The 57671-nt window shown below is 65.3% G+C and carries 50 protein-coding genes and 1 riboswitch (1 of these 51 running past the window's edge); of the genes, 37 read left to right on the top strand and 13 right to left on the bottom strand.

Annotation, left to right across the window (positions count from 1 at the left end; all coding sequences use genetic code 11):
• The 4 genes from B5G43_RS06815 to B5G43_RS06800 all read left to right on the top strand — a co-directional run.
• Positions 1-829 carry the 3' portion of a glycosyltransferase gene (locus B5G43_RS06815; protein WP_087259726.1) on the top strand. 266 nt of this gene lie to the left of the window's left edge, so the window shows 829 of its 1095 coding nt (coding positions 267-1095); its start codon lies beyond the left edge, outside the window; its stop codon occupies positions 827-829.
• 112 nt (positions 830-941) lie between these two features.
• Positions 942-2036 carry a lysylphosphatidylglycerol synthase transmembrane domain-containing protein gene (locus B5G43_RS06810; RefSeq protein WP_087259725.1) on the top strand — a complete coding sequence of 365 codons (1095 nt, stop codon included), beginning with the start codon at positions 942-944 and terminating at the stop codon, positions 2034-2036.
• A 58-nt stretch (positions 2037-2094) separates the two neighbouring features.
• Complete coding sequence (locus tag B5G43_RS06805) at positions 2095-3048, top strand: ROK family protein (protein WP_087259724.1); 954 nt, start codon at positions 2095-2097, stop codon at positions 3046-3048.
• Positions 3049-3150: 102 nt separating this feature from the next.
• A complete protein-coding gene (locus B5G43_RS06800; protein WP_087259723.1) occupies positions 3151-3378 on the top strand; it encodes a hypothetical protein in 228 nt (75 codons plus the stop codon).
• Between the two features lie 50 nt (positions 3379-3428).
• Here B5G43_RS06800 and B5G43_RS06795 read toward each other — a convergent pair whose 3' ends face one another.
• The gene (locus B5G43_RS06795) at positions 3429-3968 is read right to left on the bottom strand and encodes a stage V sporulation T C-terminal domain-containing protein (protein ID WP_087259722.1); all 540 of its coding nucleotides are present in this window, start codon (positions 3966-3968) and stop codon (positions 3429-3431) included.
• Between the two features lie 219 nt (positions 3969-4187).
• Between B5G43_RS06795 and B5G43_RS06790 the strand changes: the two genes are divergently transcribed.
• The 8 genes from B5G43_RS06790 to B5G43_RS17300 are packed head-to-tail and all read left to right on the top strand — an operon-like array spanning position 4188 to position 20595.
• Entirely contained in the window at positions 4188-5696 is a 1509-nt protein-coding gene (locus tag B5G43_RS06790) for a TIGR02677 family protein (protein WP_143382842.1), read from the top strand.
• On the top strand, positions 5689-6846 hold the full coding sequence (locus B5G43_RS06785) for a TIGR02678 family protein (protein ID WP_087259720.1): 1158 nt from the start codon (positions 5689-5691) through the stop codon (positions 6844-6846). Before B5G43_RS06790 ends, B5G43_RS06785 begins: the two co-directional genes overlap by 8 nt.
• Positions 6824-10867, top strand: coding sequence for a TIGR02680 family protein (locus tag B5G43_RS06780; protein ID WP_087259719.1), 4044 nt, complete (start codon positions 6824-6826; stop codon positions 10865-10867). The genes B5G43_RS06785 and B5G43_RS06780 overlap by 23 nt, the downstream gene beginning before the upstream one ends.
• The gene (locus B5G43_RS06775; protein WP_158097379.1) at positions 10864-12144 is read left to right on the top strand and encodes a TIGR02679 family protein; all 1281 of its coding nucleotides are present in this window, start codon (positions 10864-10866) and stop codon (positions 12142-12144) included. The genes B5G43_RS06780 and B5G43_RS06775 overlap by 4 nt, the downstream gene beginning before the upstream one ends.
• 21 nt (positions 12145-12165) lie before the next feature.
• On the top strand, positions 12166-12309 hold the full coding sequence (locus B5G43_RS17305) for a hypothetical protein (protein ID WP_158097378.1): 144 nt from the start codon (positions 12166-12168) through the stop codon (positions 12307-12309).
• A gap of 19 nt (positions 12310-12328) precedes the next feature.
• On the top strand, positions 12329-15013 hold the full coding sequence (locus tag B5G43_RS06770; protein ID WP_087259717.1) for a leucine-rich repeat protein: 2685 nt from the start codon (positions 12329-12331) through the stop codon (positions 15011-15013).
• 13 nt (positions 15014-15026) lie between these two features.
• A complete protein-coding gene (locus tag B5G43_RS06765; RefSeq protein ID WP_087259716.1) occupies positions 15027-17873 on the top strand; it encodes a leucine-rich repeat protein in 2847 nt (948 codons plus the stop codon).
• A 13-nt stretch (positions 17874-17886) separates the two neighbouring features.
• Positions 17887-20595 carry a DUF4132 domain-containing protein gene (locus B5G43_RS17300; protein ID WP_242960490.1) on the top strand — a complete coding sequence of 903 codons (2709 nt, stop codon included), beginning with the start codon at positions 17887-17889 and terminating at the stop codon, positions 20593-20595.
• Between the two features lie 42 nt (positions 20596-20637).
• Here B5G43_RS17300 and B5G43_RS06755 read toward each other — a convergent pair whose 3' ends face one another.
• Genes B5G43_RS06755 through B5G43_RS06735 form a run of 5 tightly spaced genes read right to left on the bottom strand, consistent with a single transcriptional unit; the run spans position 20638 to position 24018 of the window.
• Positions 20638-21390, bottom strand: a complete 753-nt coding sequence (locus tag B5G43_RS06755; RefSeq protein ID WP_087259714.1) for a carboxymuconolactone decarboxylase family protein — start codon at positions 21388-21390, stop codon at positions 20638-20640.
• Between the two features lie 12 nt (positions 21391-21402).
• Positions 21403-21894, bottom strand: a complete 492-nt coding sequence (locus tag B5G43_RS06750) for a cyclophilin-like fold protein (protein ID WP_087259713.1) — start codon at positions 21892-21894, stop codon at positions 21403-21405.
• A gap of 22 nt (positions 21895-21916) precedes the next feature.
• Positions 21917-22891, bottom strand: coding sequence for an alpha/beta hydrolase (locus B5G43_RS06745; RefSeq protein WP_087259712.1), 975 nt, complete (start codon positions 22889-22891; stop codon positions 21917-21919).
• A gap of 12 nt (positions 22892-22903) precedes the next feature.
• Positions 22904-23440, bottom strand: a complete 537-nt coding sequence (locus B5G43_RS06740; RefSeq protein ID WP_087259711.1) for a flavodoxin family protein — start codon at positions 23438-23440, stop codon at positions 22904-22906.
• Complete coding sequence (locus tag B5G43_RS06735; RefSeq protein ID WP_087259710.1) at positions 23437-24018, bottom strand: sugar O-acetyltransferase; 582 nt, start codon at positions 24016-24018, stop codon at positions 23437-23439. The genes B5G43_RS06740 and B5G43_RS06735 overlap by 4 nt, the downstream gene beginning before the upstream one ends.
• Positions 24019-24160: 142 nt before the next feature.
• Here B5G43_RS06735 and B5G43_RS06730 point away from each other — a divergent pair, with 142 nt between their 5' ends.
• Positions 24161-25051, top strand: coding sequence for a LysR family transcriptional regulator (locus tag B5G43_RS06730; protein WP_087259709.1), 891 nt, complete (start codon positions 24161-24163; stop codon positions 25049-25051).
• Positions 25052-25106: 55 nt separating this feature from the next.
• Here the strand turns inward: B5G43_RS06730 and B5G43_RS06725 are convergent, their stop codons facing one another.
• Positions 25107-25865 carry a 4Fe-4S binding protein gene (locus B5G43_RS06725; RefSeq protein WP_087259708.1) on the bottom strand — a complete coding sequence of 253 codons (759 nt, stop codon included), beginning with the start codon at positions 25863-25865 and terminating at the stop codon, positions 25107-25109.
• Positions 25866-26046: 181 nt separating this feature from the next.
• On the opposite strand from B5G43_RS06725, the gene B5G43_RS06720 reads away from it, so the two are divergent.
• The 4 genes from B5G43_RS06720 (at position 26047) to B5G43_RS06705 (ending at position 28863) form a co-directional block, all read left to right on the top strand.
• Positions 26047-26478 carry an Rrf2 family transcriptional regulator gene (locus tag B5G43_RS06720; protein WP_242960489.1) on the top strand — a complete coding sequence of 144 codons (432 nt, stop codon included), beginning with the start codon at positions 26047-26049 and terminating at the stop codon, positions 26476-26478.
• A 196-nt stretch (positions 26479-26674) separates the two neighbouring features.
• Positions 26675-27826: a double-cubane-cluster-containing anaerobic reductase gene (locus B5G43_RS06715; RefSeq protein ID WP_087259706.1), complete on the top strand. Its 1152-nt coding sequence runs from the start codon at positions 26675-26677 to the stop codon at positions 27824-27826.
• A 12-nt stretch (positions 27827-27838) separates the two neighbouring features.
• Positions 27839-28615, top strand: a complete 777-nt coding sequence (locus B5G43_RS06710; protein ID WP_087259705.1) for an acyl-CoA dehydratase activase — start codon at positions 27839-27841, stop codon at positions 28613-28615.
• The gene (locus tag B5G43_RS06705) at positions 28612-28863 is read left to right on the top strand and encodes a DUF3343 domain-containing protein (protein WP_087259704.1); all 252 of its coding nucleotides are present in this window, start codon (positions 28612-28614) and stop codon (positions 28861-28863) included. The genes B5G43_RS06710 and B5G43_RS06705 overlap by 4 nt, the downstream gene beginning before the upstream one ends.
• A gap of 44 nt (positions 28864-28907) precedes the next feature.
• Here the strand turns inward: B5G43_RS06705 and B5G43_RS06700 are convergent, their stop codons facing one another.
• On the bottom strand, positions 28908-30392 hold the full coding sequence (locus B5G43_RS06700; RefSeq protein WP_087259703.1) for a DUF1846 domain-containing protein: 1485 nt from the start codon (positions 30390-30392) through the stop codon (positions 28908-28910).
• 147 nt (positions 30393-30539) lie between these two features.
• Between B5G43_RS06700 and B5G43_RS06695 the strand changes: the two genes are divergently transcribed.
• From B5G43_RS06695 to B5G43_RS06685, 3 genes are read left to right on the top strand one after another with little or no spacing between them, the layout of a single operon-like run.
• A complete protein-coding gene (locus B5G43_RS06695; RefSeq protein ID WP_087259702.1) occupies positions 30540-30914 on the top strand; it encodes a BlaI/MecI/CopY family transcriptional regulator in 375 nt (124 codons plus the stop codon).
• 13 nt (positions 30915-30927) lie between these two features.
• Positions 30928-32829, top strand: coding sequence for a M56 family metallopeptidase (locus B5G43_RS06690; RefSeq protein WP_087259701.1), 1902 nt, complete (start codon positions 30928-30930; stop codon positions 32827-32829).
• Positions 32830-33402, top strand: coding sequence for a hypothetical protein (locus B5G43_RS06685; protein WP_087259700.1), 573 nt, complete (start codon positions 32830-32832; stop codon positions 33400-33402).
• 62 nt (positions 33403-33464) lie between these two features.
• On the opposite strand, the gene B5G43_RS06680 is transcribed toward B5G43_RS06685, so the two are convergent.
• Positions 33465-33884, bottom strand: a complete 420-nt coding sequence (locus B5G43_RS06680) for a hypothetical protein (protein WP_087259699.1) — start codon at positions 33882-33884, stop codon at positions 33465-33467.
• Positions 33885-34131: 247 nt separating this feature from the next.
• Between B5G43_RS06680 and murI the strand changes: the two genes are divergently transcribed.
• The 4 genes from murI (at position 34132) to B5G43_RS06660 (ending at position 39275) form a co-directional block, all read left to right on the top strand.
• Positions 34132-34983, top strand: coding sequence for a glutamate racemase (gene murI / locus B5G43_RS06675; protein ID WP_087259698.1), 852 nt, complete (start codon positions 34132-34134; stop codon positions 34981-34983).
• An 87-nt stretch (positions 34984-35070) separates the two neighbouring features.
• Positions 35071-35532, top strand: coding sequence for a DUF1934 domain-containing protein (locus B5G43_RS06670; protein ID WP_087259697.1), 462 nt, complete (start codon positions 35071-35073; stop codon positions 35530-35532).
• Between the two features lie 13 nt (positions 35533-35545).
• Positions 35546-37294: an arginine--tRNA ligase gene (gene argS, locus B5G43_RS06665; RefSeq protein ID WP_087259696.1), complete on the top strand. Its 1749-nt coding sequence runs from the start codon at positions 35546-35548 to the stop codon at positions 37292-37294.
• A gap of 315 nt (positions 37295-37609) precedes the next feature.
• Positions 37610-37704, top strand: a riboswitch (glycine riboswitch).
• A gap of 182 nt (positions 37705-37886) precedes the next feature.
• A complete protein-coding gene (locus B5G43_RS06660) occupies positions 37887-39275 on the top strand; it encodes a sodium:alanine symporter family protein (RefSeq protein ID WP_087259695.1) in 1389 nt (462 codons plus the stop codon).
• A gap of 65 nt (positions 39276-39340) precedes the next feature.
• Here B5G43_RS06660 and B5G43_RS06655 read toward each other — a convergent pair whose 3' ends face one another.
• Positions 39341-40705, bottom strand: coding sequence for a PepSY1/2 domain-containing protein (locus B5G43_RS06655; protein WP_087259694.1), 1365 nt, complete (start codon positions 40703-40705; stop codon positions 39341-39343).
• A gap of 213 nt (positions 40706-40918) precedes the next feature.
• Between B5G43_RS06655 and B5G43_RS06650 the strand changes: the two genes are divergently transcribed.
• From B5G43_RS06650 to B5G43_RS06600, 11 genes are all read left to right on the top strand, one after another.
• The gene (locus B5G43_RS06650) at positions 40919-42697 is read left to right on the top strand and encodes an FtsW/RodA/SpoVE family cell cycle protein (protein WP_343214397.1); all 1779 of its coding nucleotides are present in this window, start codon (positions 40919-40921) and stop codon (positions 42695-42697) included.
• A 10-nt stretch (positions 42698-42707) separates the two neighbouring features.
• Positions 42708-44081, top strand: a complete 1374-nt coding sequence (locus tag B5G43_RS06645; RefSeq protein WP_087259692.1) for a penicillin-binding transpeptidase domain-containing protein — start codon at positions 42708-42710, stop codon at positions 44079-44081.
• Positions 44082-44213: 132 nt separating this feature from the next.
• Complete coding sequence (locus B5G43_RS06640) at positions 44214-45401, top strand: hypothetical protein (RefSeq protein WP_087259691.1); 1188 nt, start codon at positions 44214-44216, stop codon at positions 45399-45401.
• 26 nt (positions 45402-45427) lie between these two features.
• Positions 45428-46588, top strand: a complete 1161-nt coding sequence (locus tag B5G43_RS06635) for an aminotransferase class V-fold PLP-dependent enzyme (RefSeq protein WP_087259690.1) — start codon at positions 45428-45430, stop codon at positions 46586-46588.
• A complete protein-coding gene (locus tag B5G43_RS06630; RefSeq protein WP_087259689.1) occupies positions 46588-47265 on the top strand; it encodes a response regulator transcription factor in 678 nt (225 codons plus the stop codon). The genes B5G43_RS06635 and B5G43_RS06630 overlap by 1 nt, the downstream gene beginning before the upstream one ends.
• The gene (locus B5G43_RS06625; RefSeq protein ID WP_087259688.1) at positions 47256-48281 is read left to right on the top strand and encodes a sensor histidine kinase; all 1026 of its coding nucleotides are present in this window, start codon (positions 47256-47258) and stop codon (positions 48279-48281) included. The genes B5G43_RS06630 and B5G43_RS06625 overlap by 10 nt, the downstream gene beginning before the upstream one ends.
• A 12-nt stretch (positions 48282-48293) precedes the next feature.
• On the top strand, positions 48294-48818 hold the full coding sequence (locus tag B5G43_RS06620; protein WP_087259687.1) for a hypothetical protein: 525 nt from the start codon (positions 48294-48296) through the stop codon (positions 48816-48818).
• A gap of 286 nt (positions 48819-49104) precedes the next feature.
• The gene (gene alaS, locus B5G43_RS06615) at positions 49105-51774 is read left to right on the top strand and encodes an alanine--tRNA ligase (protein ID WP_087259686.1); all 2670 of its coding nucleotides are present in this window, start codon (positions 49105-49107) and stop codon (positions 51772-51774) included.
• Between the two features lies 1 nt (position 51775).
• Positions 51776-51949: a DUF4250 domain-containing protein gene (locus B5G43_RS06610; protein WP_087259685.1), complete on the top strand. Its 174-nt coding sequence runs from the start codon at positions 51776-51778 to the stop codon at positions 51947-51949.
• Between the two features lie 25 nt (positions 51950-51974).
• The gene (locus tag B5G43_RS06605; protein WP_087259684.1) at positions 51975-52313 is read left to right on the top strand and encodes a histidine triad nucleotide-binding protein; all 339 of its coding nucleotides are present in this window, start codon (positions 51975-51977) and stop codon (positions 52311-52313) included.
• A gap of 227 nt (positions 52314-52540) precedes the next feature.
• Positions 52541-53929 (top strand): sodium:alanine symporter family protein, encoded by a 1389-nt coding sequence (locus B5G43_RS06600; protein ID WP_087259683.1) that lies wholly within the window; start codon positions 52541-52543, stop codon positions 53927-53929.
• Positions 53930-53966: 37 nt separating this feature from the next.
• Here the strand turns inward: B5G43_RS06600 and rpoN are convergent, their stop codons facing one another.
• The 3 genes from rpoN to B5G43_RS06585 form a co-directional block, all read right to left on the bottom strand.
• On the bottom strand, positions 53967-55322 hold the full coding sequence (gene rpoN / locus B5G43_RS06595) for an RNA polymerase factor sigma-54 (protein WP_087259682.1): 1356 nt from the start codon (positions 55320-55322) through the stop codon (positions 53967-53969).
• A gap of 61 nt (positions 55323-55383) precedes the next feature.
• A complete protein-coding gene (locus B5G43_RS06590; protein WP_087259681.1) occupies positions 55384-56313 on the bottom strand; it encodes a sugar phosphate nucleotidyltransferase in 930 nt (309 codons plus the stop codon).
• 132 nt (positions 56314-56445) lie between these two features.
• Positions 56446-57069 carry a LexA family transcriptional regulator gene (locus B5G43_RS06585; protein ID WP_087259680.1) on the bottom strand — a complete coding sequence of 208 codons (624 nt, stop codon included), beginning with the start codon at positions 57067-57069 and terminating at the stop codon, positions 56446-56448.
• A gap of 189 nt (positions 57070-57258) precedes the next feature.
• On the opposite strand from B5G43_RS06585, the gene B5G43_RS06580 reads away from it, so the two are divergent.
• Entirely contained in the window at positions 57259-57492 is a 234-nt protein-coding gene (locus B5G43_RS06580; RefSeq protein ID WP_087259679.1) for a hypothetical protein, read from the top strand.
• On the top strand, positions 57473-57671 hold a 199-nt coding region (locus tag B5G43_RS06575), incomplete at its 3' end, for a hypothetical protein (RefSeq protein ID WP_143382840.1). The genes B5G43_RS06580 and B5G43_RS06575, both read left to right, overlap by 20 nt.

Below are 57671 nucleotides of genomic sequence, written 5' to 3'. Positions count from 1 at the left end.
GGATAAGCTGGGGGAGCTGCTGGCGGAGGAGGCCCCCGACGCCGTCATCGCCACCCACCCCATCTGCGCCGGGCTCACCGCCCGCTGGAAGGAGGAGGCGGGGGATGACCTGCCGCTCATCACCTGCGTCACCGATCTCTCCACCCACAACGAGTGGATCCACGCCGGGACCGACTGCTACCTGGTGGGCAGCCCCGAGATCCGCCGCCGCCTTATGGCCAAGGGCGTGGAGGAGGGACGCATCCTGGTCACCGGCATCCCGGTGAAGGAGGAGTTCCGCCATCTGAGCCGCCGGCAGGGAGGGGCGTGCCGCCGCCTGCTGGTGATGGGGGGCGGCCTGGGGCTGCTGCCCCGCCGGGACAGCTTCTATGAGGCCCTCAACGCCCTGGAGGGCGTGGAGACCACCATCCTCACCGGCAACAATGAGCGGCTCTACCGGCGTCTGGCGGGACGCTATCCCCACATCGAGGTGGTGCCCTTCACCGACCGGGTGTGGGAGTACATGGCCCGGGCCGACGTGATGCTCACCAAGCCCGGCGGCATCACCGTTTTTGAGAGCATCTTTGCCGAGCTCCCCCTGCTGCTGTGGGAACCCTTCCTCCAGCAGGAGAAGAACAACGCCCGCTTCCTGCTCCGGGAGGGGCTGGGCCGCGCGGCGGCCAAGGAGCCGGAGGCCTGTCTGGAGGCCATCCGGGACCTCATTTACGACGACGAGGCGCTGGCCGAGATGGGCCGGCGGATGCGCCTGGCCAAGAGCCAGCTGAAGGCCGAGAGCGTGGCGCGGCTGCTGTCCGCGCTGACTGCACAGCGAGAGGAGGTGAGGGCATGAGAGAGGATCGGAAGACCCGCCGTCTGGGCAAAGTGCTCCTGGTGAGCACCGTTCTGGCGGTGTGCGCGGCGGCAGTGTGCCGCCGGAAGGGACGAAAGGGGTGTGATTGGCTGTGAGCGGACGGAAACAGCTGTTGGGCACGGCGCTGCTGCTGGCCCTGATGGGCGTGACCGGCTTTTTCCTCCTGCGGGACCAGCCCATCTCCAGCTTGCTGGGGGTGCTGCGCCAGGTCAACGGGGGCTATGTGCTGCTGGGCCTTGCCCTGATGCTGGTCTTTGTGGGCTGTGAGGCCATGCAGACCCGCCTCATCCTGGGCCGCCTGGGCTATCACAACCCCTACCGGAAGTGCCTGGGTTACTCCTTTGTGGGCTTCTACGTCAGCTCCATCACCCCTTCGGCCACCGGTGGACAGCCCGCCCAGGTCTACTGCATGTCCCGGGACGGGGTACAGCCCGCCCACGGAGCCCTCAACATGCTCCTCATCGCGGTGTGCTACCAGGTGGCGCTGCTGGGCTACGCCCTGACCGCCTGGCTGGCCCTGCCCGGCCTGCGCCACGCCCTGGGGAAGGGCATGGGCGTGCTGGTGCTCTACGGCGGAGGGGTCATGAGCGCCCTCACCGTGGGGATGCTGTCCTTCCTCTTCCTGCCGGGTCTGGCCCGGCGGGCGGCGGTGGGTGTGCTGAATCTGCTGGGCCGAATGGGCCTGAAGGGCCTGCGGGAGCGGGGCCTTCCCCGGCTGGAGAAGCAGATGGCGGAGTACGCCGCCGGAGCCGCCTGCCTGAAGCAGAACCCCGGCCTCTTCCCGGCGCTGCTGGGCCTGTCGGCCCTCCAGCTCACCGCCCTGTTTTCGGTGCCCTTCGTGGTGTACCGATCCTTCGGGCTCAGCAGCTACGGTCTGGCAGTCTTTCTGGGCACCCAGGCGGTGGTGACGCTGGCGGTGTCCGCCCTGCCCCTGCCCGGCGCGGTGGGCCCGGCGGAGGGCGGCTTTGTCACCGCCTTCACCCCGCTCTTCGGCGCGGCGCTGGCCACTCCGGCCATGCTGGTCAGCCGGGGCATCAGCTTCTACGCCTTCCTGCTGGTCAGCGGCTGTGTCACTCTGGCCGTCCACCTGCGGGGGAGAGCCCCTTTTTTGCGCGCCCCGGCCGTCCGTGACCCGGCGGCCGCGGGAAAACCCTCTTTTGCCCGGGCGCGATCTGTGGTACAATAACCCCAGACATTTGCCGTGCCGGGCAGGCGTCCGGCAGCGGAAGAAATGGGGTTTGAATATGTATTATCTGGGTATCGACTTGGGCGGCACCAACATTGCCGCCGCCGCCGTCAGCGAGGCGGGCGAGATCCTGGGCAAGGCCAGCATCCCCACCCCTCACGCGGGTGCGGAAGCCGTGGCCGAGGTCATGGCGCAGGCGGCCCGGGCCGCCGCGGAGAATGCCGGCCTGAAGCTGGAGGAGGCGGCCTCCCTGGGCATCGGCTCCCCCGGTACCATCGACCCGGAGCGGGGGGTCATCCAGTACTGGAGCAATCTGGACTTCCAGAACGTGCCGCTGGCCGCCCTTCTGCGGGAGAAGGTGGAGGCGGAGCTGCCCATCTACGTGGAGAACGACGCCAACGCCGCCGCGCTGGGCGAGTTCGCCGCCGGCGCGGGCAAGGGCAGCCAGTCCATGGTGGCCATCACGCTGGGCACCGGCGTGGGCGGCGGCGCGGTGCTGAACGGCAAGCTCTACACCGGCTTCAACTACGCCGGCCTGGAGGTGGGGCACTTCGTCATCGAGCACGGCGGACGGCCCTGCACCTGCGGACGGCGGGGCTGCTTTGAGGCCTACTGTTCCGCCACCGCCCTCATCAAGCGCACCCGGGAGCTGATGCAGGACGCCCCCGACTCCAAGCTGTGGGAGCTGGCGGGCAGCCTGGAGGGGGTCAACGGGCGCACGCCCTTTGACGCCGCCGCCCTGGGCGACCCGGTGGCCGGCAAGGTCATCGACGAGTACGTGGACTATCTGGGCTGCGGCGTGGCCAGCCTGGTGAACATCTTCCAGCCGGAGGTGTTCTGCATCGGCGGCGGTCCCTCCGCCCAGGGGGAGACCCTGATGGCCCCGGTGCGCTACATCCTCAACCGGGAAGATTACGCCCGCAACAGCGTCCACCGCACCCGCCTCATGCGGGCCCAGCTGGGCAACGACGCGGGTATCATCGGCGCGGCCCTGCTGCCCAAGTTCCGTTGATCGGGACTCAGTTTGCATAGAATGGAGCGGCCCTTCTCACGGGAGAGGGGCCGCTCATATTTTTGCCTTTCCCCGCCTATACTGTGGGGAGGGGGTGGAGCCATGGCCGAGGAGAGGGAGGACCGCGCCCTGCGTCTGACGCTGTGCGTGCTGGTGGCCGCCGCCCTGTGCTACGGCGGGGCGGCCTGGCTGCGGGAGCACCCCGTCCCGCTGTGGGAGAAATACGGGCCGTGGCTGGAGGAACACCCCACCCAGGCGGTGGCGGCGGTGACTGCGGCGCTGTATCTCCTGTCCCGGGGGCTGGGTCAGCCCGAGGAGGGCGGGGAATAGGCAAAAAGGCCGGACGGTCCCGAGTACGGGGCGGTCCGGTCTTTGTGCGTTCAGCTCTCCATGTGCCGGCCGAGAAAGCCGGAGATGGTCTGCAGGAGCTTGCATTCCAGCTCGCCGGAGGACAGCTCCTCGCTTCCGGCGAAGAGGACGCAGCCCAGTACGTCGCCCTCCGACAGCACCGGGGCGGCGCAGGCGATGCAGAAGCGGCTGTTGTCCTCACAGACGGGCAGCGCCTCCTGGCCTTCGGAGTGCTGATACATGCCCCGCTCGTCCAGGATCTGCTCCAGCGCGGCGGAGATGTGCTTGTCATTCAGCTCCCGGCGTCCGCTGCCGGCGGCGGCCAGACAGGTGTCCCGGTCGGTGATGACCGCGGTGCGCCCGGTGGTCTTGTTCAGCGCCTCGCACATCTGGCCGGCAAAGTCCCCGAGCCCGCCCATCAGGGAGTATTTTTTGAAAATGACTCCGCCGTCCTTGTCGGTATAGATCTCCAGCGGGTCGCCCTCCCGGATCCGCATGGTCCGGCGGATCTCTTTGGGAATGACGACCCGGCCCAGATCGTCGATGCGGCGCACGATGCCTGTGGCTTTCATCTCTTGAACTTCTCCTTTGCGTCTCAGGATGGTTTTAATATATGTAATTTATAGCCCTCTATACAAAATGTTACTGTGTCCGCAAGGAATATCGCGCCCGGCAGCTCAGAGTCCTTCCTATTGGACATAATAGGGCAAAATGGGGTCGAAAACCGTCAAATCGACGGAGAATCCCTTGTAAAAGTGCGGGACATTTGCTACAATGACGGCAAATATCTTGTGTGTAAAGGACGGGACGACATGCTGCAGGCCGACCTGTTGGAATCGATTTCGGAGACCAAATACCTGTCCGCCGAGCACTACACGGTCTACCGCACCATCATGCGTATTTTCTACCTGGAGCACCAGAAGATGCGCTACCAGATGGACCGGGACGGGGTGCTGGCGCTGCTCCGGGCACAGCCCCTCTTTGCGCAGTACTCCCCGGAGCAGCTGACCCTGGATCTGCAACAGCTGGTGAAGTGGAAGAACCTCACCCCTATCCAGGATCCCCGCAAGCCCCGCACCATCGCCGAGTTCAAAAACCGCCAGTTCCAGTACATGATGTCCCAGGCCGCCCTTGAGGTGGAGCGCATGACCATCACCCTGGAACACCTCTCCACCCGGGCCGCCGGCCTGTCGGCCAGCCCCTTCCGGCGCATCCGGGCGGACCTGCGCCGGGTGGAGACCCTGGACGAGCTCCCCCTGCGGGAGGTACAGGCCTGGTGGGAGGATTTGCAGGAGGACTTCCAGCGCCTGAGCCAGAACCACCAGGACTATCTGCGGGAGTTCTACGGCCCGGGCATGGAGATGCAGATGAAATCGGTGGATTTCATCACCTACAAGCAGCATCTGGTGCGCTATCTGGAGGAGTTCATCCAGGACCTCCAGCGCAGCGCCGCCCAGATCGGAGCCCAGCTGGAGCAGTTCACCCCGGAACAGACCGCCCACATCCTGGACCTGGTGGAGCGCAGCGAGCGGGAGATCCCCCGGCCCCAGGCGGAGCGGGCGCCCGGCTGGGAGGGGGAGCTGCACAGTCGCTGTCAGGGGGTGTGGCAGTCGCTGCTGGACTGGTTCACCGGCCCCAACCCTACCGCCCGGCAGGTGCTCAACGTCACCAACGAGGTGATCCGCCGGGTGGTGCAGAACGCCGCGCTGCTGGTGCAGATGGAGAACATGGGGGTGAGCAACAAGGCGGAGCTGAAGCATCTGCTCACGCTCTTTGCCGGGATGCCATCGGTGGAGGAGGCCCACCGGCTCTCCGCCCTGGTGTTCGGCGTGCAGCAGGTCCGGCATTTCGCCTGCTCCGTCCCCCGGGAGACCGAGCGGGTGGATCTGAGCCCCTACGACGAGCCGCCGGCGGAGCTGCTCTTACAGCCCCGGACCCGGACCTACCGGCCCCGCATGGACCGCACCGGCTTTGCGGACAAAAGTGCCGAAAAGGCCGCACATCGGCAGAAGATCCTGGCGGCGGCGGAGACCCTCCGCCGTGAGGTGACGTCCCACATCCGGGACGGCGTTCTGGACCTGGCGGCGCTGGAAAAACCGGTCTCGCCCCAGGTGCGCACGGTGTTTCTCTCCTGGATCGTGGAGGCCAATCTCAGCCCCGACCACCGGGGGCGGACCCAGTACGGGCAGTCCTTCCGGCTGAAAAAGCGGGGCAAAGTGACCTGCCGGATGGTCTGTACCGACGGGACGCTCACCATGCCGGATTGTGTGCTGCTCTTTGAGGAGGACGGACATGGATGAATTTCGCACGCTGCTGGACCGGTTCTGGATCACCCGGGCCGGGGACCGGGAGCTCTATTTCGCCCTGAAACGGGCCCTGCCGGACTACCGCCGGCTGGTCCATGAGTGCCTGGGCTGGAACCTGATCGTCCACGAGTCGGTGGTGAAGCTGGAGAAGGTCCCGCCCCGGGCCATGCCCTGGATGGGGATCGCCTCCTTCCAGGAGCCCCTGGACTACTGCCTGCTGTGCGCCCTGCTGCTGTTTTTGGCGGACCTGGACGACGGCGCGCCCTTCCTGCTCTCGGACCTCACCCGGGCCATCGAGACCTTCCTGGCCGAGGTCCGCCCGGTGGACTGGACCCAGTTCACCCACCGGAAGGCACTGGTGCGGGTCTTGCTGTACGCCCAGGACATGGGTCTGGTGGTGGCCTACGACGGCAGCAGCGCGGGCTTCGGGAGCAACCGGGACCAGGAGGTGCTCTATGAGAACACCGGCCTGTCCCGGCAGTTCCCGGTCCACTTCGGCCGGGACATCCTGGAATGCCGGACGATTGAGGATTTTGAGGCCCTGGCGTGGGAGGGGGAGAACACCGAGGGCCGTCGCCACCGGGTCTACCGGCAGCTGGCTCTGGCCCCCGGCTTCTACGCCACGGAGGAGAACCGGGGGGACTTTGAGTATGTCAAGAACCAGCACCGGACGGTGAATGACACCCTGTGCCAGGCGCTGGACGGGGAGCTCCACCTCCACAAGACCGGGGTCTTTTTCCTGCTGAACGAGGGGGAGCGCTGCGGACAGCTCCACCCCAATACCAAGGCCCTGTCCGACGCGGCGCTGCTGCTGTGCGCCCAGCTGCGGGAGCAGATCCTGCGGGGGACCTATCCCAGGCGGGAGGACGACACGGTGGTGCTGACCCGGGGGGAGTTCCGCCGGGAGGTCCGGCAGTGCCGGGAGAGCTGGGGAAACGGCTGGGGCTCTCAGATCCGGGCCATGTCCCTGGACCGGGTCGTCCAGGAGCTGACGGCCTATCTGGCGGACTGGATGCTGTTGGAGGAGCTGGACGGGGACCTTTTGCTACGCCCGGTGGTGGGCAAGCTGGTGGGGCGCTACCCCGCCTCTTATCAGAATACATGGTGTGAGGAGGAGGAAGATGAGCCGCTGGAAGATGCATAAACTGGGGTTTGTCAATTTCTGGCTGTACGACCAGGAGGAGTTTCTCCTCCGTGACGGGCATATCCTGCTGCGGGGCAACAACGCCGCCGGTAAGTCCATCACCACCCAGAGCTTCATCCCCTTCCTGCTGGACGGGGACCGCCGGCCCGAGCGCCTGGACCCCTTCGGCTCCAAGGACCGCAAGATGGAGTTCTACCTGCTGGGCGACAACGATCGGGCGGAGTCCACCGGCTATCTGTATCTGGAATTCCGCAAAAGCGGCCTGGAGGAGTACCGCACCATCGGCGTGGGCATGCGGGCCCAGCAGGGGAAGGGGATGGACTTCTGGGGCTTCTGCCTGGCGGATGGGCGGCGGATCGGACCGGATGGGCTGGCGCTCTATGAGAAGGTGGGCAAGCAGAATCTGTCCCTGAGCAAGCAGAAGCTGCGCAACCTCATCGGGGACCCCGCCTGCTGGGCAGAGAGCCCCACCGAGTACAAGAAAATGGTCAACGCCCAGATCTTCGGCTTCCGGGACATCCGGCAGTACGACCAGCTGGTGCAGCTGCTCATCTCGGTGCGGGCCCCCAAGCTCTCCAAGGATTTTCGCCCCACGGCGGTGAAAAAGCTGCTCAACGAGTCCCTCCAGGTGCTCACCGACGAGGACCTGTCCGCCATGGTCAGCACCATGGAGCAGATGGACAACCTGGAGGACACCCTGAACAGCTATCAGACTGCCATCCAGGACGCCCGCATCATCAGCCGGGAGTACACCCGGTACAACCAGTACATCCTGGGCCAGAAGGGCCGGGCCTGCCTGACGGCGTGGAACCGGACCCGGAGCCTGCGCCAGCAGCTCCAGGACGAGGAGGCGCGCCGGCAGGAGCTGGAGCGGAGCTGGAAGGAGCAGGAGCAGCGACGGGACCAGTCGGGCCTCCGCCTCAAAGAGGCCCGGGCCCAGCGTATGGCGCTGGGGGAGGATGAGCTCTCCGCCAAGCAGGAGCGGCTGCGGCAGAGCGAGGAGGAGTGCGCCCGCCTGGAGAGCCAGCTTCGGCAGGACGAGGAGCAGCTCCAGAGGCTTCAGGAGGGCCTGGCCCGGCACGAGACCATCCTGCGTCAGCTGACCCGGGAGCGGGAGGACGCCCGGGGCGTTCTGCGCGGCGCGCTGCGGGAGCTGGAGGAGGAGAACGAGCGGCTGGAGCTGGGGGAGGAGCACCGGCGCTTTGTCCAGGCCCTGCGGGCGGAGCGGGTGGAGGAGGACAGCGGCCCCCTGCTGGATGCCCTGCGGGAGCGGGAGCGCAGGATCGGCGCGGCGCTGGAGAGCCTGCGCCGGACCGAGGCGGCGCGGAGCTTCTATGATACGGCCTGTCAGAACCTGGACCGGGCCGAGGAAAGCGTGCGGGAGGCTGGGATCGTGCTCCGGGACGCCCAGAACCAGGAGCGGGAGGAGCGGGACACCCTCCTGGAGGCCTTCGCCCGCCGCCGGGAGGCCAATGTCCAGCTGGACATCCCCCAGGACACCTGGCTGGAGCTGCGCCGGGCGCTGGCGGCCTACCGGGTCCCGGCGGACTGGAGCCCCATCCGCAACCGGCTGGACGCGTGTGCCCGAGCGGTGGAGTCCACCCTGCAGGCCGAGCACGTGCGGGCGGAACATACCCGCGCTGCTCTGGAACGGGAGCGGGGCGAGCTGGAGCGGCAGCTCCGGCAGCTCAAGGACCAGCCCGACCCCATCCCGCTCCGCCGGGAGCAGACCATAGCCACCCGGGTCCAGCTGGCCATGAGCGGGGTGCCCTGCGCGCCCCTCTACGAGCTGGTGGACTTTGCCCCCGGCGTGCCGGAGGCGCGGCGGGACCTGCTGGAGGCCCAGCTCCTGGACGCGGGGCTGCTGGACGCCCTGGTGGTGCCCCGGGAACACCTGCCCCAGGTACAGGAGCTGTTGGCGGAGTACCCCGACTGCTTCCTGCTGCCCGGACCTGCCGCCGCTGAGCCGGTGACCGACCTGGTCCCGGACGCTGCGGGCCGCTTTCCGGCCGAGGCCGCCGCCTGTCTGCGCGCCATCTCCCGGAGCGACTGGAACGCCGAGACCGCCCTGCTGCCCGATGGGCGCTACTGCTGCGGGATGCTCCGGGGCCACAGCCGGGCGGACCGCCCTGCAGGATTCATCGGCGCCGCCGCCCGGGCAGCCAACCGGCAGCGTCAGCTGGAGGCGCTGGAGGAACAGCTGGAGCGGCTGGGCGAAAAGCTCCGCGCGGCCCGGGCCGAGGAAGAGAACTGCGCCGCGCGGCTGGAACAACTGGAGCTGGAGCGGGCCCAGATGCCCACGGCGGAGGAGCTGGACCAGGCGCTGGCTCTGCTGGAGCAGGCCCGGAACGCCCTGCGCCGGGCGGAGGAGGAGCAGGCGCGCCGGCAGGACGAGCAGCAGCGGGCCAAGGCGGCCTGGGCGGCTCTGGACCAGGAGAGCCGGAGCTGCACCACGGGCCTGCCCTACGCGCGGACCACGACGGCCTATGAGGAGGCCAGGGAGGCTGCCGCCAGCTACCGGGAGGCCTACAACCTGCTGAAGGAGAAGCAGCAGGCTTTAGGGTACGCCACCCTCTCCATGGAGCGGGAAGAGGACACCATCGCCGAGCAGCGGGACCAGGCGGACGACAAGCGGAAGGCCAACGACCGCCTCCGCGGCACCCTTTCGGTGCAGCAGGCCGCGGCGGGGGAGCTGCGGGCCTTCCTGGAGCGTCCGGAAAATCAGGCCCGGGCCCGCCGCCTGACCGAGCTGGAGGAGGAGATCCGGCATCAGGACGCGGAAAACCGGGACGCCGAGAAACAGTGCATCCGGCTGGAGGAGCAGGTGAAGCAGGCCGGAGAGGCCATCGAGGGCCGGAAGCAGAGCCTGACCAGCGCCGTGATGGAAGAGCAGGATTTGGAGACCTACTTCCGGGAGGATTTGGCGCTGGGCTTTTCCGGCCTGGACGGGGGCCAGGGCGTGGAGGAGCAGGCCCGGCAGGCGGCGGACAAGCTGCCGGCCTCCGCCCGGGGCCGCACCTTCGCCGAGATGGGAGAGGCTATCGCGAGCAATTTCCAGCGCTACCGGGGCAGTCTGTCCGGCTACCACCCGGAGATCAAAATGGTCTTTGATGCCCCCAATCAGCCCGCCCAGCTCCGGCAGCGGTATGTCATCACCCTGAAAAAAGGCGGGCAGGAGCTCTCCCTCTACGAGTTCATCCAGGCCCTCCAGACCGACATCGACCTCACCGGGACCTTGCTGGAGGACCGGGACCGGGAGCTCTTTGAGAACATCCTCACTGAGACCATCAGCCACACCCTGCGCGCCCGCATCGAGGAGAGCGCCCAGTGGACCCGGAACATGTCCAACCTGATGGCCGGGCTCACCACCTCCATGGGGCTGACCTTCCGCCTGGACTGGAAGGAGAAGAAGTCGGAGGGGGCGGAGGAGCTGGATACCGCCCAGCTGGTCACCCTGCTGAACAAGGACAGGGCGCTGCTGGCCCCCGAGGACAGCCAGAAAGTCTCCGCCCACTTCCGCAGCCGGGTGAAGCGGGCCCGGGAGGAGGCCCGGCTCCGGGGCGAGGCGGTCAATTACGCCGACCTGATCCGGGGGGTGCTGGACTACCGGAGCTGGTATGAGTTCCACCTCTTCTACCAGCGGGGAGACAGCGGGCGCAAGGAGCTCAACGACCGGGCGTTCAACCGCTTCAGCGGCGGCGAGAAGGCCATGGCCATGTATGTCCCCCTCTTCGCCTCGGTGTCCGCCCAGTACCAGAAGGGGGGCGACTCCTGCCCCCGGATGTTGGCTCTGGACGAGGCCTTCGCCGGTGTGGACGACCAGAACATCGGCGCCATGTTTGAGCTGATGGGCATTCTGGATTTTGACTACATCCTCAACTCCCAGGTCCTATGGGGCTGCTACGCCTGCGTCACCGACCTGGACATCGCCGAAATGCACCATCCCCCCAACGCCCCGGTAGTCACCATCCTGCACTACCACTGGAACGGGACCCAGAAGAGCCTGGAGGCGGACCTATGACCGGGGCGGTGCGGGCCTGCGCGAACTATTTCCGTGTCCACCCCGGGTATCACCGGCTTTTGACCGCCCTGATGGAAAAGTACCGGCGCAGCGGCCGTCCGGCGGGGTGGGTGACTCTGTCCGACGCCTCCACGGCGGAGTGCGAGGCCGCCCGCGCCCTCTTTGGAAGGCCCTTCGAGCCGCCGCTGCGCTTCCGGGCGGACCAGTTCGAGGAGGCGCTCCAGCAGACCCGCTTTCGGGGCGTCTCCCTGAAGGCGGTGCTGGAGGACTACTTCGGCACGGAGCTCAAAACCCGGCGGGAGGTCCGGGCGGGATTGGAGGACCGCTTTGCCGCCGTCCTGGACCGGGCCATGGAGGGCCGTGGGGAGACCACAGCTCGGTGGCTGGAGGACCTGAGGGCAGGGCGGGGGAGCGGGTATACGCTGCTCCGCCGGGAGGCAACCCGGGACCCGGGACAGACCGGGACCGGCCTCATGGGGGCCTGCGCCGCTCTGGACCGGCTGGAGCGGGGAGACGGCAGGCCGGTCCGGCTGGCGGTGCTCAGCGCCGGGGCTACCTCCGACCCCCACGCCCTGGACAGCGGGACTCTGGGCGGCAAGCTCTTTCTGCACCTGCTGGCCTACCGCTCCGGCCTGGACTACCCGGCGAGCGCGGAGAAGCGGGACGCGCTGTACTACCAGAACGGCATCCTCTGCGACAGCATTTCCAGTCTGGTCACCCAGGTGGGCCTGATTCTGGAGACGGAAGGCGGGGAGCACCCCGGATATGCCCTCTTCCGGCAGCGGCGGGAGCCGGTGACGCTGTCCCTGGCCAGCCTGTCGGCTCTGACCGGGGTCCGCAGCCCCTGTGGACGGGCCTTCCTGGTGGAAAATGAGATGGTGTTTGCCCAGCTCTGTGACCGCGCTGACCACTTCTGCGCGCCGCTGCTCTGCACCTCCGGGCAGCCCTCAGTGGCGGCGCTGCGCCTTCTGGACCTGCTGACGGCCAGCGGCACGGCGCTCTTCTATTCCGGGGATTTCGACGGGAAGGGGCTGTCCATCGCCGCCCAGCTGTGGCGGCGCTGTCCGGATCGGCTCATGCCCTGGCACATGGGACCGGAGGACTATGAGAAATGCCGCTCGGAGGTGGCGCTGAGCGCCGCCAGCCGCGCCCTGCTCCAAAACTGCGCCGGGACGCCCCTGGAGCCCGCCGCCCGGGCCGTGGAGGCGGGGGGAACGGCCGGGTATCAGGAGCTCCTGCTCCCGTGGCTGGAGGAGGAGCTGCTGAAAAAGCCGTGATGGGACGCAGAAAAGAACGGTTTGGAAAACGACAACGGGCCGCCGCTGGGCGGCCCGTTGTTTCATCGGCGGGAGGATGCCTCACCCTATGCAGACAGCATAGTAGACAAAAAAGGGGCGAAATACTATAATAAAAAGGATAAAATCGACAATTTAAAGGACTGAAAAATCAGGAGGGACCAACATGAGCGGCAATGCAGAGTTTTCCATCCGTACATATACGAAAAGACGCGTTTTGACCAAGTACAATGGCCCCGGCGGGGATGTGGTCGTCCCGGCCGGTGTGACAAAGATCGGCGGGTCTGCCTTTGAGGGCTGCACGGGCGTGACCAGCGTCACCATTCCGGCGGGTGTGACCGAGATCGGCGAGAGCGCGTTCTCCGGCTGTACAGGCCTGACCAGCGTTACCCTGCCGGACGGCGTGACCGTGATTGGCAGCGCTGCTTTCTCCGGCTGTACGGGCCTGACCAGCGTCACCCTGCCGGACGGCGTGACCGTGATTGGCAGCGCTGCTTTCTCCGGCTGTACGGGCCTGACCAGCGTCACCCTGCCGGACAGCGTGACCATGATTGGATGGTCTGCCTTTGCGAACTGCACGGGCCTGACCAGCATTACCCTGCCGGACAGCTTGACCGTGATTGAATGGTCTGTCTTTGCGAACTGCACGAGCCTGACCAGTGTCACCATTCCGGCGGGTGTGACCGAGATTTACGGGGGAGCTTTCTCTGGCTGCACGAGTCTGACCAGCATCACCCTTCCCCTCGGGCTTCAAAGTATGTCTAACCGGACATTTCCGGATCTGATCCGCGCCGGGCAGGACTGTCCGCAAAGCCTGGAGGTCAAAAACCTGGCCCATGTGCTGCTGAACGGCTGCAAAATCCGGATGGCCATGGAGTCTGTGTACGAGTGGCCGATGGGGAGCACTCCGGCGGCAGCCGCGATCTACCTGACCTCCGGCTCACAAAAGGTCCGGGCATTTTGTGAGCGGCAGCTCTACCAGGATGAGAACGAGAGCGTGGCCGCCATGACCGGGATTCTGACGACGGAAAAGGTCAAACCCACGATCTGCAAGCGGGCGGCGGAATTTGCGCTGGCGTGTGGGAGTACGCTGAAAAACGAGACGCTGTTTGCCCTCTACGATGCACTGACCGCGGCCAGAGCCAAAAAGGCGGCGGAGCTCCTGGAACCGGCGGTGGCCCAGCGAAAGGCGGCGGGCGACGACGGCCCGGAGGAGACCAGCGCCGCGCATCCGGTGGAGGCGTTCTGCCGGGCGCACTACACGGAAAGCAATGTGAAACGCCTTCTGAACACCTGCGGGCTGTCGCTGGAGGATCTCCCCGCCGTCCGCTATGGGGACAGCGAGGAGAGCGCCCCGCCCTTTGTGCTGGGGTGTGTGCTGGCCGATTATCTGGATGTGGGAGAGGTGCGGAAGGGGTACACGCTGGAGCTCTCCTACCACCGGAACGCCGATCAGATCGCCGCTGCTCTGGATTCGGCGGCCTTCCGGCAGGCGCTGGAGACGGTATATGACACCCTGGAAAACCGTCCGCTGGAGATCACGAGGCACTACCTCTACGGAACCAAGGTCCTGCAGGTATCCGGTATCCTCCGGGATCGGACCTTTTTGGTCCCCTACTGTCGGTTTGGCTCCCCGCAGCAGGTGCGCAAGGTGCTCTCCAGCCTGAAGGACTGGCATGACTGGAACCGTTACGAGAAGCCCGGACGGCAGACGGAGTATCTGGCCCAGTACGCCCTCTGTCTGAGCGACTGCCGGGAGGCCCTCCTGTGGGCGGACAAAAACGGACTCCTGCCGTTCGCGGCCAAACTGCGGGGGACCGATGCGGATGTCATCCGGGACACGGTCCTGACCGAGTTCGGGCTGGACGGAGATGGCCGCAAGACCTACGACCTGGGAGGGCGGCAGGTGACGGTGTCCATGGCGCCCGACCTCTCGCTGATGTTGTACGATGAGACGGCGGGGAAGGTGGTAAAGTCCATCCCCAAGAAGGACGCCGATCCGGACCAGTACGAGGCGGCCACGGCCGATCTGGCCGATTTGAAAAAGAACCTGAAAAAGGCGGTCAAGGGCCGCTGTGACCAGCTCTTTGCGGCATTCCTGCGGGGGAGCGAGCAGGATGCCGCCGGTTGGAAGGCGGCCTATCTCACCAACCCGGTGCTGCGCCAGGTGGCCTCCCTGCTGGTGTGGGCCCAGGGGAAGGCGACCTTCACCGTGACGGCCCAGGGGCCCGTGGATTCCGCGGGGCAGCCCTACGAGGTGAAGGACAAGGCGGTGAAGGTGGCCCATCCCATGGAGATGGACCGGGACGACCTGGCGCGCTGGCAGAAGTACTTTACCTCCCACGCCCTCAAGCAGCCCTTTGCCCAGGTGTGGGAGCCGGTGGTGGACTTCTCCCAGGTGAAGGAGGACCGGTACAGCGGCATTGAGCTCCCCGCCAACCACCTGCGCAGCCGGGACAAGCACGGCATCCGCTTCCACTATGACAACGCCACCAGCGAGCTGGAGACTTCTTTTGCCGGACTGAGTCTGGTGTGCGAGTTTACCCAGTTCCAGCGCCACTGGATGGACCAGGACGCCCAGGTGGTGTTTGGCAGGCTGAAGGTGAAAACCCCCGGCCGGGCGGCCAACCACGTCCTGTCCCTGCTGGACAAGTGGACGGTGGAGGGGCGCATTCTGAAGGACGATGCCAGCGCGGTGGAGTTCCTGGACTCCTTCACCCTGGCCCAGGTGACGGAGCTTCTGAACCTGGCCATTGAGCACAACTGTACCAACTGTACCGCCGCCCTCCTGGCGTACAAGAACGACCATTTCGCGGATTTTGACCCCATGGACGTATTTACTTTGGAGTAAGGAAGGTGTCTTTATGAGCGAAAATGCGGAATTTGTGATTGAAAACGGCGTTTTGAAGAAGTACAGCGGCCTTGGTAAGGAGGCCGTCATCCCGTATGGGGTGACCAGGATCACACGGGAGGCGTTTGCGGATGCCACGGGCCTCCAGACGGTCCGGTTTCCTGAGACCATCACCGAGATCGACGACGGGGCCTTCGACCACTGCACCCTGATCCGTGTGAGCGTGGAGCAGGATATCGCCGCACTGGGGCCGGAGGCCCAGTGGGGCGGATCACAGAGTACCGGCCGGTTCGGCGTGTTTACCACCACCATCCATCAACGATATGTACGGAACAAGAGGGGCGGTATAGAAGAGTTCGGATGGATCTATGAATTGCAGACTGCAACAGGCCGCCTTCTCATCCGCAATCAGGCGGTCTGCACTGAAGACGGGATCTATCTGCGCCTGCTCTCCAATGTGGCAGGGGCGTATGTCCTGCCGGACGGGCTCACCGAGATCGGCGCCTATGCCTTTCGCGGCCAGAAAAGGCTGACCCAGGTGACCATCCCCGAGGGGGTCACGGCCATTGGGAACGGGGCATTTCTCCACTGCACCGCCCTGTCCGGCGCGACGCTGCCGGAGAGCCTGCATACCCTGGGGGAGCGCGCCTTTGCCGGCTGCAAACGCCTGCAAGAGATCTCCATTCCCACGGGGATGGAGAAAATGGGAGATCAGGTCTTTGAGGACTGTCACGCCCTCCAACAGGTCGCCGTCCAGGAGGGCGTCGCCGACCTGGGCAGTCTGCCCTTCCAGGGCTGCACCCGGCTGAAGGAGGTGGTCCTCCCCCGCAGCATCCGCAAAATCGGCGACTTCAGCACTGGGATGTTCGGCGGCCCCTGGGACGAAGCCACCCTCAAAAAGCACAATCAGACCTTGTACAAGACCATGCCCCAGGGGCTGTGCGAGGCGGAGGACCGGCTGAACAAGAGCATCGCCATCCAGATCGACCTCCTCTGGAACCGGCAGATGAGCGCCCGGGACTGGGCGGGGCTGTACCTGATCCAGAGCTCCTCCCCGTTCAAAGACCTGTGTGCCCGGTACATGATGCCCCCGTACGATGACTATGTGGCCGGTATGGCGGAGATCCTGGCCGAAGGGGGCAAGCCGTCCAAGTTCCAGAAGGCGGTGGACTTTGTTTCGGAGCACCAGGAGGAACTCCGGAGCGAGACCATCCAGGCCCTTCTCACCGCTGCCCAGGGGCGGAAGGCCAAAAAAGCGGCGGAACAGCTGGCCCAGCTGCTCCAGGACGAGCCGGAATACGCGCCGGACGACCCCAATGCCGATCTGCGCGCGGCCTTCCGGGAGGCGGACCTGATGAAGTGCTACAAGGCCCGCAAGGGGACCGCGGCGGCCCTCAAGGTGGTGAAACAGAACGGCTCGGAGGAGGCTGCGCCGGAGTTTCTGGTCCTCTGCGCCATTGTACCCTACGCCGAGCAGTACACCTATCGCCCGGGCTACGCGGACAACCGGCACGATTTTGAAAACGCCGACCCGGTGGAGCTGGCCGACCAGGCCGCGGAGCGGCTGGACCGGGACTCGCTGCTCGCCTGTCTGGAGGCTCTGAAAAGCCGGCACGACGCCTGGGTCATCCCCTACTGCCGCTATGGCCGGGGGGCGGAGATCGCCAAGGTGGTGGCAGAGATGAACCGGAACGCCCGCGGCGGCCTGTCCACCCGGGGATTCCTGCTCACCGCCCGGGGCGCGCTTATGCTCAGCGACACCCGGGAGGCCGTCTTGAAGCTGGACAAGGACGAGGTACTCCGCGTCTACGCCCAGCGCCACGGCACGACGGAAGAGGCCCTGCGGGACCGGTGCTTGATGGAGTTCGGGCTGGACGGAGAGGGCCGCAAGACCTACGACCTGGGGGGCCGGCAGGTGACGGTGGCCATGGCGCCCGACCTCTCTCTGTCGCTGTACGATGAGACGGCGGGGAAGGCAGTGAAGTCCATCCCCAAGAAGGACGCCGATCCGGAACAGTACGAGGCGGCCAAGGCCGATCTGGCTGACCTGAAAAAGAACCTGAAAAGGGCGGTGAAGGGCCGCTGCGATCAGCTCTTTGCGGCATTCCTGCGGGGAAAAGGGCAGGACGCCGCCGGCTGGAGGGCGGCCTATCTCACCAATCCGGTGCTGCGCCAGGTGGCCTCCCTGCTGGTGTGGGCCCAGGGGAAGCAGACTTTCACCGTGGCGGCCCAGGGGACCGTGGACTCCGCGGGACAGCCCTGCGAGGTGAAGGACAAGCCGGTAAAGGTGGCCCACCCCATGGAGATGGACCGGGACGACCTGGCGCGCTGGCAGAAGTATTTTACCGCCCACGCCCTCAAACAGCCCTTTGCCCAGGTGTGGGAGCCGGTCATCGACTTCTCCCAGGTGAAGGCGGACCGATATGAGGGCCTGGAGCTGCCCGCCAATTACCTGCGCAGCCGGGACAAGCACGGGATTCAGTTTGAGTTCGACATCGGGACCAGCGAGCTTTGGACCTCCTTTGCCGGTCTGGACCTGGAGTGTGATTTCACCCAGTTCCAGCGCCACTGGATGGACCAGGATGCCCGGGTGGTCTTTGGCAAGCTGAAGGTGAAAACCCCCGGCCGGGCGGCCAACCACGTCCTGGCCCTGCTGGACAAGTGGACGGTGTACGGCCGCATTCTGCGGGACGACGTGAGCGCGGCGGAGTACCTGGACAGTTTCACCCTGGCCCAGGTGACGGAACTGCTCAACCTGGCCATTGAGCATCAGTGTACCAACTGCACCGCCGCCCTTCTGGCATATAAGAACGCCCATTTCGCGGACTTCGACCCCATGGATGTGTTCACCCTGGAATAAAGAAGGTGTCTTTGTGAGTACTGACTTGGATTTTGTGATACAAGATGGTGTGCTGGAGCAGTACATCGGCCCAGGCGGGCATGTGTCCATTCCGGACGGGGTGAGTAAGATCGGATGGTCTGCCTTCTCCGGCTGCACGGGCCTGATCAGCGTGACCATCCCGGAGAGCGTGACCAAGATCGGCGGCTCGGCCTTCTCCGGCTGTACGGGTCTGACCAATGTGACCATCCTGGCGGGGATGATTGACGGCTGGCATGCGTTCTACACATGCCCCGCATTGACGGAAGTCACCGCGTTTCAACCCCTGCGGAGTGCGGATCTCTTTCCGGAACAGGCATGTATCCGGCTGGACGCCGCGCTTCCCTTCCCGGAAAAGCCTCCTGTGGAGTTTGCATGGAATCTCGTTCTCACACCGGCCCAGGCGGCCCAGTGTTTGATGACCCAGAGTCAGAAGGCGTGGAAGGAGGCCGTCTGGCGGAGCGTCACGGCGGAGACGGCTCAGGAGACGGCGGAAGCGCTGGCGGCGCTGTGTGTGGGGGAGAAGAAGAATAAAGCGCGGGACGCCCGCCTGGTGGAGTTTTTGGCCCGCTATGGGTACCATCTGAAGGGAGAGACCGCCGATGCACTGAAAAAGTGCCTCACTGCGGCGGGGAACCTGAACAAGCGGGAGTGGGTGGCCGAGGACAGCGTTGTGACCGGCCCCGCGAGTGCTTTTCGGGAACTGACGTTCCCGGACGCCGTACTGGTGGCACCGGACGCGCTGAAACAGGCAAGCGGGAAGGTTGTGCGCATCGGACCGGAGAACGTCGGCATTGGGCTGGACTGGCTGGTCCGCGCCCGGATCTCCCCGAAGGTGAAGAAACTGTGTGTCCCGGCGGCCTGGCTGATTTCCAGGGTGGGGGAGGAGGGAGAGCTGCCCGCCCTCAGCCCGGATGTGACGTCCCGCCTGGTGATCGAGCAGGCGGAGAAGCTGCGGAAAACCGCGGACATCGGGCGGATCATGGCTATCGCACAGGCCTATTGCGGACTGTCGTTCCCGGAAGCGCTGGAAACCTATGGGGGCGATCTGAGTACCCCCCGGAAGGTGGAGGTGTGCCGCGCCGCCCTGGTGGCCGCTCTTCCGGCCCTTCCGGACGACTGCCCCGGAACCGAGGAGGACTTCCGCCGGCTGCTTCCGGAGGAGCAGGACCGCGCGGTATACCGTTTGGTGACCGCTCTGCTCTTTGGAGTGGAGGAGGTCACCGGCCTGACCTTTGCCGCCAGCGGCGCCCCCGCCCCGGCGGAGGCGGTGGAGACCCTGCTGTTCCGCCTGTGCTTCGGCCGGGAGGACACCTGGATGGGAAGCGCCGAGCTCCGGCTGCTCCAGCTGCTCAACCGCAGTGAACTGACGCGCTTTCTGGAGACCCAATGCAAGGTGGAGGGGGACGGCTCCTGGGACGCGGTGGCCGCGCTGCCCGCCGTGTGCATTCTGTGCGGGGGCCGGCAGGCCGAGCGCCTGGTCCGGATCTACCACGACCTTTGCGGCCGTGAGCTGTACGACGCCAGCGTCCGGGACCAGATCAAGAAGGGCATCGAACGCTGGCTGCCCTACAATGAGAATCCGGACACTCTGCGGGCGCAGCTGAAGAGCCAAGAGCTGCTGTGCCGGGCGGCGAAGCTGCGGAAGATGCCGCCGGAAGAGCTGCGGGCGCTCCTGCTGGAGCAGGCGGAGACCGGGCTGGACGACCAGGGGCGGATGGAGCTGGACTACGGTGGCCGGACCTTCCGGGTGGAGCTGCTCCCCGACCTGACCGTTTCCATCCGGAACGAGGCCACGGGAAAGACGGTCAGGCAACTCCCAAAGGCGGGAAAAGAGGACGACGCCCTTCATGCCAAGGCGGCCAACGAGACCTTCAAGGAGCTGAAAAGCACCGTTGAGACCCTGCTGCGGGCCCAGAAGGACCGACTGTTCCAGCTCTTCCTGAGCGGCGACAGCATCCCGGCGGAGCGATGGAGCGGCGCGTACCTCCGGAATCCCGTCCTGCGGAAAATCGTCGTCCTGCTGGTGTGGAGCCAGAACGGGACCTGCTTTACCCTGACGCAGACGGGGGAGGCGGTGGAGGCAGGCGGCGGGCCGTACCAGCTGGGGCCGGACCCTATCGGGGTGGCCCACCCCATGGAGATGGAGCCGGGGGAGGCGGCCGCCTGGCAGCGGTACTTTGCCGCCCACGGGCTGAAACAGCCCTTTGAGCAGGTATGGGAGCCGGTGGTGAAGTTCAGCGCCGTCCGGGAGGAGCGCTACCAGGGCATGAAGATCCCGGCTTACCGCTTCAAAGGACAGGAGAAGCACGGGATCTCATTTGCGTTTGACTACGCCGCCAGCGAGCTGGACATCACGCTGGACGACTGCCGGCTGGACTACGACGGCTGGGGGAGCGCGGTGGACCGGCATGCGCTGAACCTTCAGGGTCAGCTGACGCTGGGGGCCTTCCGGCTGGAGCGCCGCAGCCGCCGTGCCAACCACATCATCGGGCTCTTGGACAAGTGGACGGTGGAGGGGCGCATTTTGAAGGACGATGCCACTGCAGTGGAGGTCTTGGACTCCTTCACGCTGGCCCAGGTGACGGAGCTCATCAACCTGGCCATTGAGCATCAGTGCACCAACTGCACCGCCGCCCTGCTGGCGTACAAGAACGACCATTTCGCCGACTTCGACCCCATGGACGTGTTCACCCTCGAATAAACAGCAAAGGAGCCTGGATACCGGCGGTATCCAGGCTCCTGTTTACTTCAGCTTGCGGTACGTCTCGTCAGACACGGCCTCCAGCCACTCGTTGGAGGTGTCCTCGCCGGGGACCTCCAGGGCCAGGTGGGAGAACCAGCTGTCGGCGGCGGCGCCGTGCCAGTGCTTCACGCCCACGGGGATGTTGACCACATCACCGGGGTGGAGCTCCCGGGCCTCCTGGCCCCACTCCTGATACCAGCCCCGACCGGCCACACAGATGAGCATCTGTCCGCCGCCCTTGGAGGCGTGGTGGACGTGCCAGTTGTTGTGGCAGCCCGGCTCAAAGGTCACGTTGAACACCCCCACCTGGCTGGTGGAGAGGGGGTGCAGATAGCTCTGGCCCACGAAGTACTGGGCAAAGCCATCGTTGGGCGCGCCGATGGGGAACACCATCTCCCGCTGGTGGCGGGCCTTGCCGTCCTCGGCGGCGTCCTCTGCCCAGACCTCCTTGGCCATGCGGAAGGCCGCCCAGGCCTTGGGCCAGCCGGCGTAAAAGGCCGCGTGGGTCAGGATCTCAGCGATCTCCTCCCGGGTGATGCCGTTCTGTTTGGCGGTGGAGAGGTGGTACTGGAAGGAGCTGTCCACCAGGCCCTGGGCCATCAGGGCCACCACCGTCACCAGGGAGCGGTCCCGCAGGGAGAGCTTCTCCTCCCGGCTCCACACCTCACCGAAGAGCACGTCATCGTTCAATTCCGCAAATTTGGGGGCGAAATTCCCCAGGCCGTCCCGGCCCGCCGTCTGTTTGACTGCCATATGAAAAACCTCCTATGCGAGAGAAAAGGTGACCTGTACCGTTCCATCTCCCAGCAGCTCCCGCAGTCCGCTGGGATCGTCGATCCGGGCCAGCCGGGTGAAGGTCCAGGTGTTGGTGTCGTAGTAAATGGTGATCTGATCGCCCTGATAGAGGATGATGTCCCCGGGCTGGGTGGTGATGCGCTCATCGCTGCGGGTCAGGGTCGCGCCCAGGGGTCCCACCTTCTCAAAGCCGCCGTAGTCCTCCATGGTCACGGTCACCGGACCCTGGGCCAGCAGCGCGCGGAACTCCTCGGCCGAGGGGTTGTCCGCGAAGGTGGCGGTCAGCGCCTGATCACCCACGGTGATGTACAAAACCGATCCCTCCTCGGCAGAGGGCTGGGGGGCGGTGATCTCCTGGCTGGGGACCGCCGAGGGGGACGGAGAGGGAGAGGCTGTGTTCCCAACCGTCCCGCAGGCGGTGAGCCCCAGGACAGCCAGGAGCAGACCGAGAGCTTTTGTCATGAAACCCGCCTCCTGCCGTCTTTTATTTCAGATTCGCCTCAAAAAACTGCTGGATCTTGTCGAAGGGGATGATATCCTTCCGGTCGTAGAGGTCGGTGTGGACCGCGCCGGGGATGATGACCAGTTCCTTGTTTCCGGCCCAGGGGCTGTCCTTCACCATGTCGGCGTAGGCATCCCGGCTGAAGTAGCAGGAGTGGGCCTTCTCCCCGTGGATCATCAGCACGGCGCTGCGGATCTCGTTGCTGTACCGCAGGATGGGCATGTTGAGGAAGGACAGGGAAGAGGTGGTGTTCCAGCCGTCGTTGGAGTTGAGGGACCGCTCGGTGTAGCCCCGCTCGGTCTTGTAGTAGTCATAATAGTCCTTCACGAAGAAGGGGGCGTCCTCCGGGAGGGGGTCCACCACGCCGCCCGCCCGGGCGCAAGTGCCGCTCTGATAGTCGGCGGTGCGCTGGGCGTTGAGGGCCTGCTTGGTCTCGTACCGGGCGTCGGCGCTGTCGGCGGAGTCAAAGTACCCCTTGGCGTTCACCCGGGTCATGTCGTACATGGTGGAGGTCACCGTGGCCTTGATGCGGGTGTCCATGGCCGCGGCGTTGAGGGCCATGCCGCCCCAGCCGCAGATGCCCAGGATGCCCACTTTCTCCGGGTCCACAAAGTCCCGGGTGGCGAGGAAGTCCACGGCGGCACAAAAGTCCTCGGTGTTGATGTCGGGGGAGGCCACATTGCGCACCGCGCCGCCGCTCTCCCCGATGAAGGAGGGGTCGAAGGCCAGGGCGGCAAAGCCCCGGCTGGCCAGCTCCTCGGCATAGAGCCCGGCGCACTGCTCCTTCACCGCGCCGAAGGGCCCGGCCACCGCCACAGCGGCAAAGGGGCCGGACGCCCCCGCGGGCAGGTACAGGTCGCCGCACAGCTCGATGCCGTAGCAGTTGTGGAAGTGGACCTTCTCCCGGGTGACCGTGTCCCGCAGGGGGAAGGAGTAACCGTTGTATTTGGACTGCATAGGGAGACCTCCTTAAATCCGTTTGCCCAGCTCGTAGGCGGCCTTCTGCTTCTCTTCCGGCATCTCGCCGGGATCGTTGGCGCCGCCGCCCCGGACCACACCGGCCAGGCGGGCCTTCTCAAAGCAGGCGATCCAGCCCTCCAGCCCGTGGATGGGGCCGTCGGCGGAGCTGTCCTCCTCCTCGGCGGAGGAAGTGAGCAGGTAGATGTCCCGGAAGGCGTAGTCGGCGGAGAAGAGGGGATTGGCCCGGTCCAGCAGAGTCTTCATCTGGCCGGACATCTCGTAGTAGTACACCGGGGTGGCAAAGCAGATCACGTCCGCCGCGCCCATCTTCTCCACGATGGCGTTGGCGTCGTCCTGGATGACGCAGTGGGGGGCCTTCAGACAGGCCATGCAGCCGTTGCAGAACCGCAGGTCCTTGCCCCGCAGGGAGAGGACCTCCACCTCATGGCCGGCCTCCCGGGCGCCCCGGGCAAATTCCCGGGCCAGGACGTCGGAATTGCTGTTGGGACGCAGACTGGTGGAGATCACCAAAATCTTTTTGCTCATTGTAGTTCCTCCTCACTGAGATGGCGCAGGACCCGGGCGGGCACGCCGCCCACGATGGTGTTTTCCGGCACATCGTGGGTCACCACCGCTCCGGCCGCCACGATGGCCCCGTCCCCGATGGTCACACCGGGCAGGACGGTGGCGTTGGAGCCGATCCAGACGTGTTTGCCGATGCGGATGGGGGCGGGGAGCATGCTGCTCCGGTCCTTGGGGGATTTGGCGTGGTTGAGGGTAGCCAGCACCACATTGTGGCCGATGAGTGCGCCGTCCCCGAGGTAAATGCCGCCCTGATCCTGGAATTTGCAGCCCATGTTGATAAAGACGTTTTTCCCGATGTGGATGTTTTTGCCGCAGTCGGTATGGAAGGGCGGGAAGAGCCCGAAGCTCTCGTCCACAGGCTGGCCGATGAGCTGGGAGAAGAGTTTCCGCAGCTCCTCCGGCGTGTGGTAGCCGGTGTTGATCTCGGCGGTGATGCGCAGGGCCTCCTGGCTGACGCCGTGCATGAACTGGTGGGCCTCGCCGCCGCCCTGCACCGGCTTTCCCTGGTTGAGATGATCCAAAAATGCCTGTAAATCCATCGTTCGCTCCTGATCCATTGATTTTCTGACCCTATTGTAGCACCTGCCCGCTTGAATAACAAATACCTATATCGAATAGTTTATTATGCTTGAAACCTATAGTTAAGCTGTGCTATGCTGTTCCTGATCGGAGGTGCGTGGTATGGAATTGCGGGTACTGCAATACTTTCTCGCGGTGGCACGGGAGCAGAATATTTCGGCGGCGGCCCAGTCCCTCCACCTCACCCAGCCCACCCTCTCCCGGCAGCTCAAGGAGCTGGAGGAGGAGCTGGGCAAGCAGCTGATGGTCCGGGGCAACCGGAAGATCACCCTCACGGAGGAGGGGATGCTGCTGCGCAAGCGGGCGGAGGAGATTCTGGAGCTGGTGGACCGCACGGAGCAGGAGGTCATGCGCTGCGACGAGACGGTGAACGGGGACATCTACATCGGTACCGGCGAGACCGACGGCGTGCGGCAGATCGTCCGGACCGCCAACCAGCTTCAGGAGCACTATCCGGGTATCCGCTTCCACATCGTCAGCGGGGACGCCGTGGACGTGTGCGAGCGGCTGGACAAGGGTCTTCTGGATTTCGGGGTCCTCCTGGGGGACATGGACAAGACCAGATATCACTACATGGAGCTGCCCATGAAGGACACCTGGGGGGTCCTGATGCGGCGGGACAGCCCCCTGGCCCAGCGGGAGACCGTGTCGCCCCGGGATCTGTGGGACAAGCCCCTGATCCTCTCCCGCCAGGTGGACAACAAGAGCGGTCTGTACCGCTGGCTGCGGCGGGAGCCCTCGGAGCTCCACACCGTGGCCACTTACAATCTGATCTACAACGCATCCCTGATGGTGGACGAGGGGATGGGCTACGCCTTCACCCTGGACAAGCTGGTGAACACCACCGGCAGCCAGCTCTGCTTCCGGCCTTTGAAGCCCAGGCTGGAGCTGGGGATGTACCTGGTGTGGAAGAAGTCGCAGATCTTCTCCAAGGCGGCGGAGCTCTTTCTGGAGCGGTTGCAGACCCAGCTGGACGCCTTCCCCGGGGGATGATGCAGACAGCCGGAGACCAGTTCTGGTCTCCGGCTGTTCAAATTCAGATTCCATTTTAGAGGTAGAGTTCGCCCTCTTTGCGGTCGGAACAGGCCTTCTTCAGGGCAAAATTGGCGGCCATGACCAGCAGGGGACTGAGTTTCCGGGCCGACCGGGGGCAGATGGCCGCGCAGCGCATGCAGGAGATGCACCGCGTCTTGTCGGTCTGCTTGGGGTCCTTCCGGTCGATGGCCTGTACCGGGCACTGCTCGGCGCACAGGCCGCAGCGATTGCAGGCCCGGGTGGGCTTGGGCACCATACCCATGCTGCTGAATGCGCGGTAGGGGTGATTGCCGGGGAGGTCGGGCTCCGTATCCACCCCGGAGGTCAGCTTCTCCCGGATCTGCCCGGCAAACTGCCGCAGCTGCTCCTCATCTTGGGCGTCGGGGCGGCCGGCGGCATAGCGGTGGGCGATGGAGTGCTCCGCCAGAGCTGCCACGGCGGCAGTGATGCGAAAGCCCGCCTGTCGGGCCGTGTCTCCCAGCTCCAGAAGGGTGTCCTCATAGGCCCGGTTGCCGTACACGCACATCAGTACCGCCCGGGCGCCGTTCCCCTTCAGCGCGCTCAGCCGCTCCACCGCCGGGCCGGGTACCCGGCCGCCGTAGGAGGGCACGGCGATGACCGCCACATCCTCTGGGGTGAAGGTCAGGGCGGAGAAGTCCGCCCGATGGTCCGTGAGGTCCACGGCGGTAGACGCTCCGCCCAGCGCCCGGACCAGCATGCCGGCGGCCTTTTTCGTCCCGCCGGTGGGGCTGAAAGTGATCTCGTAAAGCATGTTCCATCGCTCCTTCCCGCGCGGCGTCCCTGCGCCGCGCCCGCCCCGGGGCGCGGTGTGCGCTTGCCTTCGGGCGGAAAGAATCGTAAAATGTAAGGACAGTGTAGCACCGACTTAATGTAATGTCAAGAATTACATCAAAGGAACTCACACAGAAAGGACCATCACCATGCAGCTGAGTATGAAATGTTCTGTGGCTGTCCACTGCCTGATCTTCATTCACGAGGCCGGGGGTACGGGCAAGGTGACCAGCACGCGGCTGGCCCAGAGCACCGACGTCCATCCGGTGGTGATCCGGAACATCCTCAGCGCCCTGAAAAAGGCCGGGCTCATCACGGTGGCCCGGGGGACCGGGGGCGCGGAGCTGTGCCGGGCGCCGGAGGAGATCACCCTGTACCAGATCTACGATGCGCTGGAGCCGGACGGCCTGACCGCCCTCATCGGCATCCACCCCTGCGGCAAAAGTCCGTGCCCCGTGGCGCAAAACATCAAGGCGGTCCTGAAAGGGCCGTACCACAAGATCGAAAACGCCATCCGGGAGGCGATGGAGAGCGTCACCCTGGCCGACATGCTGGAGGATTACCACGCGCGGACCGCGGAGCAGGCGCCGTGACCGTCCGCCGGCGGAGTGCATATCCTGTGAGAGGAGAGCACTTTATAGAAGAATCAGATAATTGAAAACATAAATATTTTAAATAAAAATAATAGAGTAAATTTGTTGACACCCGCATTTTAAAAACCTATACTCGGAAGGAGAGTGAAGAAAAAAAGGCCGGTTCCGGCCTGAATATGGGAAAGGAAGAGGCGTTATGGCGAAACTGCCCCAGAACTTTGAGACGTATAACGAGATCCGACAGAAGGGCTTCCTCCGCATGAAGGAGCTCAAGGATCAGGGCGCCCGCGTGGTGGGTATTTTCTGCACCTTCGTGCCGGTGGAGCTGATCTACGCCGCCGGAGCCATCCCCGTGGGCCTGTGCGGCACCAGCGAGGACCCCATCCCCGCCGCCGAGGCCAACCTGCCCCGCAACCTCTGCCCCCTCATCAAGTCCAGCTACGGCTTTGCGCTGACCGACACCTGCCCCTATTTCTACTTCTCCGACCTGGTGGTGGGCGAGACCACCTGTGACGGAAAGAAGAAGATGTTTGAGCTGCTCAACGAGATCAAGGAGACCTATGTGATGCAGCTGCCCCACGTCCGCACCGAGGAGGCCGTGCAGTTCTGGAAGGGCGAGATCCTCCGCTTCAAGGAGAAGCTGGAGGAGAAGTTCGGCGTCACCATCACCGAGGACGACGTGCGCCAGGCCGTGCGCCGCAAGAACCACGAGCGGGACGTGATGCTCGGCTATCTGGAGCTGGGCAAGCTGAACCCCGCCCCCATCACCGGCTACGAGCTGGGCACCCGGGTGGATGCCAGCAGCTTCTCCTTCGACCTGGAGGAGCGCTGCGCCCAGGTGGAGAAGCGCACCCAGGAGGTCCGGACCGACTGGGAGGCCAACTACAAGGGCAAGAGCAGCGACCGGCCCCGCATCCTCCTCACCGGCTGCCCCTACGGCGGCGTGCGGGATAAGATCGTCAAGGCCGTGGAAGAGCTGGGCGCCGACGTGGTGGCCTTCGACAGCTGCAGCGGCACCCGGGAGAAGCTGGAGAAGATTGACCCCGAGGCCCCCGATATCTACGAGGCTCTGGCCCGCAAGTACCTGAACATCAACTGCTCGGTGATGAGCCCCAACGAGTCCCGCACCCAGTACGTCTCCGACATGATCGACGAGTACCAGGTGGACGGCGTCATCGAGATCATCCTCCAGGCCTGCCACACCTACAATGTGGAGTCCTTCTCCATCAAGCGCTGCGTCACTGAGAAGGGCCTGCCCTACCTGAACATCGAGACCGACTACTCCCAGTCCGACAAGGGTCAGATCAACACCCGCCTGGCGGCCTTCCTGGAGACCATCGAGAAGTAAAGGAGAGCAGCCATGTACTATACGGGGATCGACATCGGCTCCACCGCCTCCAAGGTGGTGGTGCTCAATGAGGAGACCATGGTGGACCACTTTGTCCTGCCCACCGGCTGGAGCAGCAAGGAGACCGCCACCGCCGTGGCCCAGCGCCTGAAGGACGCCGGGCACCCGGTGGACGGGGGCGAGATGAAGGTGGTGGCCACCGGCTACGGCCGCATCTCGGTGGACTACGCCGCCAAGACCGTCACCGAAATCACCTGCCACGGCCGGGGCGGCTATGCCCTGCTGGGCCACGACTGCACCATCATCGACATCGGCGGCCAGGACACCAAGGTCATCACCGTGGAGGGGGGAACTCCCTCCAGCTTCCTGATGAACGACAAGTGCTCGGCGGGCACCGGAAAGTTTCTGGAGATCATGGCCAACCGCCTGGGGGTGGACCTGACGGAGCTCTTCGCCCTGGCGGAGGCCGGCCACCCGCTGGCCATCAGCGCCATGTGCACCGTCTTTGCCGAGAGCGAGGTCATCAGCCACATCGGCGCCGGTGAGCGCCGGGAGGACATCGCCGCCGGCGTGGTGGAGTCGGTGGTCACCCGGGTGGTGGGCCTGTGTACCCGCCACGGCCTGAAGGGCGAGGTGTTCCTCACCGGAGGGCTGTGTGACAGCGCCTACCTGCTGGGCCGCCTGAGCGAAAAGCTGGGCGTGCCCGTCCAGTCCCACCCCATGGGCCGGTACGCCGGAGCCCTGGGGGCGGCCCTCATTGCCCGGGGCGGAAAGAAGAGGACGATATGATCTATCTGTCCTTTTACACCACCACCCACAGCATGCAGGGGGAGGCGGAGGCCAAGAAGCGGGGCGTGAACGCCGCGCTCTGCCCCACGCCCCGGCGCATCGGGGGGAGCTGCTCCCTGTCCCTGCGCTTTGACGGCCCCGACGCCGAGAGCGCGGGCCGGGCCTTCTTCGACTCCATGACGGTACCCTGTACCCTCTATCGGATGGAGGGGGAGGAGCCGGAGCGGCTGGCTCACCGAGACGCATAAAAAAGAACCAGGCCTGTGCCGTGCGCACAGGCCTGGTTTTTTTATCAGCGGTGGTAGAGCTTGTTGGTCTCGTACTGGGGCTCGGTGGTGAGATGGACCCCCAGCTTGGAATAGGTACCGTTGTCCACCTGAGAGAGGATGACGGTGGAGTGGGCCTCGCAGCCACGCAGCTTGGAGAGCTGGTCCAGAGCCTTGGCGGCCACCGGGTCGGTGGAGGCCGAGATGGCCAGAGCGATGAGGGTCTCGTCGCTGTGGAGCCGGGGATTGTTGGAGCCCAGCTGGTTGACCTTGATGCGCTGGATGGGCTCGATGGCCTCGGGGGAGATGAGGTGGTAGGAGTGCTCGATGCCGGCCAGCACCTTCAGCGCGTTCAGGAGGGTGGCGGAGCAGGCGCCCAGCAGCTCCGTGGTCTTGCCGGTGACCACCTGGCCGTCGGGCAGCTCGATGGCAAAGGCGGGGTTGCCGGTCTCCTCGGCCACCGCCAGGGAGGCGGCGATGACGGGGCGCTGCTCGGCGCTGGCCTTGGCCTGCTGCATGAGGAGCTCCAGCTTGTAGATGAGGGTGTCATCCGCCTTGCCCTGCCGCCGGTCAGCGAGACCCGCGTAGTACCGGCGGATGATCTCCTGCCGGGCGGCGGCCTGGACGGCCTCATCGTCGAAGATGCAGTTGCCCGCCATATTCACGCCCATGTCGGTGGGGGACTTGTAGGGGCACTCGCCCATGATCTTCTCGAACATGGCGGAGAGGACGGGGAAGATCTCCACGTCCCGGTTGTAGTTCACCGTGGTCTCGCCATAGGCCTGGAGGTGGAAGGGGTCGATCACATTCACGTCGCCCAGGTCGGCGGTGGCGGCCTCGTAGGCCAGGTTCACCGGGTGCTGGAGTGGGAGGTTCCAGATGGGGAAGGTCTCAAACTTGGCATACCCGGCCTGGATGCCCCGCTTGTACTCGTGGTAGAGCTGGGAGAGGCACACGGCCATCTTGCCGCTGCCCGGTCCGGGGGCGGTGACCACCACCAGGGGGCGGGTAGTCTCCACATACTCGTTCTTGCCATATCCGTCGTCGCTGACGATGAGGGCGGTGTTGTGGGGGTAGCCGGCGATGGGGTAGTGGAGGTACACCCGGATGTCCAGAGCCTCCATACGCCGCTTGAAGGCGTCGGCGGCGGGCTGTCCGGCGTACTGGGTGATGACCACGCTGCCCACATAGAGACCCTGGCCCCGGAAGGCGTCGATGAGGCGGAGCACGTCCACGTCGTAGGTGATGCCCAGGTCGCCCCGGACCTTGTTCTTCTCGATGTCGCTGGCGCAGATGGCGATGACGATCTCGGCCCGGTCCCGCAGCTCCTTGAGCATGCGGATCTTGCTGTCGGGGGCGAAGCCCGGCAGCACCCGGGAGGCGTGGTAGTCGTCAAAGAGCTTGCCGCCGAACTCCAGATAGAGCTTGCCGCCGAACTGGGCGATGCGCTCGGCGATGTGGGCCGACTGCATTTCCAGATATTTGTTGTTGTCAAAACCGATTCGGTTCATGCCAAAGTCCCCTCTCCGTTGGAATCCATTCAACTATTCATTATAGCACAGCCCCCCGTCCGCCGTCCAGCCAAATTCCCCCCTTGACTTTTGGGTCCTACATGTGTAGTATGAATATAGGATACTACAAGTGTAGGAGGGATGGACATGAAACTGGAACAGCTTTCCGACCGGGAGTGGGAGGTCCTCACCGCCCTGTGGGAGCGGCCGGAGGGGGAGACCCTGGGTCCGCTGACCAAGGCGCTGGAGCCGGGCACCGGCTGGAGCCGCAACACGGTGCACACCTACCTCACCCGAATGGAGACTAAGGGGCTGGTCTCCATCGACAAGGAACACACGCCCCACCGCTACCGGGCGGCGGTGACCCGGGAGGAGTGTACCGCCCAGCAGCGGCGCAGCCTTCTCCAGCGGGCCTACGAGGGCTCGGCGGGGAAGCTGGTGGCCGCCTTTTTGCAGGAGGAGCCCATCACCGCCGCCGAGCGGGAGGAGCTGCGGCGGCTGTTGGACGAGATGGACGTGTAAGGAGGGGAGAGCCATGACCGACCTCTGGTGCTTTTTGCAGCAGACCCTGGCCGCGACTCTGGCGGCGCTGGTGCTGCTGGCGGTGAAGCGGATTCTGGGCGACAAGCTCTCCCCCCGCTGGCAGCTGGCGCTGTGGCTGCCGCTGGCGGTGCGCCTGCTGCTGCCGGTGGGCGCGCCCCGGGCGGGCGGGCCGGTGGACCTCACCTATCCGCTGACCTTTCTGCGCAGCGCGGTGGAGCTGCACCTGAACTCCGCTTATACCGACCCCTACGCCCCCATCGCCTGCCTGAGCCCGGTGCCCTGGCTCACCGGGGCCCCGGTGAGTGTCACCGACTGGCTTTTCGTGATTTACGCCGTGGGAGTGCTGGTGTGCCTGGGGTGGTTCTTGCTCTCCTATGTCCGGCTGCGCATGGCGGTGGGGAAGGGAACGCCAGCCGGGGCGCGGGCAGAGCAGCTTTCCCGGGTGGCGGAGACCTACGGCCTGAAACCCTGCCGGGCGTTGGAGGTGGAGGGCGTCCAGAGCGCCTTCCTCTGCGGCGTGTTCCGCCCCGTGCTGGTCCTGCCGGCGGGGCGGGAGGTGGATGACAAGGTGTTCCTCCACGAGCTGCTCCACCGCCGCTACCGCGATACCGCTCTGGGGGCCGTGCTGTGCCTGCTGCGCTGCCTCCACTGGTGCAACCCCATTCTGTGGTACTGCTTTGACCGGGTGCAGAACGACTGCGAGGCCCTGTGCGACCAGCGGGTGCTGGAGCGGCTGGAGGGGGAGGACCGGCGGGATTACGGCCACATCCTCCTGTCCATGGCCAATGAGAAGTACGCCCGGGCGCCGGGCACCTCCTCCATGGCCAACGGCGGGAAGAACATCCGCCGGCGCATCCAGTGCATCGCCCGCTTCAAGCGCTACCCCGCCGGGATGGCGCTGGGCGCGGTGTGCTGCACCCTGGTACTCACCGTGGGGTGTGTGGCCGGACGAGCGGAGGCGGGCACCCTCAGCGCCAGTCCCGCCTGGGGGAGCAGCCCCGCCAAAGTCCTCACCCTGGTGCTGGACGGGCGGCCCACCACGGTGGCCGGGGCCCTGGACACCTACGTCAAGGGCCTGGTGGAGCGCAATCCCCTCTGGCTGGCCGTCGCCGCCCCGGCGGAGGAGCTGCCCGAGACGCTGGAGGTGGTCTCCTCCGGCGTGAGCCCCGACTGGCCTCTGCCCGAGGAGCCCCTGGACTGGAAGATCCATAATCTGCGGGACACTGGGGCGGGCTATCAGGGGACCCTCTGCCTCCAGAACTATGAAACTGCCGGGAACGGGGAGGGCGATTCGCCGGTGTATACCCAGGAAGTGCTGGTGGTCCCCCAGTACCAAGGCTACGCCGTGGAGCCTCTGGGGGAGTTTGAGACGGTAGACGGCGTGAATCTGATCCAATACCCCAACGTCAAGCTGCCCTCGCTCCACTATACCGGCGGCGACGGGGAGCTCACGGTCCGGCTGGACATCCAGCGGGTGCTGGGGGCCAAGACCACCGAGGACCAGAGCGCCTCCAATGGAGTGTTCGGCTCGTTCTTCTCCTCTGGCCCCAGCCTCCGCGTGGAACCCCTGCCCCATGGGCCTTTTGTGAGCCGGTGGAAGAGCGAGGGCGGCGTGCTCACCGCCGCAGACGACCGGGACCTCCACCGGACCCTCGCCTTCGTTCCGGTGGAAGAAGGCGACTGGACCACCGAGGAGCTGAAAGCGGTGCTGGACCGCCAGCACAACGACCATGTAGACCTTCCCGCTCAGGTGGGAGATGGGAGCGGCGGCGTTACCGATGAGTATCTGGGACTGGACTGGGACGAGTGCCTGGCCCCCACCGCCTTTGCCGCCTCCTGCACGGTGGACGACGTGGAGCACTTCTTTTTGCTGACGCTGGAGGGGGAGTGGTAAATGGAACGGAATGAGATCTATCGCGGCCTGGTGTGGGTCATGTGGGCCCAGCTCTTCCTGTATGTGGACTTCACCATCGGGGGACTGAATGTGCTGCCCCGCTGGATCGGCTATGTGTTCCTCTGGCGGGCCATCCGCCTGCTGCGGGAGGCCCGGCCCACCCTGGGCTTGCTGGAGGGACTGTGCGTTCTGCTGGGCGTGCGTGCGGTGTTCCAGACCAATCTGGCCAAGGCATGGCTCGCCACCCTCCCCGCCGCCCTGGAGGGGGCGGGGACCCTGCTGGGGGTGGTGCTGCTGGCCCTGGACGTGTACTTTGAGTACCAGCTCCTCACCGACCTGGCCTCTCTGGCCGGGGCAGTGGGGGAGGACGGAGTGGAGGCCTCCCTCCGGCACAGCCGGGACGGCCTGACGGTGCTGTATACCCTCTCCTGTCTGGTGGCCGGGTTCGCCACGCCGCCGGATTGGCTGACCGTGCTGTTGGTGGTGGGTACCATGGGCGCGTTGGTGTGTGTGGTGTGGAACCTGAACCGGGTCCGCCGCTGCTACGCCCCGGAGGCGCCCGGCGAGGCATGAAAAAACCGCCCGGGACCGTATTAAAAAACGGTCCCGGGCGGCTTACTGTCTGCGTACCGGATTCAGGGGAGGGAGTCGCTGTCCACCAGGATGTTGTCGGTGCCGTGCTGGTCGAATTCGGCGATGTAGGCGTCGATGCGCCGGGTGAGCTCGTCATAGTTGCTCTCGTCGATGGGCACGTCGTCCATGTCCCGGCGGGCCAGATCCTCGGCCAGGATGTCGAAAAACACATTGTTCTCATATTCCATAATGGCCTCGTGGATGCCGCCCTCGGCGAAGGCCCGGGAGGGGACCACTTCCCCCTGCCAGTCCTCGGCCAGAATGCCCATGCCCTCTTCCCGGGCCTTGGCGAACAGGAGGCTTTCCACCTGGTCATAATCCTTGAAACGGTCGTCGCCCCGGGTGGAGTTCAGGATCCAGTTCCCGATGTAGGCCATATCCAGCAGACGGCGGAATTGCTTGGTCGTCAGTTCCAGCTTCATACGCAAAAACCTCCTCGCTGTCGTGACGTTGGCGCGGCGGTGCGCGCTCGTTTATATTATAGTATGTTTGCCCCGGTTGTCAAACCGTGGAAGAGCAAATTTCCCGAAAATCAAAAAAATCCTTGTCTTTGCCGCCGGTTTCGCATATCATGGTAAGGATAAGGGGCTGCCCGCACCGGGGCGGCCGGGCGGGGCGGAAGCTCCGCCGGAAAACGACAGGCCGGAGACGGCCGGGAGGGACCGAATTTTGGACCAGAAACCCATCGGCGTGTTCGACTCAGGGCTGGGGGGGCTCACCGCGGTGCGGGAGCTCAAGCGCCTGCTGCCCGGGGAGGACATCGTCTATTTCGGAGACACCGGGCGGGTGCCCTACGGCAGCCGCTCCAAGGATACCATCATCAAATACGCCCAGCAGGACGTGGCGTTTTTGCGTACCTTTGATCTGAAGGCCATTATGATCGCCTGCGGCACCGTGTCCACCACGGCGCTGGACCTGCTGTCGGCCGAAAACCCCATCCCCATCCTGGGGGTGGTGGAGCCGGCGGCGGTGGCGGCGGCCGGTTCCACCCGCAACGGGAAGATCGGTCTCATCGCCACCCAGGCCTCCATCCGCTCGGGGGCCTATGAGCGCTACATTGCCCGGGAAAACCCGGAGGCTCAGGTGTTTGCCAAGGCCTGCCCCCTGTTCGTGCCGCTGGTGGAGAACGGGCGCATCCACCGGGGGGACGTGGTCATCGAGACGGTGGTGGCCGAGTACCTTGCGCCGCTGAAAGAGGCGGGGGTGGACACCCTGGTGCTGGGCTGCACCCACTACCCCCTGCTGGGGGAGGTCATCGGGGACTTCATGGGCCCCGATGTGGCCCTCATCAGCGCCGGAGGCGAGGGGGCCCGGGCGGTGGCCCGGCGGCTCACCGAGGACGACGCCCTGGCCCAGCGGGACAAGGGGAGCGCCCGCTACTTCGTCAGCGACACGGTGGACGACTTCGCCCGGCTGGCCACCGCCTTCCTCCAGGAGGAGGTGGCCGGACAGGTCCAGCAGGTGGACATCGAGAAGGAGATCCTCAACCACCGCCTGGGCATCCGCAACCACGCTGTGTGAGCGCCGGGGAAAAAGGGCTTTACAGCGCCCTTTCTCCCATATATAATAGTTGCTACTTGTAATTCAGCGCAAAGAGGTAGCGGAAGCATGAGCGAAAACAACGTCATCATTTCCATCAAAGGGGTGCAGACCAACCCGGAGCAGGAGGAGGAGACCATCGAGCTGGTCACCGAGGGGCGTCTGGAGTCCGACGGCGAGGCCGGCTATACTCTCAGCTACCAGGAGAGCGAGGTCACCGGCCTGGAGGGGACACTCACCACCTTCCAGATCGAGAAGGACCGCATCACCCTGCTGCGCCTGGGGGAGTTCAACTCCCAGATGGTCTTTGAGCAGGGCCGGCGGCACCTGTCCATGTACAACACCCCCTATGGGGCGCTGTCGGTGGGGGTGAACACCCGGGAGATGGAGGCCCACATGGGCGAGCGGGGGGGCAAGATCCGCATCGCCTACGACGTGGAGATCGACCACGCCGTCACCGGTATGAATACCTTTGAGATCCAAGTGCGGGAGGCCAAGCGGGATAGCGCCTCCCAGATTCTGAACAGATAAGAGGGAACGAACTATGTCCAATTTGATCCAGGCGGCCCGGGAACAGGTGTCCGCCCTCACTCAGTCCGCCTACGAAAAGGCCGCCGCCGAGGGGCTTCTCCCCGCCGGCGTGGAGGTCAAGGCCACCGTGGAGATCCCCAAGGATGTGAAGAACGGCGACTACGCCTCCTCCTTCGCCATGGCGGGCGCCAAGGCCATGCACAAGGCCCCCCGGCAGATCGCCCAGATCATCGTGGAGCATCTGGACCTGGAGGGGAGCTATTTTGAGCGGGCCGAGATCGCCGGCCCCGGCTTCCTGAACTTCTTCATGGGCTCCAAGTGGTACGGCGAGGTTCTCCGCGACATCGAGACCGAGGGCATGGAGTACGGCAAGAGCGACGAGGGCAAGGGTAAAAAAGTGATGGTGGAGTTCGTCTCCGCCAACCCCACCGGCCCCATGCACATGGGCAACGCCCGCGGCGGCGTGCTGGGCGACTCCCTGGCCAACGTCCTGAAGCGCGCGGGCTTCGACACCTGGAAGGAGTTCTACGTCAACGACGCCGGCAACCAGATCCACAAGTTTGCCGAGTCCATCCACGCCCGCTACATGCAGATCCTCCTGGGGGAGGAGAACTTCGAGTTCCCCGAGAGCGGCTACCACGGCGACGACATCAAGGAGCTGGCCCAGGGCTTCTATGAGGCCCACGGCGACGCCTACAAGGACGCTCCCGAGGAGAAGTGGCTGGAGGACATGAGCGCCTACGGCCTGGAAGTGAACATCCCCAAGATGAAGGCGGATCTGTCCCGCTATCAGATCGAGTACGACCAGTGGTTCTTCGAGTCCGAGCTCCACAACAGCGGCTATGTGGCCGAGACGGTGGGCATGCTGGCCGACCACGGCTGGACCTATGAGAAGGACGGGGCCCTGTGGCTCAACACCACCGAGCTGCTGAAGAAGAAGTTCCTCGCCGAGGGCAAGACCCAGGAGCAGGTGGACAAGCTGGACCTGAAGGACGATGTGCTCCGCCGGGCCAACGGCTTCTACACCTACTTTGCCGCCGACATCGCCTACCACCGCAACAAGCTGGAGAAGCGGAATTTTGACCTGGCCATCAACATCTGGGGCGCCGACCACCACGGCCATGTGGCCCGCCTCCAGGCGGCCTTGGACGGCCTGGGCCTGGACGGCTCCCACCGCCTGGTGGTGGTGCTGATGCAGCTGGTGAACCTCCTCCAGGACGGCAAGCCCGTGCGTATGTCCAAGCGCTCCGGCAAGGCCATCGCCCTCTACGACCTGCTGGACGAGGTGAGCGTGGACGCCGCCCGGTACTTCTTCAACTCCCGCGCCGCCACCAGCCCGGTGGACTTCGACCTGGACCTGGCCGTCCGGGAGGACAGCGAGAACCCGGTGTACTATGTCCAGTACGCCCACGCCCGCATCTGCTCTCTGGTGGCCCGTCTGGCCGAGGAGGGCGCCGCTGTCCCCGCCGCCGCCGACGTGGACGCATCCATCTTCACCACCCCCGAGGAGAAGGCCCTGGTGAAGAACCTGGCCCAGCTCCCCGAGGAGATCCATCTGGCCGTGCGGGATTACGACCCCAGCCACATCAACCGCTATCTGCTGGCCCTGGCCGGCGATTTCCACCGCTTCTACAACGCCTGCTACATCCGCGGCGAGGCCCCCGAGGTCCTCTCCGCCCGGCTGAAGCTGGCCGATACCGTGCGTCTGGTCATCGCCAACTGCCTGGCCCTCATCGGCGTCAACGCCCCGGAAAAGATGTAAAAAACTGTCTCAGACCCGAAGATCGAGCCCTGAATATGGGATTGACCTTCGGGTCTGTCTTTCTTACTGTCTCTCTTGTAAGGACGCGCGGAAAGCGGGAAAAAGGAAAAAGTACACCCCTAAGTTCGAAAGGGAACGAAATAAATCACATGGATTTCACAATGACTCAGAAATTTTTTGCTTGACGAATGGCTTAATATGGTCTATGATAATAGCACGACATGGGAATATCGGAAATGTCCGTTCTGCAAATGGCTTTAGGATTTGCTTAAGGAAAGCGATCCGCTGTGGTGTGTGCCATGTGAGGACAGAACGGAGCGTGGCTCTGGAGAAGCCCGCCGTGTGCGGGGGCCGAAGGTGTAGGGAGGAGGACCTCCCGATCTCTCAGGCAAAAGGACAGAGTGGACGCCCCGGCGGGGGAGACCCGCCTGAAATGGGTGACAGGGCCAGACCGAACGGTTTGGCCTATTTTTCGTTCGGGAGGTGCATGGGGGAAGAAGCTGAAGAGACAACGGGACGGGGCGAAGGTGTGTTGGGCCTCTCCCAAAGGATCGTAAGCGCCCCGGAAGGGGACATAAGGGAGGAATTTGTGATGCAAGCATTCATCGATACTTTGACTGTGTGGGCCGGCAACGCGGCCGACTTTGTGTGGAACAGCATTCTGCTGTTCGTCCTGGTGGGCACCGGACTGTACCTGACCATCCGGCTGGGCTTCGTCCAGATCCGGAAGTTCGGTACCGGCTGGCGGAGCATGTTCGGTGGATTCAGCCTTTCCGGTAAAAAGGCGGACAAGGACGGCATGAGCTCCTTCCAGGCCGCTGCCACCTCCATCGCCGCCCAGGTGGGCACCGGCAACATCGTCGGCTGCGCCACCGCCATCCTGCTGGGCGGCCCCGGCGCGGTGTTCTGGGTCTGGGTGGCGGCCTTCCTGGGCATGGCCACCATCTACTCCGAGGCCGTGCTGGCCCAGAAGTTCAAGACCCGCGACGAGGACGGCAACGTCATCGGCGGCCCCGTGTACTACATCCGCGCCGCGTTCAAGGGCGCGTTCGGTAAGTTCCTGGCCGGCTTCTTCTCCGTGGCCATCATCCTGGCCCTGGGCCTGATGGGCAACATGGTGCAGGCCAACGCCATCAGCAGCGCCTTTGCCACCGCCTTCCACGTGCCTCCCCTGGCCGTGGGCGTGGTCCTGGCTGTGGTGGCCGCCTTCATCTTCATGGGCGGCGTGAAGCGCATCGCCTCCGTCACCGAGAAGCTGGTCCCCGTGATGGCCATCTGCTACCTGATCGGCAGCGTCATCGTCATTCTCTTCAACATCACCACCATCCCCGGCGTCATCCGCGACATCTTCGTGGGCGCCTTTGACCCCGAGGCCATCGTGGGCGGCGGCATCGGCATCGGCATGATGCAGGCGGTGCGCTACGGCGTGGCCCGCGGCCTCTTCTCCAACGAGGCCGGCCTGGGCTCCACCCCCCACGCCCACGCCATGGCCAAGGTGGAGAAGCCCCAGGATCAGGGCCACATCGCCATGGTCTGCGTGTTCATCGACACCTTCGTGGTGCTGACCCTCACCGCCCTGGTCATCCTGACCACCGGCGTGAACGCGGGCTACACCGGCGACGACAGCATGGCCGACTCCCTGGCCCAGATGGCGTTCAGCACCCTGCTGGGCCAGAATGTGGGCAGCATGTTCGTGGCCATCTGCCTGTTCTTCTTCGCCTTCTCCACCATCATCGGCTGGTACTTCTTCGGCGAGCAGAACGTGAAGTACCTCTTCGGCGTGAAGGCCGTGAAGGTCTACTCCGTCCTGGTCATCATCTGCGTGGTCATCGGCTCCCTGATGAAGGTGGGTCTGGTGTGGAACCTGTCCGACTTCTTCAACGCGGTGATGGCGCTGCCCAACCTGATCGCGCTGCTGGCCCTGTCCGGCGTGGTGGTGCGCATCACCAAGGGCGAGGAGGAGCCCGCCCGGCTGAAATAAGCAAACATCCCTGCAACACATTGCGGGCCCGCGCCAATCGGCGCGGGCCCGCTTTGCGTTTTCATTCACTGCACCAGGGTGCCGCTCTCGTCCTCGAGGAGCAGCAGGATCTGCTCCTGTTCTCCGGTCTGGGCGTTGACGTAGATGAGGCAGTGCCGCCCCTCGGCGTCCTCACACTGGAACTCGTGGCAGAGCACCTCGCCCTTTCCGGCGGTGGGGGTGAGGGCCAGACGGTGGGAGAGGATGGTGAGCTCCCCGCCCACCTTGCCCTGGGCCGTCTCGGCGGAGACGGCGGGGGCGGTCAGCGTCCGGGCGGTGTGGTTCATCAGGTAGTTGTGGGCCTCATACCCCACCACCGCGCCGTTGTCCAGCGCGATGGTCACCTTGATGAGGTCGGGGTAGCACCGCACGCCGTCCTGGGTGTAGGCGAAATTGACGGTGAGCCGCCCGCCCTGTTCCATGGAGTAAGTGGCCTCCATGCCGGGGATGCCCAGCCGCTCCAGAAGGGCGACGGCCTTGGCGACGCCCTCCTCGTGGCTCAGCTGGGCCGGACCCACCGAGCGGGAGTTGAGGACCTGCAGGACCTGACCGCCGGTCTTGGTCACCTCCACCCACAGCTCGCCTCCATCGGCCACGGCGGAGAAGCCGTAGGTGGGGAGGGCGCCGGAGCTCTCGGCGGCGGGGGTGAAGAGGGTGGGGGAGAGGTCAAAAAAGGCGGCGGCCTTTGCCCGGGCCTCATCCCGGGTCACCTCTGTCAACCCCTCCAGGCACTTGGGGGAGGCGTTGACCAGGTGGTCGGAGAAGGGGCCGTCGTAGATGAGGGTGGGCAGGTCCGAGCAGCCCTCCTCGATGTCCTGATAGGACGACCCGGCCAGCACGTCGCCGCCGTCCTCCACCGCCCGGGACAGCCGCTCCTCCACGGCCTCCAGGTTCTCCAGCGTGGCGGTACCGGCATACAGGTCGCTCTGGAGGGAGTCCAGGGCGGCGGAGAGGGCGCTGGCACGCTCCGAGAGGGCGGTAAAGCTCTCCCGCTGTTCTTCCGTCAGCTCGGATTCCCCGCTCCGGGACAGGGACAGAGCGTAATCTCCGGTCTTGGCCAGAAAGGCGGCGGTCTGTTCCAGCTCTATGTTGCCGTAGGGGAGGGCTCCCAGGGCGGTCTGGGCGGACAGGGCCTCCTGAAAGACCTGGGAACACAGGGTGGAGAAGAGGCTGGTGGAGGTGGCATACAGGCTCTTTTGCAGGGTGGTGTCCAGCTCGTCCACGGCGGTGGCGAGCTCGGAGAAGGCGTACTCATAGTGCTGGGCCAGCAGGGCCTCGCTGGCGGCGGCCCGGAGCTGCCCCTGGAGGGCATAGCCCCCCAGGACCACGCCCCCCGCGGCCAGGAAGGTGACCGCCCGGATCTGGCGGCGGCTGAGTGGACGGTGATTCATGTTCTGCGCCCCTTTGCTCAAAAAGTAACCCTAGCTTGTCCGGAGCCGTGGCCCTTCAAACGCCGCGGTTCCATGCAATTTTTACCGGCTCAAGCGTGGCCGCACCGGCAAGGCGCACTTGCGCCGACGGGAATCTGTGTTATACTGAGTGGGAAAGGAGGGGATGCCGTGGAATCGCTTCCCATGTTTCTCAGCGCGCCTTTGGAGGCTTTTTTGTCCTTTCCGGCCGAATATCCGCAGATCGCGGCCTGGTATACGACCATCGTGCGCTTTCTCTTCCCGCTGCTGGCCATCGCCATCCTGGCCGGGGCCATCCGCTCGATGTGGCGGGTAAAGCATTTGCCCGAGGTGTGGGCCTATCTCACCCTCCCCAACGGGGCCAGCGAGCCCCTGACCCACTGGGAGAACATCCTGGGGCGGGGCAATTCCTGTGATGTGGTACTCAATTACCCCGTAGTCTCCCGCCAGCACGCCGCCCTCATCCGGGGGGACGACGACAGCTGGACCGTCCATGACCTGGGCTCCAAGGGGGGCGTTCTGGTCAACGGACGGGAAGTGGAGGGGAGCGCCAGCGTCTTTTTCGGCGACGTGGTGAGCCTGGGCGGCGTGGAGACGGTGCTTCTCCCGGTGTCCGCCGAGGAGCAGGAGGACCGCCGCAAGCGCCGCCGGGTGCTGGAGCGCCCCGCCTCCCCCTGGGGACCGTTGATCCTGCTGACCGCCTTCCAGCTCCTCACCGCCATGCAGCTGGTGGTGGCCGCCGAGGGCGAGGCAGACGTCTTTCTGCCCCTCTCCTTCTGGTGCCTCACGGGCGTGATGTGGGTCTACTTCCTCCTGCTGCGCTGCCTGCGCCGGGTGGGCTTTGAGATGGAGCTCATCGCCTTTTTCCTCTGCACCCTCTCGTTAGCGGTGACCGCCTCTTCCGCGCCCCAGGCCCTCTTCAAACAGCTCGTGGCCATGGTGCTGGGTTTGGTGCTCTTCCTGGTGCTGGGGGTGTTCCTCCGGGACCTGGAGCGGGCCCGAAAGATCCGCTGGCTCATGGCCGGGGCGGCCATCGTGCTGCTGGGCATCACGCTGGTCATCGGCAACATCAAGTATGGCGCGGCCAACTGGATCAGCATCGGGGGCATCTCCTTCCAGCCCTCGGAGATCGCCAAGATCTGCTACATCTTCGCCGGCTCGGCCAGTCTGGAGCGGCTCTTCCGCAAGCGGAACCTGGGCCTCTTTATCGTGCTCACCGGCGTATCCATGGGGTGCCTCGCCCTGATGAGCGACTTCGGCACCGCCGCCATCTTCTTCGTCACCTTCCTGGTCATCGCCTACCTCCGCTCGGGAGACTGGGCCACCCTGTCCCTCATCTGCGGCGGAGCGGTGTTCGGGGCCTTCGTCCTCTTCAGCATGAAGCCCTACATCCTCCGGCGCTTCGCCACCTGGGGCCATGTGTGGGAGGACGCCTCCAACACCGGCTTCCAGCAGACTCGGTGCATGTCCGCCGCCGCCTCCGGCGGCCTGGTGGGCGTGGGAGCTGGAGAGGGCTGGCTCCACAACGTGGCCGCCGCCGATACCGACCTGGTGTTCGGCATGCTCTGTGAGGAGTGGGGCCTGATCATCGGCATCCTGGCGGTGTGCTGCATCGTCACGCTGGCGGTGTTCGCTGTGCGGGCCTGCCGGGCCAGCCGGTCCAGCTTCTACCTCATCGCCGCCTGCGCCGCCACGTCCATGATGGTGTTCCAGACCGCCCTCAACGTGCTGGGCGCCATGGATATTCTGCCCCTGACCGGCGTCACCTTCCCCTTTGTCTCCAACGGCGGCTCGTCCATGCTGGGGTCCTGGGGGCTGCTGGCCTTTTTGAAGGCCACCGACACCCGGCAGAACGCCAGCTTCGCCATCCGCCTGCCGGATAAACGGCGGGAGCGGCAGAACGACCCCCTCTCCCGCCGCACGGAGGAGGGCGCGCCCCTGACCGACCTGGACGGGGACGAGTGGACCGAATAAGGAGGAAACCATGCGGAAAATCGAAAAACGAGCGGTGGTGTGCCTCTTTCTGGTGGCGGCCATGCTGCTGGGACTGGGGATCTATGTGATCCAGTACCTGCGCTTCGGGGGCAAGTGGGCCTCCTTTGCCGCCAACCGGCACCTCTACAACAGCCAGGGCCAGCTGGCGGTGGGGCGCATCCTGGACCGGGACGGGGACCTGCTGTCCTGGCCGGATGAGAACGGCAACCGCTGCTACTACGACAACGCCACGGTGCGCAAGGCCACCCTCCACGCGGTGGGCGACGCCCAGGGCAAGATCGGCACCGGCGCGCTGGTGGCCTTCGCCGACCAGCTCTCGGGCTACAACCTCATCACCGGGGCGTACAGCCTCACCGGCACCGGAAACGACCTCTACCTCACCCTGGACGCCCGCCTCAACTACATCGCCTATGAGGCCCTGGGGGGCAAAAAGGGCGCGGTGGGGGTGTACAACTACGAGACGGGGGAGATCCTGTGCATGGTCTCCTCGCCCACCTACGACCCTCTGGACCCGCCGGTCATCGAGGACGGGGACGAGCGGTACGACGGCGTGTACCTCAACCGTTTCCTCTCCGGCACCTTTGTGCCCGGGTCCATCTTCAAGACCATCACCCTCACCGCCGCCATTGAGAACCTGCCCGACCTCTTCAGCCGCACCTTCACCTGCACCGGCTCCACCCAGGTGGGAGACGGCGTCATCACCTGTCCCCACGCCCACGGCGAGATGGACATTTATGGTGCGTTCGCCAACTCCTGCAACGGCGTGTTCGGCCAGCTGGCGGTGGAGCTGGGGGGTGAGACCCTGAGCTCCTATGTGGAGAAGGCGGGGCTTACCAGCCGCTACAATGTCAGCGGCCTCAAGTCGGCGGCCGGGTCCTTTGACGTCACCGGCGCCACGGAAAACGACCTGGGCTGGGCCGGCGTGGGTCAGGGCAACGACCTGGTCAACCCCTGCGCCATGATGGTGTGGATGGGCGCGGTGGCAAACGGCGGCAAGGCCGCGGTGCCCCGCATCATCCTCAAGACCGAGAGCTCCAGCGGGCTGCCCGCCTCGCTCCAGCTCACCCACCGCACCGATACCCTCATCGACAGCACCACCGCCTCCACCCTGGCCCAGATGATGGCCAACAACGTGGCGGAGACCTACGGCGCCAGCCGCTTCCCCAACATGGACATCTGTGCCAAGTCGGGCACCGGCGAGGTGGGCGGGGGCAAGGCCCCCAACGCCTGGTTTGCCGGGTTCCTCCGCAATGAGGACGCCCCCTACGCCTTCATCGTCCTGGTGGAGGAGGGCGGCAGCGGCGCCGACGTGGCCGGAACGGTGGCCGCCAAGGTGCTGGACGCTCTGGTCAACGGCTATTGATTGGAAAACCGCCCCGTTTCCACCGGGGCGGTTTTTGCTTTACCTCTTTTTCGCGCCATGTTATAATAGGACCTGACCGCCTTGCCCCCATGCGGCGGGGCCGGATCTTTCGCAGGAACGGGAGGAAACGCCGTGAGACGCCGTACCTGGGCGGCCTGTCTGCTGGCCGCCGTGCTGCTGGTGCTTGTGATCCCGCTGGCCGACGCCAGCGAGCCCACGGTGTACCAGCTGGCCCTCAACGATACGTTTATGGATGAGGACGCCCTGGTGACCTCCAACATGCCCGTCTCGGTGAGGGGGACCATCTATGTGCCCTACTCCACCTTTGACCGCTATGCCACCGGCGTGGACCTGGGGGTGTCCTACACGGAGAACTGGGACAACGGGGAACACACCCTGACCCTCTTTACCCTCAACGGCCTGCTGTGCTTCAACCTGACCCAGGGGACCTGCATCGACCAGAACGAGGAGCCCCAGAACATGTCGGCCGTCATGCGCAACAACAAGGTGTATGTCCCGGCTTATAGTGTGTGCCAGTTCTTCGGCCTTCAGTACAGCTACATCCCCACCCGGACGGCGGGGGTGCTCATCCGCATCAAGAACCAGAACGCGGTGCTCAACGACGTGAAATTCCAGCAGTCGTCGGCCTCATTCATGCAGAACCGGTACAACAAGTACATTCTCAGCCTGACCCCCAGCGCCACGCCCAGCATTACCACCCCACGCCCGCCGGTCACGCCCACGCCCACGGCCACCGCGACCCAGCCGGTCACGGAGCCGGAGGAGGGCAAGACGGTGCGTCTGGCGGTGTCCTGCACCACCGGTGAGGCGGGCGCGGACATTCTGGAGACCCTGAGCGGGCGGGGCGTCCAGGCCCTGGTGCTCTTCCGACCGGCGGAGCTGGAGGCGCGGGCCGACCTGGTGCTCCAGGCGCTGGCGGAGGGCCATACCGTGGGCCTCCTGGTGGACGGCTCCGACGCCCAGGACGCCCTGGAGGAGCTGGAGGCGGGCAACGCCCTTCTGGCGCGCCTGGCCTGGACCCAGACCCACATCGCCTGCGTGGAGAACGGGACCGACGAGACCTTGGAGACCCTGCGCCAGGCGGGCTGGCGGCTTTGGGAAGGAGAGGTGGACGGCCGCTCCGGCAGCGGAGAGCTGCCCATCGCGTCCATCCTCAACCAGGTGGGTCGGCAGCGCACCAGCGCCCGGGTGGACCTGGATGACAGCGCCGCCACCGGCAACAGCGTGGGGCGGCTGATCTCCCGCCTTTTGAATGAGAAACATACCCTGGCCGCAGTCCTGGAAAGCGACCTGTCTTAAACAACATACAGTGAGGAGAGAGCGAAATGCGAAAGGTGTACATGGACAACGGCGCCACTTCCTACCCCAAGGCCCCCGGCGTGGGGGAGGCAATGGCGGATTACATCATCAATGTGGGCTGCAACATCGGCCGCGGCGGCTATGAGGCGGCCTACGACGCGGCCTCCCTGGCCCTGGAGACCCGGGAGCAGGTCAACCGTCTGGTGAACGGCCCCGGGGCCCGGAACGTGATCTTCACCCCCGGCTCCACCCACTCGCTGAACTACCTCATCAAGGGGCTCCTGAAGCCCGGAGACCGGGTGGTCACCTCTCCCATGGAGCACAACGGCGTCCTGCGCCCCCTCACCCAGCTCCAGAAGGAGGGGGTGGAGGTGGACTGGTTCCCCTGCAACGACAAGGGTGAGCTGCTCCTGGATAAAGTGGAGGAGAAGCTGACCCCCAACACCACCGCCGTCATCCTCACCCACGCCTCCAACGTCTGCGGTACCGTTATGCCCATCGGCGCGGTGGGCGAGCTGTGCGCCCAGCGGGGCATCCCCTTCCTGGTGGACGGCTCCCAGACCGTGGGCGCGGTGGAGGTGGACATGAAGGCCATGCACATCGACGGCCTGGCTTTCCCCGGCCACAAGGCGGTGCTGGGCCCCCAGGGCATCGGCCTCATGGTGGTCACCGACGAGCTGGCCCACCGGCTCACCCCGCTGGTGGCGGGCGGCACCGGCAGCTTCTCCCACGAGCTGGAGATGCCCGACATCCTCCCCGACCGCTTCGAGGCGGGCACGCTGAACCTGCCCGGCATCTACGGCCTCCACGCCGCCCTCACCTATCTGGAGAAGGAGGGCGCTTCTCTCCGGGAGAAGGAGCACCAGGTGGCCAAGCACCTCTGGGCCCGGCTGAAGGAGCTGGAGGAGGACGGCATCCGGGTGGTGGGCACCGACAACCTGGACATGCATACCGGCGTGGTGTCCATCCACTTCCTCCACGCCGACGACGGCGAGATGGCCTTCCGCCTGGAGCAGGAGTACGGCATCGCCACCCGCTGCGGGCTCCACTGCGCCCCCACTGCCCACCAGACCCTGGGCACCTTCCCCCAAGGCACGGTGCGCTTCTCCATCGGTCCCTTCACCACCTTTGAGGAGGTGGACTACGTCCAAGGCGCGGTGGAGGCCCTGCTGAAGGACCAGGGCTGATGTCGTTCCACATCGTTCTGGTGGAGGATGAGCCCGCCATCCGGGTGCAGCTCGCGGCACTTCTGGAGCGCAGCGGGTACACCTGCACCGCTCCTGACCGTTTCGAGGGGGTGGCGGAGCAGATCCTCGCCTCCGGGGCCCATCTGGTGCTGCTGGACCTGAACCTGCCCGGCTGCGACGGGCAGCAGATCTGCGCCGAGCTTCGCCGCTCCTCGCCCCAGCTCCCCATCATGGTGGTGACCAGCCGGGACAACCCCCTGGACGAGCTTTTGAGCGTGCAGTTGGGGGCGGACGACTTCCTCACCAAGCCCTATCACCCCCAGATCCTCCTGGCCCGGATGGCCCGGCTCCTCCAGCGGGCCTACCCGGCCGCCGCCTCCCCCTGCCTGCGACGGGGCGGGTTGGAGCTGGACCTGGGGCAGGGGGAGGCCCGGTATGAGGGACGATCCCTTCTCCTCACCCGCAACGAGGCCCGCATCCTCCAGCGCCTGATGACAGGGGAGGGGGACATCGTGTCCCGCTCGGCCCTCATGGACGCCCTGTGGCAGTCCGACGCCTTCGTGGATGACAATACCCTCACCGTCAACGTCACCCGCCTGCGCAAGAAGCTGGAGGAACTGGGCTTAAAAGACTGCCTGCGCACCCGGCGGGGACAGGGGTATCAGCTATGTCTCTGAAACGGTATCTGAAGGACCGCTGGCGGCTGCTGCTGGGCATGGTTCTGGCCCTGGCGGTGAGCGGAGCGGTGCTGTGCGCCCTCTGGGTGACGTGGCAGGCGGTGGTGTTCCTGGAGGGGGCATTACTGCTGTGCTTTATTCTACCCCTCCTGCTGGACTGGGGGGAGAAGCGGAGCTTCTGGGATCAGGTGGCCCAGGGCGTGGAGGACGACGAGCGGATCTGGCTGCTCCCCAATGACCTCGCCGAGCCCCCCTTCCGGGAGGGGGAGCTCTTTTGCCGCGCCCTGGAAGGGGTAGCCCGGGACCGGGCCGACCAGGTGGCCGCCGCCCGGCGGGATAACCGGGAGTACCGGGAGTACGTGGAGACCTGGGTCCATGAGATCAAGACCCCCATGGCCTCGGCCCGGCTGCTGCTGGCCAACCACCCGGGGGAGCTGTCCGACGCCCTGGAGGACGAGCTTTTCCGGCTGGAGGAGCACGTGGAGCAGGCCCTCTACTACGCCCGCAGCGGCGCGGCGGAGCAGGACTACCTGGTGCGGGAGCTCTCCCTCAGCGCGGTGGTGCGCGCCGCCCTGCGCCGGCAGGCCCGGCCCCTCATCGCTGCCGGCTTCCGAGTGGAGCCGGTGGAGTGGGACGCGGCGGTGTACACCGACGGCAAGTGGCTGGAGTTCATCCTGGGCCAGCTCATCTCCAACGCCGTCAAATACCGCGGGAAAAATCCGGTCCTCTCCTTCCGCTGCCGGGAGGAGGAACAGGCGGTGGTCCTCACCGTTGCCGACAACGGGGTGGGCATCCCGCCGGAGGACCTGCCCCGCATTTTTGAAAAGGGCTTTACCGGCCAGAATGGCCGCCGACTCTCCCGCCGGTCCACCGGGCTGGGCCTGTATCTGTGCCGGAAGCTGTGCCGACGGCTGGGCATGGAGCTCACCGCCGTGTCCGAGCCGGAGCAGGGGACCGAAATGAAACTGTGCATCCCCCGGGGCCAGTTCCACGCGGTGGCCCGGGAGACGCTGTAAGGAGTGGTTGTTATGCGCGAGATCTTGCCCGCGCGTCTGAAGGGGTATGCCGTCTGCACCGCCGTCCTCTCCCTGGCGGCCTGGGCGGTGTTCTGGCTGGTGTGGAACGGGCTGACCTTCTTTTACTCGGATCTGGCCCTGGTGCTGCCGTGGGTGATCGCACTGGTGCTTCACATCCCCGCCGGGGCGATGCTGGCCCGCCGGAGGGGCCTGCCTGTGCCCAGCGTCCAGGAGGGGGTCCTCTTTCTGGCGGTGGCCGGGACGGTGTACGCCGGGGCGGCCTCCTTCCTGTGGGACGGGCCCTTTTACAGCCTCTATTTCCTCTACGAGGGGCTGCTGGTCCACCTCAATCCGGTGATGGGCGCCCTGGAAGAGGTGGGATTTCTGCTCCCCTTCTCTTGGTATGAAGCGCTCTTCCTCCCCGGCGGATTTTTCCTCGTGCACCTGTTCTGCGCCCTGCTGTCGGCGGGCGCCTTCCTGCTGGGCATGGTGTTTTGGGAAAAATGGCGGTTGACAAGGGACAAAACTGTGGTATAATCGCTTTATCAAATAACGCAAGCAAGGCTTTGACGGAACTAAGCGGCACCCGGAGGTCAGGAGCGAGAGGGAAGAGTGAGAGCCCTCGGCCACGCCGGAGCCGCGCGCCACTCCCGAGCCGTCTGCGATGAGCAGACCGCCCCGCCCCCGTTACCGGGCGACATGAGATGCCCGCCCGGATTCGGGGCGGGATAATCAGGGTGGTACCGTGGAATCTTTCCGCCCCTGGCAGTTGCCAGGGGCGGTTTTTTCTTGCGTTGCAGAGAAATTTGGAGGTCAGGAATCCATGCACAAGAAGTACGGAGTCAACGAACTGCGCGAGATGTTCCTCAAGTTCTTCGAGACCAAGGGCCATCTCCGCCTGCCCAGCTTTTCCCTCATCCCCCAGAACGACGCCTCTCTGCTGCTCATCAACAGCGGCATGGCGCCCATGAAGCCCTGGTTCACCGGCGAGCAGGAGCCCCCCCGCCACCGTGTGACCACCTGCCAGAAGTGCATCCGCACCGGCGACATCGAGAACATCGGCCACACCGCCCGCCACGGCACCTACTTCGAGATGCTGGGCAACTTCTCCTTCGGCGATTACTTCAAGCGGGAGGCCATCCACTGGGCCTGGGAGTTCCTGACCAGCCCCGAGTGGGTGGGTCTGGAGCCCGACCGCCTGTACCCCTCCGTGTTCGCCGGCAACGAGACCACCCCCGCCGACGAGGAGGCCTTCCGCATCTGGAACGAGGAGATCGGCATCCCCGCCGAGCGCATCTTCAAGTTCGGCAAGGAGGACAACTTCTGGGAGCACGGCTCCGGTCCCTGTGGCCCCTGCTCCGAGATCTACTACGACCGCGGCGAGCAGTGGGGCTGCGGCAAGCCCACCTGCACCGTGGGCTGTGACTGCGACCGCTATATCGAGGTGTGGAACGTGGTGTTCTCCCAGTTCGACAACGACGGCGAGAACCACTACACCGAGCTCAAGCAGAAGAACATCGACACCGGCATGGGCCTGGAGCGCCTGGCCTGCGTGTGCCAGGACGTGGCCTCCCTCTTCGACGTGGACACCGTCATGAACATCACCAACAAGGTGTCCGAGATCACCCACGCCCACTACGGCGAGAGCCATGAGAAGGACGTGTCCCTCCGGGTCATCACCGACCACATCCGTTCCGCCACCTTCATGATCTGCGACGGCGTGCTGCCCTCCAACGAGGGCCGGGGTTACGTGCTGCGCCGCCTGCTCCGCCGGGCTGCCCGCCACGGCAAGCTCCTGGGCGTCAATGACCCCTTCCTGTACGAGGTCTGCGACACCGTCATCCACGAGAACGAGTGCCACTACCCCGAGCTGCGGGAGCGCCAGGACTATATCACCAAGGTCATCCGCACCGAGGAGGAGAACTTCGCCCGTACCATCGACGGCGGCATGAAGATCTTTGACGACATGATGGCCGGCCACAAGGAAAAGGGCGAGACCGTGTTCTCCGGCGCCGACGCCTTCAAGCTCTACGACACCTACGGCTTCCCCATCGACCTGACCATCGAGATGGTGCAGGAGCAGGGCATGACCGTGGACCAGGACGGCTTCAAGGCCCTCATGGAGGAGCAGAAGGACCGCGCCCGGAAGGCCCGCGAGGCCCTGGGCGACCTGGGCTGGGCCGGTGTGGAGTTCGGCAAGGACGTGCCTGAGACCGAGTTCATGGGCTACACCGAGAAGACCGTGGCCGGCGCCAAGGTGGTGGCCCTGGTGGTGGAGAACGAGCAGGCCGAGGAGCTCATGCCCGGTGTGGAGGGCATCGTGGTCCTGGACAAGACCCCCTTCTACGCCGAGATGGGCGGCCAGGTGGCCGACCACGGCGTCATCACCGCCGCCAACGGCGCGGAGTTCCACGTCCACGACGTGCAGAAGAACAAGGGCGGCAAGTATATGCACTATGGCAAGCTGACCGGCGGCGTCCTCAAGCTGGGCGACACCGTCACCGCCGCCATCGACCAGGAGCGCCGCAAGGCCGTCATGCGCGCCCACTCCGCCACCCACCTGCTGGACAAGGCCCTGCGCACCGTGCTGGGCGACCACGTCCATCAGGCCGGCTCCCTGGTGGAGGAGGACTACCTGCGCTTCGACTTCACCCACTTCTCCGCCCTCACCGCCGAGGAGCTGGGCAAGGTCTCCGCTCTGGTGAACAACGCCGTGCTGGAGGGCTACCCCGTCCACACCGATGTGCTGCCCATCGAGGAGGCCAAGAAGAAGGGCGCCATCGCCCTCTTCGGCGAGAAGTACGGCGACGTGGTCCGCGTGGTGGACATGGGCGGCTGGTCCGTGGAGTTCTGCGGCGGCACCCATCTGGACAATACTGCCAAAGTGGGCGTGTTCCACATCGACAGCGAGTTCTCCGTGGCCTCCGGCGTGCGCCGCATCGAGGCCACCACGGGCCTGAAGAGCCTGGAGACCATGAACCGCAACCAGGAGAAGCTCTTCGAGGCCGCTGCCGTCCTCAAGACCAAGCCCAGCGAGCTGCGGGAGAAGGCCGAGCAGACCATCGCCGAGCTGCGGGAGCTGCGCCACATGGTGGAGAAGTTCAAGGCCAAGGAGGCCGCCGGTGAGACCGACCGCTTCCTCATGGGCGGCCACGCCGTGGGCGACCTGAAGGTCCTCACCGCCACGCTGCCCAACGCCGACGCCCAGAAGCTGCGCCAGATGGGCGACATGCTCCGGGACAAGCAGCCCAACGTGGTGGCGGTCCTGTCGGCGGTCAACGGCGAGAAGATCACCTTCCTGGCCGTCTGCGGCAAGGAGGCCGTGGCCAAGGGCCTGAAGGCCGGCGACCTGGTCAAGCAGGTGTGCTGCTGCTGCGGCGGCAAGGGCGGCGGCAAGCCCGACTCCGCCATGGGCGGCGGCTCCGATCTGCTGAAGCTGGACGACGCGCTGGCCCAGGTGGACGACTTCGTGGCCGGAAAGCTGGGGCTGTAAGATGCTGCCTCAGGACCCGTTTATCCTTTTCAGCGTTGTGAACACCAAGCTGCGGGACCAGTACGGCAGCCTGGAGGATCTGTGCGACGACCTCCAGGCTGACCCTGAGGCGGTATGCAAAACGCTGTCCGCCGCAGGATTCCAGTACGACCGGGACCGCAACCAGTTCGTATAAACCACATCAAAAGGAGGGTAACAACATGAGCGATTGTCTGTTCTGTAAGATCGCGGCGGGGGAGATCCCCTCCAAGAAGGTCTACGAGGACGAAACGGTCTATGCCTTTTATGACATCGACCCCCAGGCGCCCACCCATTTCCTGGTGATCCCCAAGACCCACATCGGCTCTGTGGCGGAGATCACCCCGGAGAACGCCACCGTGGCCGCCCACATCTTCGCGGTCATCGCCAAGGTGGCCAAGGACCTGGGCCTGGAGAGCTACCGTGTGGTGTCCAACATCGGCGAGCAGGCCGGCCAGAGCGTCCATCACCTGCACTTCCATGTGCTGGCGGGGAGAGACATGACCTGGCCTCCGGGCTAAATGCTTCGTACGTGGCAAACCCCGGCGGCATAGCCGCCGGGGCCTGCGCGGGAAACATGCCACTGGCATGTTTCCGGATCGCTGCGGTGACTTGGCCTCCCGGCTGAGTTTTCCGGCAAAGAAAGAGAGTCGTTTGAGTAGCTCAAAATGACGGAGAAGCGCCCTGCCGGCGCAAAATGCTCCGGCAGGGTGCTTTTATACCCATTTTGCGAAGAGGAGGAGAATCCATGGAGGGATTCGTGCAATTTTTAGAGCAGCTGGATTCATTTATCTGGGGCGTTCCCATGATGGTGCTGCTCTTCGGGACCCATCTGTTCCTGACGGTCCGCACCGGTTTTATCCAGCGCAAGACCTTCACCGGCATCAAGCTGTCGGTGACCCGGGATGACGACGCCCCCGGCGACGTGAGCCAGTTCCAGGCCCTCACCACCGCGCTGGCATCCACCATCGGCACCGGCAACATCGTGGGCGTGGGCACCGCCATCTTCATGGGCGGACCCGGCGCGGTGTTCTGGTGCTGGATCACCGGCATCTTCGGCATCGCCACCAAGTACGGCGAATCCCTCATCGCCGTGAAATACCGCGTGCGCACCCCCGACGGCAAGATGCAGGGCGGCGCCATGTACGCTCTGGAGCGGGGGCTCAACATGAAGTGGCTGGGCGTGCTCTTCGCCCTCTTCGCGGCGGTGGCCTCCCTGGGCATCGGCTGCGGCACCCAGATCAACGCCATCGCCGAGGTCATCGAGGGCAATCTGTCCTTCCTGTCCATTCCCCGCATCGCCATCGGCGTGGTGGGCGGCGCGCTGACCGCCATCGTGATCCTGGGCGGCATCCAGTCCATCGCCCGGGTGTGCGAGCGCCTGGTGCCCTTCATGTCCATCTTCTATGTGGTGGGCTGTATCGCCATTCTGGTCATCAATTACGACTACCTGATCCCCGCGGTGGTGGCCATCGTGAAGTCGGCTTTCGTGCCCCAGGCGGTGGCGGGCGGCCTGGTGGGCCGCGGCATCATCGCCGCCGCCCAGGCCGGTATGGCCCGGGGCCTCTTCTCCAACGAGTCCGGCCTGGGCTCGGCTCCCCTGGTGGCCTCCGCCGCCCAGACACGCAACCCCGTGCGGCAGGCCCTGGTATCCGCTACCGGCACCTTCTGGGACACCGTGGTGGTGTGCCTGATGACCGGCCTGGTGCTGGTGTCCACCGTGATGAAGAACCCCGCCGTGGATATGGCCCACATTGAGAACGGCGGCCAGATGACCACCGCCGCCTTTGCCCAGATCCCGGTGCTGGGCCCGGTGATCCTGGTGTTCGGCATCATCACCTTCGCCTACTCCACCATCCTGGGCTGGTCCTACTACGGCGAGCGCTGCGCCCAGTACCTGCTGGGCTCCAAGGCCGTGCTGGTCTACAAGCTGGTGTTCGTGGCGGTGGTGGTGGTGAGCCCCGTGGTGGACCTGAACGTCCTGTGGACGGTGGCCGACATCCTCAACGCCCTCATGGCCATCCCCAACCTGGTGGCGGTGCTGCTCCTCTCCGGCGTCATCGCCAGCGAGACCCGGCGCTACATCGACCACCTGGACGACATCGATCGCTCCGAGATCCCCCTGGTCAAACGGTAAGAAAAAACCTGCGGTTTCTTAGAAACCGCAGGTTTTTTTATTCGTATTGCTTCCGGCCGGAGGTGTTTGGGATGTGCAGCTCCTCCCGGTACTTGGCCACGGTACGGCGGGAGATTTGACAGCCCTCGGCCTCCATTTTTTCGCAGAGCTTCTGGTCGGAGAGGGGGTGGCGTTTGTCCTCCTCGTCCACCAGGCGGCGCAGCAGGGCTTTGGCGGAGTCGGCGGTGGCGCCGTCGCCCTCCTCGCCCAGCTTGCGGGAAAAGAAGTAGCACAGGGGGTATACGCCCCGGGCGCATTGCAGGTATTTGTCCTTGATAGCCCGGCTGACCGTGGACTCATGGACGCCCACCTCGGCCGCCACGTCGGACAGGAGCATGGGGGTTAGGTGGCCCGGCCCCAGACGGAAAAAGGGCTCCTGCCGCTGGAGGATGCACTTGGCGCAGGAGAGCAGGGTGGCCTGCCGCTGCTCGATGGCGGACATGACCCACTTGGCCTTGCGCAGCTTGTCGGTGAGGTAGGCCTCCACCTCCTGGTCAGGCTGCTCCTCCAGCATCCGGGTATAAGTGCCGCTCAGGTTCAGCTTGGGAAAGAAGCGGTCGTTGGGCACCACTTCGAAGTGGTCGTACTGCTCCACCACCAGCAGATCCGGCGTGATGTACGAGGGGGCCTCCGTGCTGGCGAATCCGGCTCCGGGCCGGGGGTTCAGGGCGCGGATGCGGTCGCAGGCGGCGCGCACGTCGCCCACATCGGCCCCCATCCGGCGGGCCAGAAGGCCGTACTGATTGCGGGCCAGCGCCTCCAGCCCGTCCCGGGCGATGCGCAGGGCCAGCATATCGGTGGGGTTGTTCCGCTGTAGCTGGAGGCACAGGCACTCCGACAGGTTCCGGGCGCCCACGCCCACCGGGTCCAGGGATTGGATGAGGCGTAACCCCTCCTCCATGACCTCCGGCGGGAGGTTGGCCGCCCGGCCCAGCTCCTCCAGGGTCTCGTCCAGCCAGCCGCTGGGGTTGAGGCTCTCGGCCAGAAAACGGGCCGCGGTGGCCGCCGGCTCCGGGGCCTGCAGGCCCTGCAGCTGGAAGAGCAGGTGCCCGTACAGCGTATCCTCGTCGTTTTCCGCCACGCCGAAGGGGGCCAGAGGACGGTCTTCGTCGTCTTGCTGGTAATAGACGTGGTTCTGCCGGTCGTTGCTCTCCAGCCACTCCAGACGGCGCAGGTCCTCCCGGTCGTCCCGCTGGCGCTCATAGTGGTCCTCGGCCTCCAGCACCGGATTCTCCTGCAAGCTGTGTTCCACAAATTCCAGCAGCTCCTGTGAGCTCATCTGCAGCACTTCCATGGACTGGATCAGCTGCGGAGAGAGGACCTGCATCTGCTTTTGCTCCAGTTTTAGTTCCATTCTAGTCCCTCACTCTGGGCGGTCCCGCCCGAAACTTGGAAAAACCGCCCCTTTGGGAGGCTTACTGCCCGGCCCAGAGCTCCTCGGGATAGAGGCCCTCTTCGGTCATCCGCTTCAGAGCGGCCACCACGGAGGGCTTATCCTCGTGATAGGTCACGCCGTACCACTTGTCGTGGCTGGACAGGACCTTGACCTGGGCCTTGCCCTCGGCGATGAGCTGGCTGACCACGGCGGGCAGGTAGTATTCACCCTTCATGGGATTCTCCTGGAGCGCCTGGTCCAGGAAGGCGGGGAAGCGCGCCCAGGCCTCGTCCAGATAGCTGCGGGTGAAGCCCCACAGGTTCATGGACACCAGGGTGTTCCCGTCCAGATCGGTCCAGGTCTGGCCGCCGTCCTCGGTGAAGCGGGGCTGGACCTCGCCCTTCTCGATGTGGGTGTGCTCGGTGACGCTGACCAGATTCCCGGCTCCGTCCGCCACGCACACGCCGCGGGAGACGTGGCCGAACTCGGTGACGGTGTTTTTGAGCAGGTATCCCACCATAGCGAAGGAGTAGTGCTCGTCGGTGTCGGGGTGGGTGGTGAGGTACTCATAGAGGACCCGGAACCCCTCGGGGCCGTAGTAGTCGTCGGAATTGATGATGGCGAAGGGGCCGTCCACCACGTCCCGGGCGGCCAGGGCGGCCTGGGCGGTGCCCCAGGGCTTCACCCGGCCCTCGGGGACGGAGTAGCCCTCCGGCAGGTCATCGGAGCGCTGATAGACGTAGCGCACCTCCATCACCCGGGAGAGCCGGTCGCCGATGGCCCGGCGGAAGTCCTCCTCCAGCTCGGGCTTGATGACAAAGACCACCGTGTCGAAGCCGGCCCGGTGTGCGTCGTAGATGGAATAGTCCACGATGAGCTGACCATGGGCGCCCACGGGGTCCAGCTGCTTGAGTCCGCCGTAGCGGCTGCCCATACCGGCGGCCATCACGACGAGAACGGGTTTTTTCATAAAAAGACCTCCCTGTTGAGTGTGGGGAACTGCCATAAAAACCAATAAAAAAGATTCTCGTTTTCAATAAAGAAATGGGAATACCTCACACATTATAATACACCTTTCCCCGACACGCAATGACAAAAACGGCTAGAGGTAAAACTCCACCTTGACCACCTTGCCCAGCACCTGGATGGGGGTCTTGGCGGGGTCGTAGATCTGGGGCTGGTGGATGGGGTTGGTGGACTGGGGCATAAGGGTGACCGTGCTGTCGGTGGCATAGAAACGCTTGACGGTGGCGTCCTCATTGCCCACCATCACCACCGCCACCTCGCCGTTTTCCACCTCATCCTGCCGGCGGACGATGATGAGGTACCCGTCGTTGATGCCGATGGCGTTCATGCTGTCTCCGGACACCCGCAGCGCGAAGTACTCCGCGCCGCCGTTCAGATCGGTGTAGGTATAGCCCTCGATGTTCTGCTCCGCGTAGATGGGGAGGCCCGCGGCGATGCGCCCCAGAATGGGGATGGAGCGGGTGGGGTGGTAGGGCTGGGCGGAGTGGGGGAGGGAGGGCTCCTCCAGGCCCAGCAGATAGCCCGGCGTGGTGCCCAGCGCCTGGGCCAGCTTACTGATGGTGGCCTGCTTCAGATTGACGACCAGGCCGTTTTCGTACTTGTGGATGGCGGCTTTCTGCACGCCCACCCGGGCGCCCAGCTCCTCCTGCGAGAAGCCCTTGGCCAGCCGCAGCTGTTTGATGCGCTCGCCCATGGTCATGGCAAATACTCCTTTCCAGAATCCGATAGTATCTTACTAGAATACACCTTGGGGGTATTGTATCCCATCAGCCCCAAAAAAGCAAGAAAAAATATCTTGACAGGAAATCGAACATTTGTTATACTCTGAATATCTTAATAAGATACCATAAAGCAAAAGAATCTCAGTGAGATATAAGGAGGGGATATGATGGGGACACTGGCAGAGCTGTCCGGGCGCTATGTAGAGGAGGCCGCCCGGTTGAAGGTGGAGATCCGGGTGCGGGAGGGGCGGATCCCGCAGCTGGACGAGCCTCGCCGCCGGGCGGCGGAGCGGGACCTGGCCCTTTTGCGGCAGATGCTCCGGGAGACGAGGGAGGTCGGGGACCTGGTCCGGCATTACTACGACCCGGCCTACTGGCGGGATGAGCGGTACATCTGCTGAGAACGAGTACCGGGCCGACCTGGCCCGGCTCCGGGAGAAGGAAGCGGCCCTCCTCGCTCAGCTGGAGGGAAGCCCCGCTGCGCCCTACCGGCTCCGGTACGAGCTGGAGCTGGTGCGGGAGATGATCCGGGACACCCGGGCGGCCCTGCGGCGGCTCAGGCCATCCCGGCCACGGACCA

The organism is Flavonifractor sp. An92, from assembly GCF_002159175.1.
Classification (GTDB): Bacteria; Bacillota; Clostridia; order Oscillospirales; family Oscillospiraceae; genus Pseudoflavonifractor_A.
This window is presented reverse-complemented; position numbering and strand designations above follow the sequence as displayed.

Bases quoted from the DNA above. Each gene is read 5' to 3' on its own strand.
- B5G43_RS06805 (WP_087259724.1), top strand. From the start codon at position 2,095: ATGTATTATCTGGGTATCGACTTGGGCGGCACCAACATTGCCGCCGCC.
- B5G43_RS06800 (WP_087259723.1), top strand. From the start codon at position 3,151: ATGGCCGAGGAGAGGGAGGACCGCGCCCTGCGTCTGACGCTGTGCGTG.
- B5G43_RS06795 (WP_087259722.1), bottom strand. From the start codon at position 3,968: ATGAAAGCCACAGGCATCGTGCGCCGCATCGACGATCTGGGCCGGGTC.
- B5G43_RS06785 (WP_087259720.1), top strand. From the start codon at position 5,689: ATGGATGAATTTCGCACGCTGCTGGACCGGTTCTGGATCACCCGGGCC.
- B5G43_RS06780 (WP_087259719.1), top strand. From the start codon at position 6,824: ATGAGCCGCTGGAAGATGCATAAACTGGGGTTTGTCAATTTCTGGCTG.
- B5G43_RS06775 (WP_158097379.1), top strand. From the start codon at position 10,864: ATGACCGGGGCGGTGCGGGCCTGCGCGAACTATTTCCGTGTCCACCCC.
- B5G43_RS06770 (WP_087259717.1), top strand. From the start codon at position 12,329: ATGAGCGGCAATGCAGAGTTTTCCATCCGTACATATACGAAAAGACGC.
- B5G43_RS06765 (WP_087259716.1), top strand. From the start codon at position 15,027: ATGAGCGAAAATGCGGAATTTGTGATTGAAAACGGCGTTTTGAAGAAG.
- B5G43_RS06755 (WP_087259714.1), bottom strand. From the start codon at position 21,390: ATGGCAGTCAAACAGACGGCGGGCCGGGACGGCCTGGGGAATTTCGCC.
- B5G43_RS06750 (WP_087259713.1), bottom strand. From the start codon at position 21,894: ATGACAAAAGCTCTCGGTCTGCTCCTGGCTGTCCTGGGGCTCACCGCC.
- B5G43_RS06745 (WP_087259712.1), bottom strand. From the start codon at position 22,891: ATGCAGTCCAAATACAACGGTTACTCCTTCCCCCTGCGGGACACGGTC.
- B5G43_RS06740 (WP_087259711.1), bottom strand. From the start codon at position 23,440: ATGAGCAAAAAGATTTTGGTGATCTCCACCAGTCTGCGTCCCAACAGC.
- B5G43_RS06735 (WP_087259710.1), bottom strand. From the start codon at position 24,018: ATGGATTTACAGGCATTTTTGGATCATCTCAACCAGGGAAAGCCGGTG.
- B5G43_RS06730 (WP_087259709.1), top strand. From the start codon at position 24,161: ATGGAATTGCGGGTACTGCAATACTTTCTCGCGGTGGCACGGGAGCAG.
- B5G43_RS06725 (WP_087259708.1), bottom strand. From the start codon at position 25,865: ATGCTTTACGAGATCACTTTCAGCCCCACCGGCGGGACGAAAAAGGCC.
- B5G43_RS06720 (WP_242960489.1), top strand. From the start codon at position 26,047: ATGAAATGTTCTGTGGCTGTCCACTGCCTGATCTTCATTCACGAGGCC.
- B5G43_RS06715 (WP_087259706.1), top strand. From the start codon at position 26,675: ATGGCGAAACTGCCCCAGAACTTTGAGACGTATAACGAGATCCGACAG.
- B5G43_RS06710 (WP_087259705.1), top strand. From the start codon at position 27,839: ATGTACTATACGGGGATCGACATCGGCTCCACCGCCTCCAAGGTGGTG.
- B5G43_RS06705 (WP_087259704.1), top strand. From the start codon at position 28,612: ATGATCTATCTGTCCTTTTACACCACCACCCACAGCATGCAGGGGGAG.
- B5G43_RS06700 (WP_087259703.1), bottom strand. From the start codon at position 30,392: ATGAACCGAATCGGTTTTGACAACAACAAATATCTGGAAATGCAGTCG.
- B5G43_RS06695 (WP_087259702.1), top strand. From the start codon at position 30,540: ATGAAACTGGAACAGCTTTCCGACCGGGAGTGGGAGGTCCTCACCGCC.
- B5G43_RS06690 (WP_087259701.1), top strand. From the start codon at position 30,928: ATGACCGACCTCTGGTGCTTTTTGCAGCAGACCCTGGCCGCGACTCTG.
- B5G43_RS06685 (WP_087259700.1), top strand. From the start codon at position 32,830: ATGGAACGGAATGAGATCTATCGCGGCCTGGTGTGGGTCATGTGGGCC.
- B5G43_RS06680 (WP_087259699.1), bottom strand. From the start codon at position 33,884: ATGAAGCTGGAACTGACGACCAAGCAATTCCGCCGTCTGCTGGATATG.
- B5G43_RS06670 (WP_087259697.1), top strand. From the start codon at position 35,071: ATGAGCGAAAACAACGTCATCATTTCCATCAAAGGGGTGCAGACCAAC.
- argS (WP_087259696.1), top strand. From the start codon at position 35,546: ATGTCCAATTTGATCCAGGCGGCCCGGGAACAGGTGTCCGCCCTCACT.
- B5G43_RS06660 (WP_087259695.1), top strand. From the start codon at position 37,887: ATGCAAGCATTCATCGATACTTTGACTGTGTGGGCCGGCAACGCGGCC.
- B5G43_RS06655 (WP_087259694.1), bottom strand. From the start codon at position 40,705: ATGAATCACCGTCCACTCAGCCGCCGCCAGATCCGGGCGGTCACCTTC.
- B5G43_RS06645 (WP_087259692.1), top strand. From the start codon at position 42,708: ATGCGGAAAATCGAAAAACGAGCGGTGGTGTGCCTCTTTCTGGTGGCG.
- B5G43_RS06635 (WP_087259690.1), top strand. From the start codon at position 45,428: ATGCGAAAGGTGTACATGGACAACGGCGCCACTTCCTACCCCAAGGCC.
- B5G43_RS06630 (WP_087259689.1), top strand. From the start codon at position 46,588: ATGTCGTTCCACATCGTTCTGGTGGAGGATGAGCCCGCCATCCGGGTG.
- B5G43_RS06625 (WP_087259688.1), top strand. From the start codon at position 47,256: ATGTCTCTGAAACGGTATCTGAAGGACCGCTGGCGGCTGCTGCTGGGC.
- B5G43_RS06620 (WP_087259687.1), top strand. From the start codon at position 48,294: ATGCGCGAGATCTTGCCCGCGCGTCTGAAGGGGTATGCCGTCTGCACC.
- alaS (WP_087259686.1), top strand. From the start codon at position 49,105: ATGCACAAGAAGTACGGAGTCAACGAACTGCGCGAGATGTTCCTCAAG.
- B5G43_RS06610 (WP_087259685.1), top strand. From the start codon at position 51,776: ATGCTGCCTCAGGACCCGTTTATCCTTTTCAGCGTTGTGAACACCAAG.
- B5G43_RS06605 (WP_087259684.1), top strand. From the start codon at position 51,975: ATGAGCGATTGTCTGTTCTGTAAGATCGCGGCGGGGGAGATCCCCTCC.
- B5G43_RS06600 (WP_087259683.1), top strand. From the start codon at position 52,541: ATGGAGGGATTCGTGCAATTTTTAGAGCAGCTGGATTCATTTATCTGG.
- rpoN (WP_087259682.1), bottom strand. From the start codon at position 55,322: ATGGAACTAAAACTGGAGCAAAAGCAGATGCAGGTCCTCTCTCCGCAG.
- B5G43_RS06590 (WP_087259681.1), bottom strand. From the start codon at position 56,313: ATGAAAAAACCCGTTCTCGTCGTGATGGCCGCCGGTATGGGCAGCCGC.
- B5G43_RS06585 (WP_087259680.1), bottom strand. From the start codon at position 57,069: ATGACCATGGGCGAGCGCATCAAACAGCTGCGGCTGGCCAAGGGCTTC.
- B5G43_RS06580 (WP_087259679.1), top strand. From the start codon at position 57,259: ATGGGGACACTGGCAGAGCTGTCCGGGCGCTATGTAGAGGAGGCCGCC.